Source organism: Kluyvera genomosp. 1, assembly GCF_001266615.1.
GTDB lineage: Bacteria > Pseudomonadota > Gammaproteobacteria > Enterobacterales > Enterobacteriaceae > Kluyvera > Kluyvera cryocrescens_A.
Map to the genome: position 1 here is coordinate 114,118 of NZ_LGHZ01000021.1, position 43,158 is coordinate 157,275.

General features: G+C 50.0%; 41 protein-coding genes and 1 pseudogene. 32 read left to right on the forward strand and 10 right to left on the reverse strand.

The genetic code is table 11. The features are described from left to right. Positions 1-38 precede the first annotated feature (38 nt). The 9 genes from KP80_RS22500 to KP80_RS13245 all read left to right on the forward strand — a co-directional run bounded on the left by KP80_RS22500 (position 39) and on the right by KP80_RS13245 (position 6,217). On the forward strand, positions 39-311 hold the full coding sequence (locus KP80_RS22500) for a host cell division inhibitor Icd-like protein (RefSeq protein ID WP_072129108.1): 273 nt from the start codon (positions 39-41) through the stop codon (positions 309-311). Continuing rightward, a complete protein-coding gene (locus tag KP80_RS13215) occupies positions 304-612 on the forward strand; it encodes a hypothetical protein (protein ID WP_072129109.1) in 309 nt (102 codons plus the stop codon). The genes KP80_RS22500 and KP80_RS13215 overlap by 8 nt, the downstream gene beginning before the upstream one ends. Beyond that, complete coding sequence (locus tag KP80_RS13220) at positions 609-977, forward strand: hypothetical protein (RefSeq protein WP_052284109.1); 369 nt, start codon at positions 609-611, stop codon at positions 975-977. The genes KP80_RS13215 and KP80_RS13220 overlap by 4 nt, the downstream gene beginning before the upstream one ends. Next, positions 974-2,341: a helicase RepA family protein gene (locus tag KP80_RS13225; protein ID WP_082221742.1), complete on the forward strand. Its 1,368-nt coding sequence runs from the start codon at positions 974-976 to the stop codon at positions 2,339-2,341. Before KP80_RS13220 ends, KP80_RS13225 begins: the two co-directional genes overlap by 4 nt. 145 nt (positions 2,342-2,486) lie before the next feature. Then, positions 2,487-2,882 carry a hypothetical protein gene (locus tag KP80_RS13230; protein WP_156315656.1) on the forward strand — a complete coding sequence of 132 codons (396 nt, stop codon included), beginning with the start codon at positions 2,487-2,489 and terminating at the stop codon, positions 2,880-2,882. A gap of 244 nt (positions 2,883-3,126) precedes the next feature. Then, a complete protein-coding gene (locus KP80_RS13235) occupies positions 3,127-3,318 on the forward strand; it encodes a hypothetical protein (protein WP_052284111.1) in 192 nt (63 codons plus the stop codon). After that, on the forward strand, positions 3,315-5,228 hold the full coding sequence (locus KP80_RS13240; protein ID WP_052284112.1) for a ClpP-like prohead protease/major capsid protein fusion protein: 1,914 nt from the start codon (positions 3,315-3,317) through the stop codon (positions 5,226-5,228). Before KP80_RS13235 ends, KP80_RS13240 begins: the two co-directional genes overlap by 4 nt. Positions 5,229-5,490: 262 nt before the next feature. Continuing rightward, on the forward strand, positions 5,491-5,631 hold the full coding sequence (locus tag KP80_RS23100; RefSeq protein ID WP_231625927.1) for a DUF1441 family protein: 141 nt from the start codon (positions 5,491-5,493) through the stop codon (positions 5,629-5,631). Beyond that, on the forward strand, positions 5,618-6,217 hold the full coding sequence (locus KP80_RS13245; protein WP_052284113.1) for a tail assembly protein: 600 nt from the start codon (positions 5,618-5,620) through the stop codon (positions 6,215-6,217). The genes KP80_RS23100 and KP80_RS13245 overlap by 14 nt, the downstream gene beginning before the upstream one ends. Positions 6,218-6,300: 83 nt before the next feature. Here the strand turns inward: KP80_RS13245 and KP80_RS13250 are convergent, their stop codons facing one another. Beyond that, positions 6,301-7,701, reverse strand: a complete 1,401-nt coding sequence (locus KP80_RS13250; RefSeq protein WP_052284114.1) for a hypothetical protein — start codon at positions 7,699-7,701, stop codon at positions 6,301-6,303. A gap of 112 nt (positions 7,702-7,813) precedes the next feature. Here KP80_RS13250 and KP80_RS13255 point away from each other — a divergent pair. The 17 genes and pseudogenes from KP80_RS13255 to KP80_RS13335 all read left to right on the forward strand — a co-directional run. Continuing rightward, positions 7,814-9,469 (forward strand): annotated as a pseudogene (locus KP80_RS13255) (ClpP-like prohead protease/major capsid protein fusion protein); the annotation flags it as partial. Between the two features lie 92 nt (positions 9,470-9,561). Next, entirely contained in the window at positions 9,562-9,888 is a 327-nt protein-coding gene (locus tag KP80_RS13260) for a DUF2190 family protein (RefSeq protein WP_052284115.1), read from the forward strand. Beyond that, positions 9,881-10,156: an ATP-binding protein gene (locus KP80_RS13265; protein ID WP_052284116.1), complete on the forward strand. Its 276-nt coding sequence runs from the start codon at positions 9,881-9,883 to the stop codon at positions 10,154-10,156. Before KP80_RS13260 ends, KP80_RS13265 begins: the two co-directional genes overlap by 8 nt. 8 nt (positions 10,157-10,164) lie before the next feature. Then, entirely contained in the window at positions 10,165-10,743 is a 579-nt protein-coding gene (locus tag KP80_RS13270; protein WP_052284117.1) for a phage tail protein, read from the forward strand. Further along, a complete protein-coding gene (locus KP80_RS13275) occupies positions 10,740-11,141 on the forward strand; it encodes a phage minor tail U family protein (RefSeq protein ID WP_052284118.1) in 402 nt (133 codons plus the stop codon). Before KP80_RS13270 ends, KP80_RS13275 begins: the two co-directional genes overlap by 4 nt. A 10-nt stretch (positions 11,142-11,151) precedes the next feature. Next, positions 11,152-11,895 (forward strand): phage tail protein, encoded by a 744-nt coding sequence (locus KP80_RS13280; protein WP_052284119.1) that lies wholly within the window; start codon positions 11,152-11,154, stop codon positions 11,893-11,895. A gap of 54 nt (positions 11,896-11,949) precedes the next feature. After that, positions 11,950-12,360: a phage tail assembly chaperone G gene (gene gpG, locus KP80_RS13285; protein ID WP_052284120.1), complete on the forward strand. Its 411-nt coding sequence runs from the start codon at positions 11,950-11,952 to the stop codon at positions 12,358-12,360. Between the two features lie 65 nt (positions 12,361-12,425). Continuing rightward, the gene (locus tag KP80_RS13290; RefSeq protein ID WP_052284121.1) at positions 12,426-12,689 is read left to right on the forward strand and encodes a phage tail assembly protein T; all 264 of its coding nucleotides are present in this window, start codon (positions 12,426-12,428) and stop codon (positions 12,687-12,689) included. Then, positions 12,673-15,747 carry a phage tail tape measure protein gene (locus tag KP80_RS13295; protein ID WP_052284122.1) on the forward strand — a complete coding sequence of 1,025 codons (3,075 nt, stop codon included), beginning with the start codon at positions 12,673-12,675 and terminating at the stop codon, positions 15,745-15,747. Before KP80_RS13290 ends, KP80_RS13295 begins: the two co-directional genes overlap by 17 nt. Positions 15,748-15,767: 20 nt before the next feature. Next, positions 15,768-16,115: a phage tail protein gene (locus KP80_RS13300; protein WP_052284123.1), complete on the forward strand. Its 348-nt coding sequence runs from the start codon at positions 15,768-15,770 to the stop codon at positions 16,113-16,115. Then, on the forward strand, positions 16,112-16,867 hold the full coding sequence (locus tag KP80_RS13305) for a phage minor tail protein L (RefSeq protein ID WP_052284124.1): 756 nt from the start codon (positions 16,112-16,114) through the stop codon (positions 16,865-16,867). The genes KP80_RS13300 and KP80_RS13305 overlap by 4 nt, the downstream gene beginning before the upstream one ends. Before the next feature lies 1 nt (position 16,868). Beyond that, positions 16,869-17,579 (forward strand): C40 family peptidase, encoded by a 711-nt coding sequence (locus KP80_RS13310; RefSeq protein WP_052284125.1) that lies wholly within the window; start codon positions 16,869-16,871, stop codon positions 17,577-17,579. A 30-nt stretch (positions 17,580-17,609) separates the two neighbouring features. Then, the gene (locus KP80_RS13315; protein WP_052284126.1) at positions 17,610-18,020 is read left to right on the forward strand and encodes a hypothetical protein; all 411 of its coding nucleotides are present in this window, start codon (positions 17,610-17,612) and stop codon (positions 18,018-18,020) included. A gap of 53 nt (positions 18,021-18,073) precedes the next feature. Beyond that, complete coding sequence (locus KP80_RS13320) at positions 18,074-18,664, forward strand: tail assembly protein (RefSeq protein WP_052284127.1); 591 nt, start codon at positions 18,074-18,076, stop codon at positions 18,662-18,664. 51 nt (positions 18,665-18,715) lie between these two features. Further along, positions 18,716-21,931, forward strand: a complete 3,216-nt coding sequence (locus KP80_RS13325) for a host specificity protein J (protein ID WP_052284128.1) — start codon at positions 18,716-18,718, stop codon at positions 21,929-21,931. Position 21,932: 1 nt separating this feature from the next. Continuing rightward, entirely contained in the window at positions 21,933-22,898 is a 966-nt protein-coding gene (locus tag KP80_RS13330) for a DUF6453 family protein (protein ID WP_052284129.1), read from the forward strand. A 13-nt stretch (positions 22,899-22,911) separates the two neighbouring features. Beyond that, positions 22,912-25,203 (forward strand): tail fiber domain-containing protein, encoded by a 2,292-nt coding sequence (locus KP80_RS13335; protein ID WP_052284130.1) that lies wholly within the window; start codon positions 22,912-22,914, stop codon positions 25,201-25,203. 1,152 nt (positions 25,204-26,355) lie between these two features. Here KP80_RS13335 and hdeB read toward each other — a convergent pair. The 4 genes from hdeB to hdeA all read right to left on the reverse strand — a co-directional run bounded on the left by hdeB (position 26,356) and on the right by hdeA (position 29,733). Next, positions 26,356-26,673, reverse strand: coding sequence for an acid-activated periplasmic chaperone HdeB (gene hdeB / locus KP80_RS13350; protein WP_052284154.1), 318 nt, complete (start codon positions 26,671-26,673; stop codon positions 26,356-26,358). Between the two features lie 195 nt (positions 26,674-26,868). Beyond that, complete coding sequence (adiC, locus tag KP80_RS13355; RefSeq protein ID WP_052284133.1) at positions 26,869-28,206, reverse strand: arginine/agmatine antiporter; 1,338 nt, start codon at positions 28,204-28,206, stop codon at positions 26,869-26,871. Between the two features lie 112 nt (positions 28,207-28,318). Beyond that, positions 28,319-29,086 (reverse strand): helix-turn-helix domain-containing protein, encoded by a 768-nt coding sequence (locus KP80_RS13360; protein WP_052284134.1) that lies wholly within the window; start codon positions 29,084-29,086, stop codon positions 28,319-28,321. A gap of 332 nt (positions 29,087-29,418) precedes the next feature. Next, positions 29,419-29,733, reverse strand: a complete 315-nt coding sequence (hdeA, locus tag KP80_RS13365) for an acid-activated periplasmic chaperone HdeA (RefSeq protein ID WP_052284135.1) — start codon at positions 29,731-29,733, stop codon at positions 29,419-29,421. Between the two features lie 242 nt (positions 29,734-29,975). Here hdeA and KP80_RS13370 point away from each other — a divergent pair, with 242 nt between their 5' ends. Next, complete coding sequence (locus KP80_RS13370; protein WP_052284136.1) at positions 29,976-30,542, forward strand: HdeD family acid-resistance protein; 567 nt, start codon at positions 29,976-29,978, stop codon at positions 30,540-30,542. Positions 30,543-30,598: 56 nt separating this feature from the next. On the opposite strand, the gene KP80_RS13375 is transcribed toward KP80_RS13370, so the two are convergent. The 3 genes from KP80_RS13375 to KP80_RS13385 form a co-directional block, all read right to left on the reverse strand. Continuing rightward, complete coding sequence (locus KP80_RS13375) at positions 30,599-31,129, reverse strand: helix-turn-helix transcriptional regulator (protein WP_052284137.1); 531 nt, start codon at positions 31,127-31,129, stop codon at positions 30,599-30,601. A 117-nt stretch (positions 31,130-31,246) separates the two neighbouring features. Further along, positions 31,247-33,514: an arginine decarboxylase gene (gene adiA, locus KP80_RS13380; RefSeq protein WP_052284138.1), complete on the reverse strand. Its 2,268-nt coding sequence runs from the start codon at positions 33,512-33,514 to the stop codon at positions 31,247-31,249. Positions 33,515-33,844: 330 nt separating this feature from the next. Then, on the reverse strand, positions 33,845-34,243 hold the full coding sequence (locus KP80_RS13385; protein ID WP_052284139.1) for a hypothetical protein: 399 nt from the start codon (positions 34,241-34,243) through the stop codon (positions 33,845-33,847). 407 nt (positions 34,244-34,650) lie between these two features. Here KP80_RS13385 and KP80_RS13390 point away from each other — a divergent pair, with 407 nt between their 5' ends. From KP80_RS13390 to ansP, 5 genes are all read left to right on the forward strand, one after another. Further along, positions 34,651-35,709 (forward strand): BamA/TamA family outer membrane protein, encoded by a 1,059-nt coding sequence (locus tag KP80_RS13390; protein ID WP_231625926.1) that lies wholly within the window; start codon positions 34,651-34,653, stop codon positions 35,707-35,709. Between the two features lie 31 nt (positions 35,710-35,740). Next, the gene (locus KP80_RS13395) at positions 35,741-36,682 is read left to right on the forward strand and encodes a porin family protein (protein WP_052284140.1); all 942 of its coding nucleotides are present in this window, start codon (positions 35,741-35,743) and stop codon (positions 36,680-36,682) included. A 239-nt stretch (positions 36,683-36,921) separates the two neighbouring features. Further along, positions 36,922-38,028, forward strand: coding sequence for a DUF4056 domain-containing protein (locus tag KP80_RS13400; protein WP_052284141.1), 1,107 nt, complete (start codon positions 36,922-36,924; stop codon positions 38,026-38,028). A gap of 171 nt (positions 38,029-38,199) precedes the next feature. Then, entirely contained in the window at positions 38,200-38,793 is a 594-nt protein-coding gene (locus KP80_RS13405) for a hypothetical protein (RefSeq protein WP_052284142.1), read from the forward strand. A gap of 282 nt (positions 38,794-39,075) precedes the next feature. Continuing rightward, positions 39,076-40,518 carry an L-asparagine permease gene (ansP, locus tag KP80_RS13410; RefSeq protein WP_052284143.1) on the forward strand — a complete coding sequence of 481 codons (1,443 nt, stop codon included), beginning with the start codon at positions 39,076-39,078 and terminating at the stop codon, positions 40,516-40,518. Positions 40,519-40,587: 69 nt separating this feature from the next. Here ansP and KP80_RS13415 read toward each other — a convergent pair whose 3' ends face one another. Beyond that, on the reverse strand, positions 40,588-41,907 hold the full coding sequence (locus KP80_RS13415) for an OprD family outer membrane porin (RefSeq protein WP_052284144.1): 1,320 nt from the start codon (positions 41,905-41,907) through the stop codon (positions 40,588-40,590). A 62-nt stretch (positions 41,908-41,969) separates the two neighbouring features. Further along, positions 41,970-42,758, reverse strand: coding sequence for a histidine phosphatase family protein (locus KP80_RS13420; RefSeq protein ID WP_052284145.1), 789 nt, complete (start codon positions 42,756-42,758; stop codon positions 41,970-41,972). Positions 42,759-43,158: the final 400 nt, after the last annotated feature.

The following is a 43,158-nucleotide window of genomic DNA, read 5'->3' on the forward strand; positions in this document are numbered from 1 at the left end:
AGGGCGTCTAACCACAACCGTTAACTGGAGTAACGACTATGGCTGGAACACAGCATACCCAAACTCACCCTAAATTTACATGGTTGTTCCTAGGGATGCCTAAAGGACACACATGTAATCCAGTAGTTCTTCGAACAACAGCTGCAACAGAGGAAATTGCTCGTGATGCTTTCAGCGGTTGGGAACTGACCTTCGCAGCAAAAATTCGAACTGAAAGCCCATATTCAGTCACATGGGCAGACCATGACAGCCAGACCCTTTGGTCAATCATCGGCGGGAAAATCGATGTTTCGGGGGTTGCTCATGGCTGATATGCACAATCTCCAGTTACTTATAGACGCTAACTACAATTGTGACGCGAACACGGCGAAACAGGTTTTAACCGCTGCTGATGAAGCTGGTACGACACTTCCGCTTGGTTTGGCATCTATCGGTAACCTGATGTACTTCGCATCTTCTAATGAAGATTACGACGAAGAATCGTTACGTGCCGACATGTTCAATGTTGGATTACTCATGCGTTGCTTGGGCAACTTTCAGGTAGCTATTAGGACGGCAGAAGAAAATGCAGGTGCTGTAGTGCGTAGCGAAAAAGAGGGGGCCGCAGAATGATTAGCAACGTGAAATTTAACGAACTCGAAAAACGCGTAGATCTGCTGGTGGATAAGGTGCTTTCGCTCGAGACGCAGATCAAATCGTTAACTGACAGTCAGGGAGGCGAAATTCCTCCTGGCATGACACCAGTTGCGACGTTGGCGGCAGAGTTTGGTATATCGACCAAAAAGGCTGAGGAGCTGGCGAAGAATACCGGGGTTATGCTGGTTAAGCTGAAATCGGGTGGTTTTATTGCACCTGATGAGAAATTTAGAGAAGCGGCCCGTTTAGTTCTTCGCAGCGCCAAACGCAAATACGGATCTGCTTACTGGTTCCATCCACTGATCGGCAAGTTCCAGATGAGTGGGGGTATTCCAAAATGACAGTACAACTGACAGCTGTAGAAACCGTATCTGATGCCCTGTTTACTTGCTCTTATCAGTGGGCACATGGCAAACAGTACAGTCGTAGTGATTTGGATAAAGCCCTCCACCAGCATAAGGATCCGACTACCCGATACGGGAAGCTGGTGGCACGTCTCAATCAGATAGCTGCAATGCCATACGAGGCGCTTTGTGATGCCGGGTATCTTGATACCGACCGCAAGAAAATGGTTGTCTCTCGCCGTGCCGTTCTGGTGGAAGAGATTGGCGAAGCTGAGATGAATGCATGGTTGTCTGATGTTCAACGGATTCACCGTGTCTTTCCTGATTCCAGTGCAAAGTTCAGAACAAAACTACCGCTCTCCCGGGGTTCTGACGGCTTTGATGTTCGTCAGGACTATATCCTTAAACACTTTTTGCCAGCGCAGTCACTATGCAGTATTTACGGCCCCAGCGGTTCGTATAAGAGCTTTCTCGCGGTTTCGTGGGCCTGTCATATCGCCGCTGGTTTGTCATGGGCAGGGAAGAAGGTATCTCCCGGTGCTGTGCTGTATGTGGTCGGTGAAGGCGGTGTTGGTGTTCCCCGGCGCGTACGGGCATGGGAACAGGTGCACGGTAAACAGGCCGACAATCTTTGGCTAGTTAATCGCCCAGTATTTCCAGTACGTGAGAGTGAGGTTGCTGAAGTGCTCCTGGCTGCCAGGCAAATTGAATCTGAAAGCGGGGTTCCAGTCCGCATGGTGGTGATCGATACGCTTGCCCGTTGCTTTGGTGGCAACGATGAGAACGATGCTCGTGATATGGGGGCGTTTATCGAGGGCTGTGATGTTATCAAACAGAAAACAGGTGCAACGGTGCTGGTAGTCCACCACTCAGGAAAGGATGAGGCGAAAGGTGCTCGCGGCTCCAGTTCTTTCCGTGCTGCGCTTGATACCGAGTTTAACGTTAAGCGTGAAGGGGATGGAAAGGCGCTTATTCTGACCTGCACCAAGATGAAGGATGCAGAAGAACCTGATCGTAAAGCATACGACCTGAAAACGGCGGAGCTTTACACCGATGAGGATGGTGAGTTGGTTTGCTCTCTGGTGGTACATGATGAGCCAAGGGCGGCAAAAGAGGTTGAACCAGAGCTGTCCAATGTGTCACGCCTTAGCGATAACCACCAAGCGTTATGGCAGGCAGTACGCAGTCGAACCGCCAGAGGGGAGTCATGCACAAGATCTGTTATACGTGACGATTTGAAAGCGATTGGTATCGACACTAAGCACTTTAGCCGCTGGGTTCAAAAGTTGGTAGATGATGGATTGATTATTCAGAACGATGATGTATTAACTGTACAGTCATTACGGGAAGTGGTCGTGTAAGTGGGTAGCAGGTGGGGAAGGTTGGGGAAGTGACTCTGTTTTCCCCACTTTGCACCTATATACACAGCCTAAGTGGGTAAAATTGGTGGAAGCCTTGCCATTACTGGTTTGGCGTGGCGTTAGTAAAAATGCTTGTGGGTAGTAAGTGGGAACTCAACCAAGTGGGGAAAATGTGGGGAATATGAAGGAAGAACCAACTCGTAATGTAGTGGATGAAGCATTTGTACGATTTTTCGATACGTTTCATACTGTGGCTGAAAAATCTTCCGGTACTTTAGCAATAGGCATTATCCAGTTTTTGGTCATGGCTACTTCTGTAATAAAAAGAGCTCAAGCTAATGGATTAATGTATTGGGGACTAACATTTTTTGCGGTTGTTTCTACTGTTGGTTTCTTTGTGAGTTTTTTTTCTATAATTAATGTGATTTTAAAACAAAATGAATGCGAGAAATGGATTAAGTATTTGATGATACTACTGTATGCACCTGTTTATGTAGGGGTGATGCTTTCTGCCATTTCAACATATTATTCATTGAATTGATGATGTTTTTTGAGCCAGCTAATAGAAATTAAAATCGCTTGAGGCAGTAGAAAATCGATGAACCAGATACAGGAAGAGCACTAAAACGAAGGTAATGACATGGATGAATATTCTACGCCGGGGAAACCCGGTTTTTTTATGTCTAAATCTGATTAATCTATTTTTCTGATAGAAAATTGTTTACTTACCACTTTTATCGATCAATTATTCGACTTGTACCAATAACCACGATAAGGGCAAGAGAATGGATAACGACAACGATAGCCTCAACCTGGGTGAACCGAAGGGCTGTTCAGTGCACATTGATGCCGCCACTAACCAGCGGCTTAAGCAGTACCGTATTCGCTTCATCAAAGAAAACCCGGGCAAGCCAGTGCCGGGGATCGCGCAAATTATTCGCCATGCCGTGAATCAGTGGCTGGATGGTGCCGAATGAAAAGCTGGTACATCATCAAAGCGGCCGGCGATGCCGGCAGCGCCAATATCAGTATTTACGAGGAGATTGGCGGCTGGGGTATCACTGCCCAGCAGTTCTCTGAGGATCTGAAAGCCCTGGGCGATATTTCCCATATCAGCCTTCACATCCACTCACCCGGCGGCGACGTGTTCGACGGCATCGCTATCTACAACCTTCTGAATAAACACCCGGCAAAAGTCACAGTGCATATCGATGGTCTGGCCGCCTCTATGGCATCAGTCATTGCGATGGCCGGTGACCGTATCGTTATGCCGGAAAACGCACTCATGATGATCCACAAGCCGTGGGGCATTTCAGGCGGCAATGCCAACGATATGCGCGATTACGCCGAGCTGCTGGATAAGGTGGAAAGCGTTCTGATCCCGGCTTACGCCCGCAAAACGGGTAAATCAGCCGAAGTGCTGGGGGCCATGCTTGAGAGTGAGACCTGGATGGATGGCCGTGAATGTGTGGCTCAGGGCTTCGCTGACGAACTGTTACCGGCGGTCAGTGCAATGGCCTGTATTGAATCGAAACGAATTGAGGATTTTGAGCATATGCCAAAAGATATTAAAGGGATGATCACCAGCCCGAAAGGCTCCACCGGCAGCGCGGTACCGGAACAGAACCGCATCAACGGGATTAAAGACCTGTTTGCTATGTTTGGCGGTAAGCATGATTCACTGAAGATGCAGTGCCTGGAGGATGTGGACTGTACGCCGGAAAAAGCGAAAGACATGTTGCTGGCCTCACTGGGCAAAAATGCCACCCCGTCGAACAAAACCGCTGATGCACACATTTACGCAGGTAACGGCAACATCACCGGCGATGCTATCCGCCAGGGACTTTATTCCCGTCTGGGTCACGAACGCGCCGAACGGGGAAACCCTTACGCCATGATGAGCCTGTTTGATATGGCTCAGGCTTCGCTGGTGGATCGCGGCATCAGCGTTAGTGCTTTTGGCAACCGTTCGCAGATTGTGAATATGGCATTTACACACAGCAGTAGCGATTTCTCGCATATCCTGGCTGGTGGTGCTGAAAAGTCGGTGCTGACCGGCTGGCAGAACAGCGGTGAAACATTCCAGCAGTGGACTAAAACCGGCTCGCTCTCCAATTTCCATGAAGCCAAGCGCGTTGGGCTGAATGGCTTCTCTGAGCTGGATAAGGTGCCGGAAGGCGCTGAGTATAAATATGTCACAACCAGTGATAGTGGCGTACCTATCGCTCTGGCGACGTACGGTAATATCTTCTCCATTACCCGCCAGGCCGTCATCAATGACGATTTGAACCAGTTAACGACCATTCCCCAGGCAATGGGCCGCGCTGCGGCGCGTACCGTAGGTAATCTGGTCTACCTCAACCTGACAGCGAACAGTAAGTTCACCGATGGTAAAGCGCTGTTCCACGCCGACCATAAAAACCTCATCGCTAAAGGGATGGATACCGATGGACTCAATGAAGCCCGTAAGGCTATGCGCCTGCAGGAGGATGCGAACGGCGACCCGATCAATGTCATCCCTGCCTATATCCTCGTTCCGGCGGCTCTGGAAGGGGCAGCCAATCGCGCGGTGCTCTCATCTTCCTCGCTGTTCCCGGTAGACCAGGACGGCACGCTGAACCAGAACCCCGGTATTATCAACGTGGTGAAGGATATGGCTCAGGTTGTGGTTGAGCCACGACTGGATAAGTCAGACAACAAGCAGTGGTATGTTGCGGCGGCACAGGGCACAGACACTATCGAGGTGGCTTATCTCGATGGGATGGATACGCCATATCTTGAGCAGCAGGAGGGCTTCACTGTTGATGGTATCGCCTGGAAGGTGCGCATCGATGCAGGTGTGGCCGCGCTGGACTACCGCGGGCTGGTCAAATCGAACGGGGCATAAGAGCAGAGGGCGGCCACGGCTGCCCATTTCTCGTGGGTCCTCCGGGCAGGGCGACCTGCCACGGGGCGGCGGCATCGCGGGAAACGGCTCGTTTTTGAATTCTATTGTCATCATCATCATGTGCTAACTGTTTGATTTTAAATGCATGAAAATGGTGAAAAATAGAAAAGATGATGAATTGTATGTTTTTTGTTCGTCATCTTTGGGGGGAATGATGAAGAAATTACGGTTAACGATTACCGAACTGGCTGGTGCGACGGGGATGCACCGGCAGACCGTATCAAAGCGTCTGCGGGATATCCCACCCGCGCCGGGCAGCAGCTGTAAGAGAAAACTATACGACCTGAAATCAGCCTTATCGGCAATCTATTCCACCGGGGGAAGCCAGAATGCAGAACACTGAAGTAATGACGACCATTAAGCTTAGCGGTTCTTTGGCTAAAACATTTGGTAGGGAACATCAACGCCTGATTACTACGACGCAGGAGGCTATTAGGGCTTTATGCGCAACTATCCCCGGATTCGAAAAGTACCTCAATACGAGTAAATCCCGCGGGCTGACCTTTAGTATATTTCGTGCAAAACAGAATATTGGGGAAGATGATCTGGCATTCCCAAACTGCGGTCGGGAAATTCGGATTGTACCTGTCATCATCGGCAGTAAACGAGCTGGCTTACTGCAGACGATACTAGGCGCGGTCATCATCGCGGCTTCAGCTGTCGGGAGTTATTTCGCACCCGGTAACCCATTTTCAGCATTTGGATATAAGGCTGGTTCAGCAATGATGTTAGGTGGTGTCGTTCAGATGTTGTCACCGCAACCAGCCGGATTAGCAAGTAAACAGGATGCGGATAACAAGGCTTCCTATGCTTTTGGTGGTGTAACGAACACAACCGCCCAGGGGAATCCCGTTCCGTTGTGTTACGGCAAGCGCCGCATCGGTGGAGCAATTATTTCAGCAGGGATCTACGTAGAAGATAAAGCTTAGAAATACAGCTATTACCTGGGTGATATAGGAAGGGAAGGTGGCCGTTCAACACAATTGAACGGCTACCTTCCTAATAATTTATCTTATTTCTCTTTCTCTTTCTCTTTCTCTTTCTCTTTCTCTTTCTCTGGCATTACGCGATCTATGATTTCCTTATTGATTTTAGATGTCGTGTTAATTAATTCATTTATTTTATCGACTTCCATTTGATGTGATTTTTTGTCTATAGAGTTCAGTGGTGAGCTTAATATTGATTTAAGGATGTTATCCATAAATAACGATGACTTGTCAGTGTCATTTTTGTTTATTTCTTGCTTGAAAGACACAAGGGTTTCAGATAATAATTTCTTATGTGCGTAGTCCTCACTGATATTGTTTTGCTTAACATATTGCATAGCACTAAATGCAAAAAAACCTATCAGTACAGGAATCATTGAGAACCGGGCAAAGAATAATAATAATAAGTGAGACTCTTGACCTGTAGGTGGATATGAGCTAGCTTCATTCATCATTAAGAGCATGTAAATTACGAATGCAATGCATACACCTGCTGCAATCATTGATGTAATGGCCCAGAATATTTTATTCTTATTTGCAGTTTTGTATGCGTCTCTAAAGTGCCTTGATAGCCTGTATGTGCCAGATAGTTTTAATGCGGAGTTTGCCTTTGAGTTCAGTTCCTTAGCATTTTCTATTTCAGCTGAGATGATTCCCTTAATTTGCTCAATTTCTGTTTTTTTATCAAGGAGGTTTTTGATTTCAGTTGCTGTACTTGCTGATTGTCTTGCTATTTCAGCTTGCATTAATTTGTTTGTTTTGACTATGTTGTTTAATGTTTCATCGGCAGTTCTTAGTTTTTCATTGGAAGTGTCTATGCCACTTAGTGCATCTCTGCTCCTGTTTAGGATATATTCTATTTCAGAACCTGATTTTTCAAGTTTCTGGCTCTCTGCATGTAAGTCTGTAACAAGTCTTATTATTTTTTCATGAGCTATTGAATTTCTATCTGCGAGTTCTCTGATTTGACTTGCACTTATTTCGATCTCATTTTTTACTTCTGTTACCTTTGCTAGTTCATTAGCTGCTAGGTTTTTAAACATAGCAACATTTGAGGATTGATTTTGTGATCCTTGGATAAACTTTGATATTCTTGAATATTTTTTTAGATCATCGTTAATGTTTGAAATGTTTGAGAATACTTCATTTGAGAAAATATCTAAAAGAATAGATGATGTGTAGTTATCTATAAGTTTCAGTAAGGAAATAATATTTTCTTTTTCTTCTCGTGTAAAAAAATCGCCATAGGCGAAAGGGTTGAATTTATTTATTATCGAAACTTGTTCGCTAGTGTTCTCAAGAAAGTTAATCCTTCTTTTTACTGTATTTACATATTTTTGATCAGGAATGCTTTTAAGCCCACTTATAATCTTCTCAATATTACCAAAAATAGATGCTGTAGTTGATGAAAATTCATTCAGATTCATGCTTTACCCATTTTAAATTTGCGTATTGCGGTGTGTATTGCAAGAGGTTCGGAAGGTAAACATTTTGAGGAAAAAGCCTCTAATAATCAAGGGGCTGTTTTCAATGGGTTGCATGATGATCCACAAGCCATGGGGATTCTCCGGCGGCGATGCGAACGATATGCGCGACTACGCTGACCTGCTGGATAAAGTCGAATCTGTCCTTATCCCCGCGTATGCGGAGAAAACCGGGAAATCGACCGAAGAGATCGCCGCCATGCTGGAAGATGAAACCTGGATGGATGGTAAAGAGTGTCTCGAGCTGGGCTTTGCAGACCAGGTCACAACGTCTCTGCAGGCGATGGCCTGTATTCAATCAAAACGTATTGAGGATTTTGAAAAAATGCCAAAAAGCATTCGTAATATGGTCACCCCGCCACGTAACACCGCCCAGCGTGACCCACAGCAGCCACAACCGCAGGCAGCGGCTCCAGTGCCTGCTACCGTCACTGATGAGGCGACTATCCGCGCCCAGGTGCTTACCGAGCAAAAGAACCGCGTTAATGCGATTAACGATCTCTTTGCAATGTTCGGTGGCAAACATCAGGAGCTGCAGAATAAATGCATCGCGGATCCGGAGTGCAGCGTTGCGCAGGCAAAAGATGATTTGTTGGCGGCGCTGGGTAAAACCGCCATGCCGTCGAATAAAACCACCGACGCGCACATTTACGCTGGTAACGGTAACTTTGTGGGGGATGGTGTTCGCCAGGCTCTGATGGCTCGCGCAGGCTTCGAAAGCATGGAGCGTGACAACGTCTACAACGGTATGACGCTGCGCGAATATGCCCGTATGGCACTGACTGAGCGCGGCATTGGCGTTTCCAGCTATAACCCGATGCAGATGGTTGGCATGGCGCTGACCCACAGTACGTCGGACTTCGGTAACATCCTGCTGGATGTTGCTAATAAAGCGCTGCTGCAGGGCTGGGAAGAGGCGGCAGAAACCTTTGAGCAGTGGACCAAAAAAGGCCAGTTGTCTGACTTTAAAACGGCCCACCGTGTCGGTCTGGGAGGCTTCCCATCTCTGCGTCAGGTTCGCGAAGGTGCCGAATATAAGCATGTGACCACCAAAGATAAAGGTGAGAGCATCGCGCTGGCCACCTATGGGGAAATCTTCTCCATTACCCGCCAGGCGATTATCAACGACGATATGAACCAGCTGACGGACGTGCCAATGAAAATGGGCCGTGCGGCAAAAGGAACGATCGGCGATCTGGTATATGCCGTCCTGACCGATAACGTTAAATTGTCCGATGGTAAGGCGCTGTTCCATGCTGATCACGCCAACCTGTCTGCTGGTGCTATTTCTGTGGGCAGCCTGGATGACGCGCGCAAGATGATGCGCCTGCAGAAAGAGGGTGAACGTTTCCTGAACATTCGCCCGGCTTATATGCTGGTGCCGGTGGCACTCGAAACCCTGGCGAACCAGACAATCAAGTCCGCCAGTGTGAAAGGTGCAGATATCAACTCCGGCATTAATAACCCGATTCAGAACTTTGCTGAGGTCATCGCAGAGCCGCGTCTGGATGCTAAAGACAGCAATGCCTGGTATCTGGCTGCTGCGAAAGGCTCTGACACTATCGAAGTGGCTTACCTGAATGGCGTGGATACACCGTATATCGACCAGCAGGAAGGTTTCTCGACCGATGGCATCGCGACCAAAGTGCGCATCGATGCCGGTGTTTCCCCTCTGGATTATCGCGGCCTGGCGAAATCAACCGGGAAATAATCCCCTTCAACTAAGTAGTAACTCTACAGCCCATCAGGGCTTTTTTTATATCTGAATTCGGCCCCGCGTGGGGCCGGATGGAGACTGATTTTATGGCGAAGAATTTTGTACAACCTGGCAAAACCATTGTGATTGCCAATGCGGGTAACACTGCGATCCTGAGCGGCTCGCCGGTGCTGGTGGGGAAAGTGGTGGCTGTGGCCATCACGGATATTGAGGAAGGCCTGGTGGGCGATGGTTTTGCCGAAGGGGTTTTCCTTCTGCCTAAGCTGTCTGCCGACGCCATTACCATTGGTGTGCAGGTTCATATCAAAGATGGCGTAGTGCAGCTCGATGCGACTGATGCCGATCTGGCTGGGGTTGCGTGGGAGGACGCTGCTGCTGGTTCATCTACCGTAGCTGTGAAAATCAATGCCTAATCCTTTTGACAAACTTGCCAGCCGCATGGATGCGGCCACGGTCAACAAAATGGGCAAGCCGGCGACCATTAACGGTGAGCCCATGATTGTTGTGCCGGCTGAATCGCTGGAGGAAATGGGACCACTGGCGGGAACCGGACGGGCGCTGGTGGTTTTTACTGCTGGATATCGGCCCCGCCGTGGTGATCTGGTCGTTTTTGAGGGCGAGGATTTTCACCTGACCCGACACGAACGATTTAACGGTAAACCGCGCATCTTTATCGAATAGGAGGGGGTATGGCGGTTAAAGGGCTTGAGCGTGCTATCCAGAACCTGAATAGCCTGAGTCGATTGATAGTGCCAGATGCGACCGCCAAAGCACTTAATCGTATGGCGGGGCGGACTATCAGCCAGGGGAGCAGAAAGGTAGCCAAAGAGGCTACGGTTGACGATAACCGCAAAAAGGGGCTCCCGGTCAGGCTGGTCAGGCAACGTTCTCGATTGCGTAAGGCCCGCCATGATCGACTTATTGCCTCCATCAAAATCAACCGCGGTAACTTACCCGCGATCAAACTAGGTACCGCTCATGTGCGGCTTGCCCGACGTAAAGGGGCAAAGCATGGGCAGGGAAGCGTACTGAAAGTAGGCCCGTATACCTTCCGGAATGCTTTTCTACAGCAACTCAGCAACGGCCGATGGCAGGTGATGCGGCGTGTCGGTAAGGCGCGTTACCCGATTGACGTAGTGAAAGTTCCACTGGATGCCCAGCTAACGCAGGCATTCACCACAATCTCTAAAAACCTTATCCAGAGTGATATGCCCAAAGAGCTGTCCTCTGCGCTGAAAAACCAACTGAGGATCCACCTGAAGCGATGAGCAAACATAGCGCTATTCGCGCCGCTATTCTGGCGAAACTCAAGAACGATATTACCGGAGATGTGACCTGGTTCGACGGTCGGCCGGCGTTTCTTGAAGAGCAGGATCTTCCCGCCGTCGCCGTTTATTTGTCAGATGCTGAATACGCCGGTCAAACGCTGGATGAGGATGACTGGCAGGCCGTCTTGCATGTTGAGGTGTTCCTGAAAGCGTCTAACCCTGACACCGCGCTGGATAACTGGATGGAGGAAAAAGTTTATCCAGCCATGGCCGCCGTTCCCCAGCTTGATGAGTTAATCGAAACGATAACCCCGCAGGGCTATGACTATCAGCGTGATGATGAGATGGCCACGTGGGGTTCGGTTGATCTGACTTACTCCATTACTTATTCAATGTAAGGAAATCATAATGCCAACACCAAACCCTCTCGCACCGGTAAAAGGTGCGGGTACTACTTTATGGCTTTATACCGGTACCGGCGATCCCTATGCCAACCCGCTGAGTGATGCAGACTGGACCCGGCTGGCAAAAATCAAGGATTTAACACCGGGGGAAATGACCGCCGAATCCTACGATGACACCTACCTCGATGATGAAGATGCGGACTGGAGCTCTACCGCACAGGGGGAGAAATCTGCGGGTGATACCAGTTTTACCCTCGCGTGGAAGCCGGGCGAAAGCGGCCAGCAGGGGCTGGTTGAATGGTTCACTCAGGGCGATGTCCGCGGCTACAAAATCAAGTATCCGAACGGCGCTGTTGATGTATTCCGTGGCTGGCTGAGCAGCCTGGGTAAAGCGGTACCCGCGAAAGAGGTCATTACGCGCACTGTCAAAGTGACTAACTCTGGCAAACCGTCTCTGGCAGAAGAGGATCGCTCGGCTAATGTCGCTGTAACAGGCCTCAGCGTGGCACCGAAAACCCTGGCACTGGCTGTTGGTGCAACGAATACGCTTACCTTCAGCATTCTGCCTGCCGGGGCAACGGATCAATCTCTCCGGGTTGTGTCGGCTGATAAGTCGATAGCCTCTATCACTGTTGCGGACAACATTGTCACGGTTACGGGCGTAGCTGCCGGTGAGGCCGAGATTATCGGTATGACTCCGGATGGTGAGTATGTTGCTATTGCAACGCTCACCGTCACCGCTCCCTGATTAATTCCCTCTGATACGGCTCCTTTCCGGAGCCTTTTTAACAGGCAAAAAAACATGTCATTTCTGAAAAAAGAATCCCTTCCCCTAGAAGGTGGCAGCGTCGTGCTTTATGAACTGTCAGCACTGCAGCGTGCTGATTATTTTGACTATCTGGCGAGCCTTGAAGGAGATACGCCGGAAGACATTTCCGAGATGAAGCGTATGGCGCTGATGGTGAAGCGAAATGTTCAGGTTAATGCCTGGGTTGTTTCCCGTTCACTGTGGCAGAGCGCGCCGGATCGTGATGAAGATGAATTGCATCTGGAAGTAATGCGCACCTGGTCTTCGGAAGCCCTGAATATTGCGGTCGTAAAGGTTCTGGAGCTCAGCGGCATGGCTCCGAAACCCGGAACAGAAGGTGACGATAACACCGGCGCAGAGGATGAGCCCAGCATCAAGGGCGAACAGGCACCCCTGGCAAAATAGCCGCCCGTGAGCGCAGCTTTGTGCATCGGCTGGCGCGCGAGTTCAGGCGCCCGGACTGGCGGCGCATGTTAAGCGAAATGAGTGCGACGGAATATTCTGGCTGGGTCAATCATTTTGCCGCGACGCCATTCAGTGAAGAATTGCTGGATGCTGAGTTTGCGACGACCAAAGGGCTGATTGTAACGATGCTCACGGGCAACAGTGACATAGATGATGCTGATTTCAGCCTCCTTTCTAAACCGGATGATGAGCCAGAAAAAACGGATGATGATCTGATGCTGGCGGGAGAGGGGATATTTGGGGGGGTAAGGTATGGCCCAGCAGATTAGCGATTTAGTTATTAACCTCGACGTGGATAGCGCCACGTTTGCTGAACAGGTTGCCCGAATTAAAGGGCAGCTCACCGGCATGGCCGATGAGTCGGAGAAATCGCAGTCACGGATTGCTCAGGCTACCGAGCGGCAGGCAGCGGCATTTAAGCAGATGGGGGATGCTGGAACCCGAGCGGCGAATGATATGCAGGAGAAGCAGTCAGCCGCTGCTGATGCAATGGCAAATGACTGGAAAAAGACAGCCGCGGCAGTGGAGGAGACACACCAGCGTGTTGCTGCCTTTAACCAGAAATTGCAGGAGAACAGCAATAATGCTGCTGCAACGGGGAAACAGCAGGATGAACTGACCGAAGTCTTTTTCCGGCAAATTGATGGCGCAAAACGTCTTACCGGGGAAACAAACTCGCTGGCTACCGCCCAGGCGCAATTCCGTAATGCCCGTTCTCAGGGGATGATTTCTCAGCAGGACTATCTTGTCCTGCTATCCCGAACAGCAGAGCGGCAGAAGGAACTTAGCCAGGAAGAAGAAAAGGCTAGTGCGGCGCGTACCCGTTTTATCCAGAGCCTGAAATCTCAGGTTGCGGCGCAGAACCTCTCTAATACCGAAATGTTGCGCTTTAAAGCGGCACAGCTTGGCGTCAGTGATGCTGCGGACATCTATATCCGGAAACTGGATACTGCGAAAACGGCCACGCGTGGGCTTGGCATCCAGAGTGCCGCGGCGAGACGTGAGCTCGGTGTACTGGTCGGCGAGCTGGCGAGAGGCAATTTTGGCTCACTGCGGGGATCGGGGATCACGCTTGCAAACCGGGCTGGCTGGATAGAGCAGTTGATGACGTTACGCGGGCTGGGGATCGCTGGTGCTGTGGGCGGCATTGCGGCCTCAATCTACGGCCTGAGTAAAGCCTGGTATGAGGGAAGTCAGGAATCAGTCGAATTTAATAAGCAGCTGATCCTGACCGGGAACTATGCGGGTAAGACGGCTGGCCAGCTGGCAGACCTGGCTAAATCCATTGCGGGAAATCATGGCTCTCAGGCAACCAGCGCCGCTGCTCTGGCACAGGTTGTCGGCAGCGGTAGCTTTAAAGGCTCCCAGATTGAGAGCATCACACGTGCCGCTGTTGCAATGCAGGAAGCGACCGGGAAATCTGTTGATGAAACGATCAAGAATTTCCAGAAGCTTTATGATTCTCCAATCAAAGGCTCTGCGGAACTTAATGCGCAACTGAACTACCTGACCGCCGCACAGTTTGAATATATCTCGTCACTCGAGCGGCGCGGTGATAAAGAAACGGCTGGGCAGGTTGCGGCCGATGCTTATAGCCGATCTGAGCAGCAGCGCAGCCAGCAGTTACTGGATAATCTTGGCCTGGTAGAAAGGGCTGCGTTAGCCACCCGCAATGCTTTCAAAGGTATGTGGGATGAATTGCTGAACATCGGACGTGGTAGCGGTGGTGACGCGACTAAGCTCCAGACGATGAAAGACACGCTTACGGAAATTCAGGAGAACAGCACACAGGGACTCTGGGGGCGCTTCAAAAATAATGCAATGGGCGTGGATAAAGCCCAGCTTGAGGCGAACATTAAAAACCTCGAGTTTGTTATTGCGTCCCAGGAGGGTTACAACCAGAAAAAAGCCGAGTTCAACCAGATCAACAAAGATGGAATTGAAGCACAGGTTGCGTTCAATAAATATCTTGATGCCGGTACGACTCAGGCGGAAAAGCGAGCGCTGGCGCAAAAGGATCTCAATAAAGCCATTGCCGATAATGCTAAAGCGGCAAAAGCCACGCAGACCCTTCCTGATGGCGAACGGGTTAAGCTCTGGAGTCCGGAAGACATCGCAAAAGCGCGCGCCGGGATTGAGAAGCAATTCAAAGATCCAAAAACGCCGAAAGCTAAAGCCTACACGACATCTGCAGGTGACAAAGCTGAAGATAACGGCCAACGGGATTTGCTGGCGCTCCAGTCTCAGCTGAGCGTACTACAACAGCATAAGAACGTTACTGATACGATTAGTCAGCAGCGTAAAGAGCTCTGGACTACAGAAGCGCAGTTTTCTGTGCTGGAAGCCGCCTCCCGGACTCGCCAGTTATCGCTACAGGAAAAATCTCTGCTGTCGAGCAAAAATCAGGTCCTCGACCTGGCGCAGCAAAAGGCGCTGCTGGGTGACCAGATTGTCGCGCAGGAGCAGCTTAACAAGCGTATGGATTCCGCGGCGAAATATGCAACCCAGATGGCCGAGAAGCAATCCGCACTGACCGGTAGCGCGACGCTGAGTGACCGCATGGCTGGACGTGAATCGACGTTTGCCCAGTTGCGTAGCGGGTGGAAAAATTCCGGAGGTAGCCTGCAGGACGAGGGGTATCAACAACAACTTAAAGCAACCCAGGACTATTATGCGGCGGAAGATAAGCTGCGGGGTGACTGGTCATCAGGCGTACAGAAAAGCTGGGCTGAATACGCTGATGCTTCTACCAACACCTATGACCAGATGAAGAGCGCCGGAACCGCGGCGTTGAATGGACTCACTTCACAGCTGAATACTTTCCTTACTACTGGCAAAGGGAATTTCAAAGATTTCACCAAATCCATTCTTAGTATGCTTTCCGAAATCTTAATCAAAATGTCCCTTGTGAATGGCGTAAATAGCGTGGCCAATGCTTTTGGCTTTACTGCAAATGCTAATGGTGGCGTTTATAACTCAGCATCGCTTAGCGCATACAGCGGCAGTGTTGTGGACCGGCCAACATTCTTTGCGTTTGCGAAGGGCGGTGGCGTTATGGGCGAAGCAGGTCCGGAGGCCATTTTGCCTTTACGACGTGGTGCAAACGGCAAGCTTGGCGTGGTTGCCGGAAGTGCTGGAGCTGGCAGTCCGGTATTCCAGAACACCATTGTTATTCAGAGCGATGGCACGGCTTCCGCAAAATCGTCGGGCGGTAACGATGCGATGAGCGGGGCAATGATGAAGATGCTCAACCAATTCTGTCAGGACAACATCACCAAAGCACTTCGCCCTGGCGGGCAGCTTTTCAATGCGATGAAAACGCGCTAATCCATTCACTCAGGAACGTTATGGCAATTAACACTTTTATCTGGCCCATTCAGGTGTCAGGGCAGCCTGCGGCCGAATATACCCGGACGGTCAGAAAAGCCCAATTCGGTGACGGATATCAGCAGGTTTCAGAGGGCGGTATTAATTCGGAAAGTATCAAGTTCTCATATTCATACCGCGGCCCGCTGGCAACGGCTCTCGCTATCAGGGATTTCTGCCGCGAACATTGCACCCGCGCTTTTATATTCACCCCTCCGCATGGTGAGAAGGGGCTTTATCGTGTTGCTGCTGACTCAATCAAGCTCCTGCCTAACGGTAAGACTCAGGCAACCATTTCCGCAACATTTGAACAGGCGTTTGCACCATGAGCATAAACAGTGATTATCAGAAACTCGAACCTGGCAATGTCGTCCGGCTTTTTGATGTCGATGGCACTGCATTTGGTGTTGGTGATGTGCTCCGCTTCCATGCTCATAATATTGCCCATACCCCGGAGGAAATCACAGCCGCCAGCGGGGATGAGGACAAGCTACCCGCAAAATCTATCTGGTGGCAGGGGCTGGAATATAAACCCTGGCCCTGCGAGATCGAAGGGATTGAGACGACTACCGACGGAACCAGCGCACAGCCGACGTTATCCGTCGCTAATCTTGATAGTTCCATTACCGCGCTGTGCCTTGCTTACGATGATCTGCTGCAGGCGAAAGTCACTATCCACGACACGCTGGCGCAGTACCTGGACGCGGCAAACTATCCGGAGGGAAACCCGACGGCGGATCCGCAGCAGGAAAAGCTGAAGGTGTTTTATATCGATGCTAAAGACAGCGAAACGAATGAGACCGTGACGTTTAAGCTCACCAGCCCGATGGATCTGCAGGGGCTGATGATCCCGACACGGCAATTGCATTCGCTTTGCACCTGGTGCATCCGTAACAAGTACCGCTCCGGTGATGGCTGTGATTATGCCGGGAACCGCTATTTCGATAAGCACAACAACCCGGTTGATGATCCCTCTCTGGATGAATGCTCCGGCACGCTGACGGCGTGCAAACTTCGCTTCGGCGACGGAAACGAGCTGCCGTTTGGTGGCTTTCCGGGCACTTCCCTTATCAGGAGCTGATATGCGACAGAAAATTATCGATGCCATCATGGCGCATGCCGCCGCTGAGTACCCGCGGGAGTGTTGCGGCGTTGTGGTGCAGAAAAGCCGGGTGCAGCGTTACATTCCCTGCCGCAATCTGGCAACGGACCCGACTGAACATTTCCACCTGTCACCGGAGGACTACGCCGCAGCCGAAGATCTGGGGACGGTTGTCGCCATTGTTCACAGTCACCCGGACGCCACAACGCAGCCGAGCGAACTGGATAAGGCACAGTGTGATGCTACCCTGCTGCCCTGGCATATCGCCAGCTGGCCGGAAGGGGATATTCGCACCATTCAACCGCGCGGCGAGTTACCGCTGCTGGAGCGCCCGTTCGTGCTCGGGCATTTCGATTGCTGGGGGCTGGTGATGAGTTATTTCCGGCAGACGCATGGCATTGAGCTGACAGATTACCGCGTGGATTATCCCTGGTGGGAGGACCAGTACCCGGAGAACTTTTACCGTGATTGCTGGTATGAATGCGGGTTCCGGGAGTTTACTGGACCGCCGCGCGCGGGCGACATGGTTATCATGCAAGTGCAGGCTAATAAGTGGAATCATGCCGGGATCCTGCTGGAAAACAACATGCTATTGCATCATCTGTATGGGCATTTGAGCCAGCGTGTTCCCTATGGTGGCTACTGGCAGGAACGGACAATGAAGGTACTACGACATAAATCTCTGTGCTAACCTTTTGCATTATCAAAAGGGGATAGGGATATGAAAAAGACTTTGCTGCTTCTAATAGCAATGGGCGTATCGGGTTGTTCTACTGAACCTGTGTTACCGCAAAATGCGAAAGAAGTTAATGCTGCTGTTGAATTCCACCAAAAACCGAATACAACAGAAGTAACCATTATTCGCGATAAGGGGTTTGTTGCTGGTGGGTGTGCCATCACATCCTATGTGAATGGAGTACCAGTTGCTGAACTTGAAACAGGGGAAAAAGTAAGAGCTTTTTTACCCGCGGGTGAAACCGTTATTGGCGCAGGGTTTGCTGGTAAAGGGCTTTGTAACGGAGCTGCGAAAAAAGAGAGAGAGTTTATCATTAGACCTGACTCCCCGAGGGTATTGAGAATATTCACAGACCAGAGTGGTAATGTCGATATTTTGCCAATGACCGCGAATTAAAGCCTATTTAATACATAAAACCACCTTCGGGTGGTTTTTTATTGGAGACAAAAATGCAAGAGGTAATGACCCAAATTGAGCTGCATGGGGCTTTGGGTAAAATTTTTGGCAAAACCCACCATCGTGTGGTTAGCACTGCTCGCGAAGCGTGCAGGGCATTATCTTCAACAATTAAAGGCTTCGAGCAGTACATGAACACGAGTAAGCAGCGCGGCCTAACTTACGCGGTGTATCGGGGACATAAAAATATTGGTGAGGACGACTTAGGTTTTCCTGTGACGGGTGAAGTAATACGAATTGTGCCCATAACTATCGGTAGTAAAAAAGCAGGCCTTCTTCAAACAATTCTAGGCGCTGTATTAGTTGCTGTCGGCGTCGTTCTAAACTTCACGCCTTTTGCAGGGGCATCTCCTTTCTTTTATCAGGCGGGTGGGGCATTGATCATAGGGGGAATTGTGCAGATGTTATCCCCTCAGCCTAGCGGGTTAGCGAGTAAGCAAGATGCCGATAATCAGGCTTCCTACGCCTTTGGTGGTGTGACGAATACCGCAGCCCAGGGTAATCCAGTTCCTCTTCTGTATGGCCGACGGCTTATAGGTGGTGCAATTATTTCTGCGGGTATCTACGTCGAAGATAAGCAGTAGTAAATATTATTTCTAATAACCACTTTCGGGTGGTTTTTTTATGGGTGAAATATGGTGCCGAAAAGAATCACAGGGCGAAAAGGCGGCGGTTCTAAAAGCCGAACGCCGACGGAGCAACCGGATGATCTCCAGTCTGTCGCAAAGGCAAAATTGCTGGTGGCGCTGGGTGAAGGTGAATTTGCTGGTGGTTTGACCGGAAAAGACATCTACCTTGATGGGACTCCACTGGAGAACGCCGACGGTTCGCAAAACTTTGGCGGTGTGGTCTGGGACTTTCGCCCAGGTACTCAGGCTCAACAATACATCCAGGGGATTCCAGGCTCAGAGAACGAAATCAGCATGGGGGTTGAGATATCCAGTGCTACCGCCTGGACGCGTACTTTCACGAATACGCTGCTTTCTGCTGTGCGCCTGCGCATTAAGTGGCCCTCAATTTACAAGCAAGAGGATGATGGTGATTTGGTGGGATACACCATCAATTACGCCATCGATCTGCAGACTGACGGCGGCTCATGGAGAACCGTTATCGATACTCGGGTATCGGGCAAAACAACCACAGGCTATGAACGAAGCCACCGCATTGATTTACCGCAGGCTGGCAGCACATGGACATTGCGCCTCCGTAAAACTACAGCTGATGCGCACAGTGCCAAAATAGGCGACACCATGACGCTGCAGAGCTACACGGAAGTGATCGACGCAAAATTGCGTTATCCAAGTACCGCGCTGCTCTATATAGAGTTTGATTCGAGTCAGTTTAACGGATCCATTCCGCAGATTTCATGTAAGCCTAGTGGGCGGGTGATCCGCGTGCCGGATAATTACGACCCGGAAACCAGGAACTATCTCGGCACCTGGACCGGTGCGTTTAAATGGGCCTGGACGGATAACCCTGCATGGGTGTTTTACGATCTGGTGCTGAGCGACCGTTTCGGCCTGGGTAATCGCCTGACGGCTGCCAACATCGATAAATGGTCACTCTATGAAGTGGCGCAGTATTGCGACCAGATGGTGCCAGATGGAAAGGGCGGAAGCGGGACTGAGCCACGTTATACCTGCAACGTATATGTGCAGGACCGGAACGACGCTTACACCGTGCTGCGTGATTTCGCGGCTATATTCCGGGGGATGACTTACTGGGGCGGCGATCAGATTGTGGTGTTGGCTGACATGCCGCGGGATATCGATTTTTCCTACACGCGCGCAAACGTGATCGACGGCCTGTTTACCTACGCCAGCAGCACCACCAAAACCCGTTACACCACCGCGCTGGTTTCCTGGTCCGATCCTGACAACGCTTATGCCGACGCCATGGAGCCGGTATTCGAGCAGCAGCTCGTTGCGCGTTACGGTTTTAATCAGTTGGAAATGACCGCGATTGGCTGCACCCGGCAGTCAGAAGCGAACCGCAAAGGGCGCTGGGGGATCCTCACCAACAACAAGGACCGGGTAGTTACCTTCTCCGTCGGTCTGGACGGAAATATTCCGCAGCCTGGTTACATCATCGCGGTCGCTGATGAGCTGCTTTCCGGCAAGGTCACCGGCGGCCGTATTCGTTCGGTTAATGGCCGGGTTATCGAACTGGACCGGATTGCTGATGCCGCTGCTGGTAACCGTCTGATTCTCAACCTTCCATCTGGCGCGGCGCAGAGCCGAACGATTCAGGCGATAAACGGCAACAAGATTACCGTTACAACGGCATTCAGTGAAACGCCGGAGGCGGAATGCGTGTGGGTTGTCGAATCGGATGAACTCTATGCCCAGCAGTATCGGGTGGTCAGCGTGTCTGACAATAATGACGGCACATTTACGATCTCCGGCGCGGCCCATGACCCGGATAAATACGCCCGGATCGACACTGGTGCCATCATTGACCAGCGGCCTGTCAGCGTTATTCCCCCGGGTAATCAGTCAGCGCCGGATGATATCGCGATCGGCAGTTATTCGGTTGTGCAGCAGGGGCTCAGCGTTGAAACCATGCGCGTGACCTGGTCCGTTGTGGATAACGCCATCGCTTATGAGGCGCAGTGGCGCCGCAACGACGGTAACTGGGTGAATGTCCCGCGGAGCTCCACCACGAGCTTTGAGGTTGAATCCATTTATGCCGGGCGCTATCTGGTCCGCGTTCGTGCAATCAACGCGGCGGAGATTTCGTCCGGGTGGGGATACTCGGAAGAGGCAACGCTGACCGGTAAAGTGGGCAACCCACCGAAGCCGGTGGGATTTGCGGCCACGGGCATCAACTGGGGTATTCAGCTTAACTGGGGATTCCCGGCAAATACCGCCGATACACTGAAAACCGAAATTCAGTACACACCAAACAGTGACCAGTCGGATCCGTTGCTGCTTAGCGATGTGCCTTATCCGTCATCCGAATACACCCAACTCGGCCTGAAAGCGGGGCAGGAGTTCTGGTACCGCGCGCAGCTGGTCGATAAAAGCGGGAACGAGTCGGGCTGGACTGATTGGATACGCGGCATGTCGAACGACAACGCTGATGATTACCTGGGCGATATCGCCGGCGATTTCCTGACGTCGAAAGACGGCGACGCGCTGACGAGCCAGATTGATCAGAACATTGAGGGGATTCTACAGGCCGCTCTGGGTGTAAATGCCACCATCGATCACCAGTGGGCGCAGTATGGGGCCATTCGAGCAGACATTCTGATAGTTAAAACAACGATCGCTGACGTTGATAAGGCGATGGCCAAATTGTCTACCACCGTTCAGGCGCAAATCGAAGATGTAACAGCAACGCTGGAAGATAAGCTGACGGCGACCGTTGATGCTGATGGTGCCACTGCCATTCATACCCTTAAAGCGGGGATCAGGATTAATGGTGTGTACTACAGTGCCGGGATGAGTATCGCGGTACTGGCTGAAAACGGTAAGCCGGTTGTCACCCGTATCGGATTCAATGCGAACCAATTTGTTCTGATGAGCGGCGCTGATGATGCTCAATATTCACCGTTTGCGGTAATCAACGGTCAGGTATTTATCAGTAGCGCATTCATTCAGGATGGCACAATTACCAATGCAAAAATTGGTGAATATATTCAGTCAACAAACTATGTCTATGGAATGCTCGGCTGGACAATAAATAAAAATGGTTACGCGGAATTTAATAACGTCACTGTGCGTGGTGCTCTTTATGCATCATCCGGCGCTTTCAGTTTTAACGGTGTGAATAATACAGTTGTGCTGAATGGTAATGGTGTGACTGTTAACCTTCCAAACGGAGGCCGAATCGTTCTCGGTACATGGTAATATGCCAAATGGATTATTTATTGATTTAAATGATGGCCGTCCTATGGCTATTACTGCCGGACTCCGCGCCCCTGTATTTAGTACAGGGGTTGCGGGTGGGTATTATGGTGACGGTAACGAAGTTTCGTATATTGATACACCGGGCTGGAATGGGGGATATGAATCGGTCTATATCCCCGTTGAAACTGTAGCCGCTTATGACGTAGGAAGTGACTTGTACCCAACGGTTGCCTACCTGACCAGTGTAACGCAGGAGTCAGGGCGTTTACGCCTTACCTCCGGCTCATCCAGTGGTCGCCCCAGGCGAAAGAACCTGTGGGGTGGTCAGGTCTGGTTTATCACTCCAGCCAGTCAATCCGGGAATTCTGGTTTACTTATCGAAAGCACGACTGATTTTACTGCAATCCCCACCAACGCCAATCTCGGAAGTTGCGTATGGTATGGCGACGTTAATATAAACGGCGCGTGGAATATTCCTGTTGATGGTTTGGTTTTCGCTTATTGGGATAATCCCAGCGCGGTATTATCGAGAATGGGTAATACGATTTATTGCACTCTCGATCAGAATATTTATGAAGAAACCAGCGGGAATATATGGGTACGTATTGCGATATTTGCGAATGCTGTTCCATATCCCGGCACAGGGCTTAATTATTTTAACGCCGCAGGTCAGTGTACTTTCTCAACAACACGCAAACCATTTGTGATTCAGGGCTTTTTCTATCCCTCTGCTGGCTGGCAGGGAATAGGCGGCATGGTACCGCTTGGCACCTGTGGATGGGCAGTACGTCCTGCCACCAATTCAACCAGCTGGAATATCGTCAGGATGAAAGGGCTGATGATGAGCGGGGGAAGTGTGAAAAGTGGCTTTGGCCGGATTGTCAGGCGCGTGTCGCGGCAAAAATTTGATATTCAGTCTGAGGGCGTGTCGGGTGTGAAGCTCCCCGTCATACCGAACTTTTACTAATCAGGAGTAGGCAATGTCTGCTGGAACAATTTCCATTCAAAATAATACAGCGGCGGTGGCCGGTGATGGAACGGCATTCACCACTGCACTCTCCGCGGGTGATTTTATTGTTATAACCGCTGGTGGTGTGACGTATACGCTGCCAGTGAAATCTATCGAGAGCGACACAGCGCTGACTCTTGCCAGAAGCTACAACGGCCCGGCGGTAACTGCTGGCGCCTGGACGGCGATGCCGCGGGACACTCTGAACCGCATCAGCGGACAAATGGCAGCTGATACATCTTATGCAATCCGCCAGCGTGTTCTTGAAATCGATAACTGGTATCAGCTGCTGGAAGTCAACGGCGACGTCACCATCAAAATGGCCGACGGCTCGAGCTACACAGGGCCTTCCTGGCTCAAGCTGATTGATGTAATGAAAACACTGAAAATTGATGAGCTAATCCCCCTGGCGGAACAGATTCACGCGGATGCTCAGCAGGTAGCAGATGATAAGCCCGTTATCATTCAGGCCAAAGATGATGCACAGGCCGCCGCCGCTGCCGCTGCCGCATCAGAAAATAATGCGGCCGAGTCAGAGACCAACTCTGCAGCGTCGGAAGAAGTAGCTATACAGAAGGCAAAAGAGGCAAAGGAATCAGCAGAGCAGGCCGGGGCATCAAACCCGCTGCTGGCACTGCAAAAGAGTCTGAATCTTTCCGATCTTGCCGACCGCGCAGCGGCCTGGCTCAACGTCCGGCCGATTGGGGCAACGCCTTTGGCAGCCGATGCCGTCAATGATTACGATGCTCCAACGTGGCGACAGGTCAGAAACCTTATCGAGAGCGGCACGGCCGGTCCGACGATGAACGGCGTTATGAACTACCACATAGGCGAGGCGGTAGTATGGGAAACGCGAGCATATTACCCGCCAAACTGTCTGCCTCGTGACGGTCAGTTAGTTAATCGTGCAGACTGGCCTGAACTGTGGGCGTGGGCACAAAAGACCACACCTATCACTGACGCGGCCTGGCTGGCAGATGTAACTAAACGTGGCTCGTATTCAAACGGCAACGGAACAACAACTTTCCGCGTACCTGACTGGAACGGCGTACAACCGGGCTCTATTCCTGGTGTGTTCTTCCGTGGGGGTACTGGTGCGGCCGATATGGTGACGCGTGATTCTGGCTTGCCTAATTTGTCTGGGTTTTTCGGCTTGCATGTGTTTTCTGCTGTAGCTGCTTTGTACGAGGCTTATCCATTCCCTGCTGATTCACCTTTTTTTGCATCAAGGTCTTCAAACACTTTCTATGGTCTTGGAGACCTGAGTGTGCAGACTAACACTGGGGCAAATTACCCTGTTGAGTTCGGTTTTAACGCGGGGCGTCAGTGGTCTGGCTTTGGTCGTGTATCTGGGGAGGTTGCACCGCGCCAAGTATCAGGTGTTTGGCTTGTTCGTGCTTCTGGTGGGTTTGTGGCGGCTAATACGTCGTGGAGCGTTATCGATGGAGATGCAACAGCGCCAGCGGATAACACCATTGTTAGAGGTGGTTCGGTCAAGTCCGAATATTGGGCCACAGGGGCCAGTAAATACACGGCTGAAATAATCGCACAGGCACAATATGGGGCAGCTGTTTCAGTGGCCGTTATCCGGGCAACTAATAAAGTAAACAATGCTACTGCAGACTTTGTATTTGAAACTACCGGAAATATGACTGTCCCAAATAGTGTTGTTTCGAAGCAGGTTGTTTGTAGCGCACTCGGGGCAAATGCCGCCTTAGTTAAAAAACCATCCTCTGCTTCACCAGATAGCACTAACGCAATTTATTATGTTGGAAGCCCTTATCACACCGTGCTTTGCTATAACACCACGGTACCTGGTGCGTATTATAGCCATGCCTGGCGGATGAACTATGATAACGATCCGAATAAAAACATCTGGTGGGAGCTGCGTAGCAGCGGTCAAACATCCTCACCCCAAGGCATTCTGGCCGTTCAGGGTTCTGACGTTAGGATCAAATATGATTTTGTTCCGCCTAAATCTGGTGCGTGGGAAAGAGTTGCTGGTATTGGCATCTGCGAGTTCAAATACAATGGACAAGAAATTCAACAACGTGGTTTCATCGCTCAGCAAATGGGTGAAATTGACCCGACGTATGTGTTTGAGGGTGGAGCAGGTGGAGACGATGACGGTGATAAATTTGAGATTCTTAACGTAAATGACCGCGCAGTAATGGCGGACATGATCACAGTCATTCAGGCACTACAGCAAAAAGTTACGGATCTGGAAAAGATGATGGCAGATATGAAGGCATCTGGTACTTAATGCGTGATTGCAGCAGCCTGCGGTATGCAAGTGCAGGCTGCTGCGGGGCAAGTGTTCATACCGTGGTGCTGGCTGATCGAAGACCAGTATCAGACATACCGTAAACGGAAAACTAAAATATGGGGTGGGCATAAGGTAACTGGTTGAGTTAATGTATTTTATAGTCCGCTCCGTATATAAGACATATCAGAATGAGTCAACTTACTACCGAACAAGTCGCGCTAATAAATTGCAGGTTAAAAGACATTAGCGATACCTGGGCTGACTTGTGGGTCTTTCTTCATCTCGTACCCGTTGGCGTTAGCTGGGCCATCAATCTGCGGTACAGTAACTTTGACGGAAAATACCTTACTCTTGAGGAGAGAGGGCAATTTAAAGAGAAGCTGATTGCGATATCACCCCTTGTCCGTAATCTCATACATGCGCGCAGGGAAAGATACCCTAGTGATATCTATATTTTTCAGAGCCACTCTAACAGGGTCAAATTTCAGGGTAAGCCTGTAACCGTTATTGCGTTCAACCGGGCGTTGAAAGTAGCAGCAAAAGGCGTAACGGATGTGGTAGTGACCAGCAAGAGTGCTCGATGGTAGAGTCAATCTGATTATTGCCTCACTACGCAACTGGAAATGTGAGCGCTTAAGTTGTTGGTATATTAACTGGGGAAAAGTGGCTAACTTATTGAAAAAAGTAGACGTTAAGTACCCTGCATATACCAGTTATAAAAGCTAACTCATTGATTTATAGTTTATTCTCTCCGGTCTTGAAAACCGGCGACCCGAAAGGGTTCTAGAGTTCGAATCTCTACGCTTCCGCCAAATATAAAACCCGAGCAACTAAGTTGCTCGGGTTTTTCGTTTCTGAAGACCTTTCCGTATGCCCATTCGTCTGCTTTAGCCTGTTCAGTATTGTCCAAAAACCACAACGCCGTCCTCTTGTCGTTCAATGCGATGTGTTTATTCATATTCGTTCATACCCGTAACTGCGGTTTCTTCGAGCCTGGCATTACTTAGAGAGCGGTTGAGGTGTGTCGAGGTTTAGCAGGGGAAGGCTTACACCCTTACTGAATATGTAAGGGTGTAAATGAGACAGCTCCGGGGGAACAGGCCGGATGAAAACAAAAGGGGGATATTTTCGTGACTGTCTGTACGGTGGCTATTTTTTCAATTCGTTTTTCACGGTGTCCTTAATATCTTTCAGCGCGCTTTGTGGATGTTTTTTGCAAATTTCTAAGGTGAGTGGCACCGCGGTGGTTTCGGTTTCATCGAAATCGACGTAGTCGCCGCCTTTAAAATCAACATCGTTGTTGAGCATCCAGAACGCGACCGGTGCCATAGTTTGCGGATTGAGGTCGATGAACTCCTGGCAGCTCATATTTTTCGGTGTCAATTCTTTGGCAACGGCGCTAACGCCTGCGGTGGCCAGCAGTGCAGTGGTAAGAATCCCCACCGTGGAGAGTGTAAATTTGTTAATCATAATAAACTCCATAATAAATATTGAGATGCTGATATTGCCGGCAATGTTTCAAATGTCGGCTAGCTAAATAATACTGCGTCAAATAAAAGAGAGCGTTTTGACCAATGAAAATAGCCATAAATGATATTTTCTGGCGCTCATTTTTTTATTTTCTGTTCTTTAGTCAGGGATGATTTATTTCCTTCCGTTCCGCTATGCCTTATCCACTGGGGCATCTAATGGATAGGGATTTTTATGAATCCGGTTGTAGTTAAGCGCGTAGAACGCAGTAATCACCATCAGAGTGACAAATGACCACATCACCTCTTTTGCTCCAGAACCTACAACCGCCCAGATGCAGTAAATAAAAGCGATAAAGGTGATGAAAAGATACAGCGGGCGTGCTTTACCAAAATGCCCGTGGCCAAGCAGCAGCAGTGCTGCACAGGTATAGAGATACGGTACAAGGGTGAAGATCACCGAGACAGAAGAGACCAGTCCAAACTCTTTTGCCGCATTGGGTGAAATGCTGCTGAACTGGAAGATGGTCATCAGTACGCCCACGATAAGCAGTCCGGCAACAGGCGTGCCGGCTTGGTTTACACGAGAGAAAATAGGGGGGAACAGGCCATCGTCGGCTGCCGCTTTCGCCGTTTGGCCTGCCAGCAGGGTCCAGCCACCAAGAGAACCAAGACAACCCGCTGCCGCACAGAACGAGACGATTGCGCCCGCGGTATTGCCGAGCGCCAGGCGGGCGGCATCGCCAAAGGGAGAGGCGGAGAGTCGCAGTGCGGCGTTCGGGATCATCCCCATAATTGCCGTCGTCGAAAGAACGTAACAAACGGCCGCAATCAGCACACCGCCAATGGTGGCGATTGGCACGTTGCGTTTTGGATTTTTCACTACGCCTGCAGCGACTGATGCGCTTTCAACCCCAATAAAGGACCATAGCGTCACGCTGAGCGTACTTTGGATGGCACCAAAGGTGCTAAGACCACTGACGTTCCATGCGGACATATAGGTTTCGCTTTTAAACCAGAACCAACCAAAGAGGGCGATTCCGACGATAGGAATCAGTGCCAGCACGGTGGCGATTGCCTGGACGCGGGTGATCATTTTCGGTCCGACGATGTTCAACAGAACGAATACCCACAGCACGGCCACGCAGGTGAGGGTTAACACCATCGGATCTTTAAGAATGGGGAAGAAGTAGCTTAAATAGCCCACTCCAATTACTACCATGGCGATATTGCCTACCCAGCAGGCAAGCCAGTACAGGACGTTGGTCTGGTAACCGAGAAATGGGCCAAAACAGCGACGGGCATAGGCGTATGAACCGCCGGGGCTGGAATCTAAAGACGACATTTTGGCATACACCATCGATAGCGCCAGTGCGCCAATAATGGTGACAAGCCACCCGTAGATAGCAATCCCGCCGGTTGCAGCCAGATTAGCTGGCAGCAGAAAAACCCCCGAGCCCATGATATTCCCGGAAACCATTAAGGTCACGGGAATGAGGCCCACTTTGTTCGCATCTGCGTCGGTTGACATAATATTTCTCCTGAATTTAATTCGGGGAAATAATAACGTATTGCCGGCGCTATTTTAGCAGGTACAAAGGGGTATATCCGTTGCTGATATTATTCTGGCCAATATCTTAACTTCATTCGGTAGTGAGATATTGTTGTCGATGTTGTGTGACATAATGTAACGGCGTCATGCCGTAAAAAGTCTTGAATACGGAAATGAAATAAGAGGTACTGCGATAACCACACAGTTGAGAAATTTGTGAGATGTTTTTATCTGCAATGAGTAACTGCTGTGCAGCATAGCGCATACGACAATCCGTAATTATCTGGCTGTAGCTGGTTTCCTCACTTTGCAGCTTCTTTTTTAACAGACTAGGGCTCAGGCAGAGCGCGCTAGCGACCAGGCTCAAATTCCACTCTTTTTGAATGTCGCTCTGGATAATCTGGTAAACACTCTCTTTGATACTATTGCGTAGCATTTGCATGATTAGTGCAATAAATCCAGGGTGTTCAAGAAATACAGATAAAACGGTAAAGAGTAATGAGCGAGTGCGCTCAATTTCACACCTATCATTGGTTTCAAGTACGCTGTGTAGTGCTGCTTCGCGGAATACTTCCGGGGTCCGACAATGGCAAGAAATAACGGGGGTTGCCTGTCGTGGCCAAGGAGTGATTTGCGTCAAGTCTCTATTCAGAAATTGTAAGTAATCATTCAGAACAGCACGACTCATATGCGCAACTAGAGCATTATCCAGATAGGTAAAGTCTATAACGTTATTGTTGCAAGCGACGATGTTCAAATGGTTCGCCGGCAATGTGAGTGAGGTATTATTATTAATTTCTACCTTAACATCTTTCTCAGTGAGCACAACAACACAAGGGGCACTGCTATTCAGTCTCATACACGCACTCCAGGAATACGAACAAAAATACCTCAAAAAAATTTAAGGATATTGAGGTTAAAGGTTAATTGTATGATGAATCAAAAGAAGGCATAAAATACACTAAGTTATGATAATGGCAATTGTGATAAGGAAATTAATGGTGTAAATTTTTTTTGCCACAAGTGGAAAGCGATAATGAGCAGCCCGGGGAAGGAAGGGTATTGGGGAAATAGGTTAAAATTTCTAATTTTAAATTTCATCAGCAGGGGTGATAAACTTAATGTACCAAATGCTCACCCCTGTTGATAGACTCGTTAAGTCAGTTCAGATATTAACGCGAATTTTATCCATTAGATATGCTTTTTAAACTTGTCCCATTCGTTTTTTACCTTGTCCTTGAAGCTGGCTTTATGATTCGCGGTGCAGGCCTGCACAATGGCCGGAGTGACGGTTTCAATCCCTTTAATGTCCATCACGGCATCTTCTGGTTTATCTTTGTTGTTCAGGGCTTCCGCAAAACCCACAGCGGTAGGCTGGAAAGTGGAATCCAGTGCCAGAAAATCTTCACAGGTCCAATTATTCACCGGTTTTGAGTTTTCAGCGGCTTGGCTCAGCGTTGGGATCAACAGTAGGCTACCGAGAATAATACCGGATACTTTCTTCATGATGACATCCTCAATAATACAGTTAATGTGACGAGATGATTATATCACTGACGACACTGAGCGCTAGCGGTAATAGTATTGATATAGATATTGTTAAATAATAAAAGCCATTAAAAAACAATTGGTTGATTTGTTTTTAAGAATCTTATGTCAGAAATTTTTATTAAACTTTATTTATCCAGTAGCCTTTTTTGCGGTAAATTCAAACTGTGATTTAGTTGTTTTAATCTATGGAGTTGAATATGTTAAATATAAATCAGGAAGTTATGGCTAGATTGGATGCGAAGGTTCTCGAGAAACAAAGAAATCTGCTCAGGTTTATTGCTATTTTGATGTTTATATCTGGGGTCCTATTCATTACGTTTCCCTTTATATCTGGGGATATTCTCGCCATGATCCTTGGCGTGGTGTTGATCTGTAGCAGTATCGCCTATTTGGCAATAATGATTAAAAACCGGGTGCGTAATTTTTGGCCTGTCATCTCTGGGCTGCTGATTTGTCTTGCCTATGTCGTCATGGGGTGCCTATTTATCGGCGCGCCGGAGTTTGGTTTGTTTACAATAGGCACTTTCCTTGCCTGTCTCTTCGCCCTGGGTGGAATCATCCGTATTATGGACTGGTTCCATCATCGTACAACTAAGGGGCGCTGGATTCAGGTTCTTATCGGCATGCTTGATTTACTCATCGCCTGGTGTTTTATCAATGCCGCACCGCAAACATCGATAATGATGGTTTCGCTGGTGGTGGGTATTGAACTTATCGTGAGTGCATTGAGTTGTTGGTCGCTTGGGCGTTTATTTAGCAAATAATGACGAAATGATATGCGATCTACCCGTGTGGGTAGATCGTATAAGGCAAATAGTATTTAGAAGTATGGGGAGATACTGAGCGTCGCAATATCACTCATTCTGCGGAGTTTTAGCTTGAGCATGATATTAAATTTCTGGCTGCGCAGTGTACTTTCGGAAATTTTCAATGCAGAGGCAATATCATGGTTCTCTTCCTCATGCAAAACATGGCTGACAATTTTCAATTGATTATGTGAAAAACCTATTTTGGGTTTGCAGTAGGATATTTCGGTCGACGTCATGAGAGAGGGCCAGTTTGCCAGTGGTATTCTCCGGTTAACAAAGAGTATTGCCGCACGACATTTTATTCGACTGATATGGAAAGGCGCTAACACGATAATACGTTCGACGTTGAGCATCTCGATGATTCTGACTGCATTATCGTCAATTACATTATTATGATAAACATCGATAATTACTTTTGTTGTGGAATCCGTCACCTGTTGACGGATATCTACCATTTTGTCTATTCTGATGACATTTTCATTAGTGAACAAATGCGTCACCCCCTGGAACAGGAATTCATCTTTGGTGACCATTAAAATCATAAACTACCTCCATGACTGAAAAAAGCGCGGAGCGACCCCGCGCAAAAGTGAGACTCAGGATTTAAATTGACGACTGCTTCCGGGCTTTTCGTTTCCGGCTCAAAACTGTTGATTATTTCAGGCTTTGATACACATCACGTGATACATACCATCAATAATTTCCGTCCCTTCCGTTTCATGTTCGAACCCTGGGAATTCATGATCCCAGGACTGCAATGCGCGCAGATAGGCAATTTGTGGGCTGCTGTTGTCACCAAAGTTTTCACCGGAGAGCAGCATCGGAATACCCGGTGGATAAGGAATCACGGAGTTGGCAGCGGTGCGTTTTTGTAGTCCGTCAATCGCCACCATTTCGACGTTGTCGGAGACAATGGCCTGGTAGGCATCGCGCGGCGTCATCATTGCTTCTGGGAGTGAAGCGTAGGCGGCATTCAGACTGGCCCCCGGATTGTTGGTTTTCAGCCAGGTAAACATCTTATCGCCTAAATCATGTACCCCCATTGCAGCATAGGTTTTTGGATACCGTTCGGTAAGTTCTGGCATAACCTGTGACAGTGGGGCATTGCTATCGTAATGGCGCTTAAAGGAACACAGTGTGTTAATCAGCGTGCCCCATTTCCCACGGGTAATCCCCATTGAAAAGAGGAACATTATCTGGAAGTCGGTAGTGCGTGTCGGCACGATACCGTGACGGCCAAGCCAGGCGGTGACCAGCGCGGCCGGTACGCCGCTTTCCAGCAGGTTGCCGTCATCACCCATTCCCGGGGCCAAAATACTGACTTTAATAGGGTCCAGCATGCTCCAGTTATCCGGCAGATCTTTAAAACCGTGCCAGCGTTCATCTGGACGCATAATCCAGCAGTTCTGATCGTGGCTCAGCAGTTCAGCAGGCGCATCCGCAAAGGCTATTTCTTTGCCGTTTTGCGGGTCGATAACCGTCTCTTTGTTCCATGGCTTAAAGAACCAATCGTTGTTTTCGCTAAACTCGCGATACAGACGCGCCATCGCCTGACGGAAATCGACCGCTTCATCAATAACTTCCTGGGTCAGCGACAGACCGCTATTGCCATCCATCATGGAAACGGCGATGTCATTTGATGCGCAGATGGCGTACAGCGGCGATGTCGTGGCGTGCATCATATAGGCTTGATTGAAGCGCGAGAAGTTCACCGCGCCACGGCCCTCACGAACATGAATATAGGATGCCTGGGACAGCGCATTGAGCAATTTATGGGTGGAATGGGTCGCGAATACAGTGGGGCCGGTATGGTCGCCAGGGTTGCCGCGCATAGCGTAGTGATCGCGATATACCGGGTTGAAACGTGCGTAACCGTACCAGGCCTCGTCAAAATGAATGCGATCGCTGGTTTTTTCCAGCAATGCTTGCGCATTTTTGGCGTTATAGCACACGCCATCGTAGGTGCAGTTGGTCACCACGCTGTAAGACGGTTTATGTGCCGCATATTCGTGGGTGAGTGGGCTGGTACGGATTTTTTCCTGCAGCGCTTCCGGCTGCATTTCCTGCGGGTAGATTGGCCCAATAATGCCGTAGCGATTTCGGCTGGGTACCATGTAGACCGGTTTTGCGCCGGTGAGGATCAGACCCTGCTCAATGGACTTATGGCAGTTACGGTCAATCACCACCACGTCATCATCGGTCATACAGGCCTGCATAATGGTGCGGTTTGAGCCGGAAGTCCCGACCACCACTGACCAGGAGCGATCGGCACCAAACACTCGCGCCGCATTTTTTTCGCTCTCGCCAAATGCGCCAGTATGATCCAGCAAAGAACCTAAAGAGGCACGCTCGATCCCCATGTCGGTACGGAATAGGTTTTCACCATAGTAATCATGATACAGCCTCCCCGCTGGCGTTTTGGTAAAGCCGACACCGCCCTGGTGGCCTGGCGCTGCCCACGAGTACTCATGAATATCGTTATATTTCACCAGAGCCGAGAACAGCGGCGGCAGCATTTGCTGACGATAACGATTCATCGCGGCAACGGCACGTCCGGCGATAAAGTCGGCGGAATCCTCCAGAATCCAGGCAAACTCATCGATAAGCTCCATGAGCTGCGGGTCAATCAGCGCAGTGGCTTTTTCACGCTCACCCAGCAGAAATACCGGCACGCCCTGCTGACGCTCGCGAAGCTTATCGAGCAGTTGGCGCACGCGCTGATGCTCATCTTTCTCTTCCATTTGGTAGCTAAACATCAGGCAGTCAATGGCTTCATTGGCCGCGACGATGGCGTAACCGTCATCGAGCGAGGTGGATTGCATCACCTCCATACCCTGGCGGCTGAGCGCCTGTACCAGGCGATTCACAGCGGCACCGACCCAGGTATCCTGATGTAGAAATTCGCTCTCAACAATTAGTATTCTCATCTCGTTAATCTCTTGGTTGTAGTGGAACGCGGTAAGTAATACGCCAGAGAAAAAACGGAGTAAATGCGGGCTGGGGGGATATCGACAGAGCAATTATTTTTATGGCTGATTCTGATATCTATGGTGAAAAATGATATTTCTAGCCTAATAGCCATCCTTACTCTGATCACAAATGCCTAACCGACCGTGTATTCGTTGTGCCAGGACTTCACGCCAAAAATTTATGGTGCTACATGAACGACCAAAGTGAAAGAAGCGCTGCGCGAGCGGTAATGAAAATACGGTATGCCGATGAATGATAGATGCGCTCTGGTTCAGATACTGGGGCGCTTATCTTTTTTCCAGTTGCTGAAATAATAATGCTAATGAATTATTCAGCGCATTAAGGCCCGGCTGATTTGCTTTGTTGGCATAAAAATCATTCATTAGCCGTATTTTTTCCATTTGAGTTAGCGCATGGCATGAGCGGCTAATAGGGCTGTCACTGGAAAATAAATCATCAATATTGTTGATCTTAAACTGTGTCTTCTTGATATAACAGATGATCTTATCGATGTGATAGCCATTGATTTGATGTGCCGAATGAATATCGGTAAGGTTGACATCTTCAGGGTTAATGTCTTTTGTAACAGTTAGTTGTAGGCTCTCTATTGCCGAGAGTATATCGATAGTTCCGATGGCGTGAGGCGTCAGGTTACCGGAGAGAATGAGAGTGTGTAATTTACGCATGAATAACCAATTTAAATAAACGGGGCATGATTTTATTAATATTTTATATGTTTCGGCAAAGGTCGGTTTGTTTAAATAAAAATATCTCCACTTGCCTGGTGATAACGTATTGTTTGTAAGCTACCATGCACGCCGAATTACCATTGGGGAGCGATGGTCTATCACTTGAATTGATCGAATGCTGGTCTAAGCTGAAATAAACGCGATCGGTAAACATTATTTCACACTAAACAAACAATAATTTTCTTTGCCTGGTGAAAGTTATGCATAGGGATGAATCCCGCTGTTGTTCGCCCATTATTTCCTCTATCGGGTGCATTGCTGTGAGCGGGCGCGCTTTGTATGCCCGGCGGTGTATCGCGGCGCTTATTCTGGCCTTAGTATGCGGGCGTGCGGAGTCCGCCAGTATGATCGACCCGGAAGACGGCATGCTGGATATGAGCCATTTTCTTCAGGACAACCCCTACGGATTCCTGCCGGTACCGGTTGTCATCACTGAACCTGCCGTGGGCTACGGCGGCGGTCTATTTGGGCTGTTTTTGCACGGCAAAGGCAGCCGGGAGAACGGGCGCTACATTCCTCCGGCGATCAGCGCCTTCGGCGGCGGCGCGACGCAAAATGGCAGCTGGTTTGTCGGTGGTGGCCATCGGCGAACCTGGTTGAACGATAGCATCCGGTATTTTGTGGCGGGGGGCTACGCCGATATCAATCTGGACATCTATACCGGCGATGTTATCGGCTTTGGTCATAATAAAGCGATTGAGACCCAAACCCAGGGATACGGTGGGACGCAAAAATTACTGTTTCGCGTGGGCGATACGCCGGTGTTTCTTGGCGCCTCACAGTTTTGGGCAAGGATGGATATCTCTGCGCAGAATAACCCGCTGGTAGACCGCGTCTGGCGGCGTCTGTTGGGGGAAAATAGCACTTCATCGGCTTTAGGGCTGGTTGCGGAATACGACACGACCGACAATTTATTTTGGCCGGAGCGCGGTGTTTCGCTGAAAGGGGAATACCAGTTCTACGGTCAGATGCTGGGGGGCGATTTCCGTTACGACCTGCTGACGCTTGATGGCAAAGTCTTTGTGCCCCTCAGCGCGGACTGGACACTCTCGCTTGCCGGTAACTATCAAACCTTATCGCAGCAGGACTCGCACCTGCCGCCGATGGCACGTCCCTATATCGATCTTCGGGGAATCTCTCGCTATCGCTATCAGGGAAACGACGTCAGCACCGTACAAACGCAGCTAGCCTGGAAGGTCACTCCGCGCTGGATTGTGCAGGGATTTGTTGGCGCAGGCAGTGCCGCAAACAGCACCGATGATCTTTATCACTCCGCCGAGGTGGCATGGGGAACGGGCTTTCGCTACCTGATTGCACGTGAATATGGGCTACGTACCGGTATTGATGTTGCCTTTAGCGAACACGAACAGGCGCTTTACTTTAATGTTGGCTCTGGTCTGTAACTAACCGCAGAACCTGATGGGGAAGAGATTGATGAGATGGATTAAAACCGTCGTGCCGCTGCTGCTCATTTCCGGTATTGCTCACGCTGAGGATACCAGTGAGGAGCGTACGTTTCCTATCTGGGGGGACGAGGCGCGAGCGCGAGGGTACGCCATTCCATTGCCTTTTGGCGTTAACCTGAACTACATGAACATGCGGCAGAATATCGATGTCGATAGCATTAGTTTTTCGGGGCTGGCGCTCGGCAATCATCCCATTCCCACCGATATGTTTAATATCGATGCCGGACATACCCGTGAGCAAAGTAAGACCGAAACGCTGCGACTCGATATGTGGGTGTTCCCCTTCCTGAATGTGTATGGGCTGGTTGGGCATTCCCGAGGATCGTCCGTCTCAAACGTCTCCGTTGACGCCGATCCTTCACGCTACTCGGGGATCGACCGCCTGATTGCCGGTTCGGTGCATCGTCTGTATGAAAACGGCTCGTTGCAAAATATTGATTTTACCCTCGACTTCAAAGGCACGACCTGGGGCACGGGCGTTACGCTGGCCGGCGGTTACGACAACTGGTTCACGCTGGTTGATACCAACTACACCCGGACAGATTTCGATATTTTAGATGGCAAAATTTCGGCGCTGACCGTTTCCCCACGCGTAGGCTATCGTTTCAATTTACAAGGGCTGTGGGGGCCATCGCACCTGAGCGTGTGGTTGGGCAGCATGTACCAGAATGTGCAACAGGAATTTAAAGGCAGCCTTGCCGATCTCAGTATGCCCGCTTCGTTACAGCCGCTTATCGATGCGGTGAATCAGAGCGGGGAAGGGCGCTTTGCGGTCAAACAGCGACTTACCTCGCCATGGAACTTGCTGGTGGGCGCGCAGTATGAAATGACACCGCACTTTAACCTACTGACAGAAATCGGATTTAATGAGCGAAATAGCTTTTTTGTCGCCGGTGAATATCGCTTCTGATGAACGCCTATCGCAGCGTACTGGTAGTGGCAATGCCCGCCAACATCGATGAACCGCATCCGGGGGATACTTTTCCCGCTATCATGCCCCTTCTTCGTTGCACCCGGTGGGGGCGACGGCGAGTCTCCACTGCGATGCCCGTGACGTGATAACGCAGCCCGAACTCGGGCAATTGTTCAAAGCGGAATTGTGGCAAAGAGAGCGCTGGGTTTTATTTTCAGGTCGCGGAGGCCTTCTGAATGGCAAAGTGGTGGGTGTTTTTGATACTGGCGACGGCCTCTGTACGGGCTGATGATCATCTCTTCCCAATCCAGCAAGCTGAACGGCTCTCGTCGGTCGCTGGCCGACTTTCGGCCCCCGAGTCGCTGCGCCCGTGCTGTGCATTTGGCTACGACCTTCACGTCCGGGCGATAGGGGTACCGATACCTCTCTATCAAATCGGCAATGTGCTAACCCTTGAGACGCTTGGCCATCATCAATATAACGACAGCGCGCTGGGCGCGGTGAAAAACCTGGTCGGGCTCAGCGAAGAACAGAATGGGCTTATCTACACCCACCGCGGCGGGTTTATCGATATTGCCCACGTCCGCGATACTGCGGATAACACCTTATTTATCTTTAGCCAGTTGTATCCCAAGCTGGGCCAGCGCTGGCGTGACTTTTACAGCAATGAGCTTGGCGTTCGGCGTTTGCAGTTTCACGCCTTTAATCCGCCCGCATCGATGACGCAGCGTTATACGCTGGCAGCCTGGATGTCGGGCTACATCGCGTTTCAGCTGGCGCAGTGGCATGAAATTGCCCAGTGGTATGGTTTTCAATCGGTGCCCGGTTTTTCCGAAGAGATTTCGGCATTTTCACCGGAAGATCTCTACTCAAACCTACTGGGCGCGCGGCTTGCTATCACGGTGATCTTGCAGGGCAAGGCCGGTTCGTTGGAAGCCTATAACGACGCGATGACCGCCGAGCTGTCACGAGCGCTGCTCGCGCTGGATGTCGCCACCAAAAGTGAAACGGAGAACAAGTTTCGCGAGCTGGACGGTGATTGGTGGAACAGTAAACGCCGAGTGCCGGACAAATTTCTGGTGCTCAAGCGAAACTACAGTCTGGATAATAATCGCCTGCCGACGCCTGTCGCCTTTGAGAAAACGCCACCCTATCAGATAACGTTTCCTGCGGTGGTGATGGGGTATCAGTTATCTCATCTGGCAGAACTGCAAATTTATCCCGGTGATGCAATGCAGCGGCTGCCGGCCCCCACATCATTTTACACTTCGTCACAATTTCAAACGTTAGCGGATAAAGCTCAGGCCGCTGATAAAGTTCAGCTTGAAAGGATACAGAAATAAAATAGTATCGGAGGGGTGATTATTTATCATCTTTTATACGGGCCTTTTTTGCTGCGTAATTTCATAGCAGCAAGAAAGGTTAAATATCACTTATTATGTGGCACATAAGGACAAGTTGAAGGGCGGGGTTCAGGGTAGAATACCCGTTTATTAAAACGCTGTGATTTTTTTATGATTTTAATTAATTTACTTTTGCGCATAATCCTTTTTTCTCTGGCTGTCGTGGCCGCTGTACTGTGCCTGCATGTTGATGTCAATATCCTAAAAGATGGCCTGTCTGAAACCTCATTTACCGAAATAGTCCAGGAGTCAATTCTCCTCATTATTGTTTTGGTTCATCTTATCCGTGCCCGTAAAGATAGCACCATGAGACAGTGTAACGTCTTGATTGCAGGCTTTTTCATGGCCATGCTGATTCGTGAGTTGGACGCCGTTTTTGACCTCGTGCGCCACGGGAGCTGGGTCTGGTTTGCGCTGTTGGTGAGCGTGGTGAGCATTATTTATGCGCTGCGTAATCCGTCCCGCGTCGCACAGCAGCTTATTGCTTATGCAAGTACGCCATCCTATGGTGTGATGGTTTCAGGGTTACTGACCATCCTGATTTTTTCCCGACTTTTTGGGATGTCAATTCTTTGGCAATCCATTTTGCAAGACGGCTACGCCCGAATTGTCAAAAATATGGTTGAAGAGGGCGTAGAGCTATTTGGCTATATCGTTTGCTTAGGCGCATCGATTAATTTACTAGGCGGTAAGCGTTCTTCCTGAATAGGAATAATTACTTCCTCCTTGCGGAATAAAATATTCAATCGCAGATGCACTAAATAAACGTTGATATTGAAAGTGATAGCGGCTCTTTTGAGGGCCGCTTTTTTTATGCCGGTTAGGCAATCGTTTGTTTTGCGCCGCTTATTAATTGCAGGTAGGATGCTCCGCGGCGGTTTTATCCCTACATAGAATGACGGGAAAAACCCTGTGGCCGTTGCGGACAGTCGTTCCTTCGCGCACGGCCATCAGTATTCCTTTAATCAGACAGGTAACAGGGAAACGATGGAAACACAAAACACAAAGGCTGCGGAGCAACACGCGGCAAAACGGCGCTGGCTTAATGCCCACGAAGAGGGCTACCACAAAGCGATGGGTAACCGACAGGTGCAGATGATCGCCATCGGCGGCGCGATTGGTACCGGGCTGTTCCTCGGTGCCGGTGCTCGCTTACAAATGGCGGGTCCAGCGCTGGCTCTGGTGTATCTGGTTTGCGGTATCTTCTCCTTCTTTATTCTGCGCGCACTGGGCGAGTTGGTTCTACACCGTCCTTCTAGCGGCAGCTTTGTCTCCTATGCTCGCGAGTTCCTCGGCGAAAAGGCTGCCTACGTGGCGGGCTGGATGTACTTCGTCAACTGGGCGATGACCGGCATTGTCGATATCACCGCCGTGGCGCTGTATATGCATTATTGGGGTGCTTTTGGTGATGTGCCTCAGTGGGTCTTCGCTCTGGGAGCACTGGCGATTGTCGGCACCATGAACATGATCGGCGTGAAGTGGTTTGCCGAAATGGAATTCTGGTTTGCGCTGGTGAAAGTGCTGGCTATCGTGGTGTTCCTCGTGGTCGGTACCGTTTATCTGGGCAGCGGTAAACCGCTGGATGGTAACGCTACTGGGTTCCACTTAATCACCGATAACGGCGGTTTCTTCCCGCACGGCCTGCTGCCTGCTTTGGTACTGGTTCAGGGCGTGGTGTTTGCCTTTGCCTCTATTGAGCTGGTGGGGACCGCTGCCGGTGAATGTAAAGACCCGCAGACCATGGTGCCGAAAGCGATTAACAGCGTTATCTGGCGTATTGGCCTGTTCTACGTCGGCTCGGTCGTACTGCTGGTACTGCTGCTGCCGTGGACGGCCTATCAGGCAGGGCAGAGTCCGTTCGTGACTTTCTTCTCGAAGCTGGGCGTACCCTATATCGGCAGCATCATGAACATCGTGGTACTGACCGCCGCACTCTCCAGCCTCAACTCCGGACTCTACTGCACCGGGCGTATTTTACGCTCGATGGCGATGGGCGGTTCCGCGCCTAAGTTCATGAGCAAAATGAGCCGTCAGCATGTGCCTTATGCGGGCATCATGGCAACGCTGGTCGTTTATGTGGTGGGGGTGTTCCTCAACTATCTGGTGCCATCACAGGTGTTTGAGATCGTGCTGAACTTCGCCTCGCTGGGGATTATCGCATCCTGGGGCTTCATCATGATCTGCCAGCTGCGTCTGCGCAAAGCCATCAAAGAAGGTCAGGCCGCTGATGTTAGCTTCAAACTGCCGGGAGCACCGTTCACGTCATGGCTAACGCTGCTGTTCCTGCTGAGTGTGCTGGTACTGATGGCGTTTGACTATCCGAACGGGACTTTCACCATCGCCTCTCTGCCGTTGATTGCCATTCTGCTGGTGGCGGGCTGGTACGGCGTGCGTAAGCGCGTAGCGGAAATTCACCGCACCGCACCGTAACCCTCAGCCCGGAGAGTATGCTCTCCGGGCTGTCTTTCTACGCCATTCCTGTCGTGCTATACGCCATCCTTAAAACATCTTGAACCGATATTCGATAATCGCCTCTGAGGAGAGCGTATGCGTGCGGGTGTAGTGTCCATCGGTCAATACCGGCGTCTTTCCGCTCATTTTATAAGACCAGCCAGGGCCAAACATCAACCACACGGTTAGGTTTTTCATCGGTGCCGCCGACGGCGTCCAGCGAGTAAAGGCGTTGATTTCGCCGCTACGCACGTGGTTATCCTTGTAATTGAACTGCGCGATATTGCCAGCAAGTCCTACCGCCAGATCTGGCGTCAGCTTGTATTCTGAGATATTGGCCAGCACCAGCTCACCGTCGCGCATATAGTCATCGCCAGCATAGGCCATCGAAATAAAGGTCCCGCGTGAGTTTTTACTCATGTGACGTGGATAAAAACCGACTTCGTTCTCTTTTTTAGCGCTGGTATAGCCGACGCCCAATTTGCTGCTCCAGCGCTCGGCCTGCCACAGTGCGTCGATGGCGAAGTGCCAGGCATTGTTATCGAAATCACGCTTACTGGCGGGCATCGCCAGATACTCATCTAACGCGTGGGTGGCGTAGATTTGCGTGCCGAGGGTCAGGCGTTCAATAGGTCTGAGCTTGGTGAACAGCAGGTGGCGGCGCAGATAGTTTGCGCTCTCACCGTAGCCGTACTGGGCGTCAAATTGGCGGCTTTGCCACAGCACCTCTCCGCTGGTGAGATGGTCAATCTTTGCGCCGGTATTGGTCTGAAACTGCTTTTTGTCCGGCGAATTACGGTCCATTGAGTTTTCGACATAGGCGCCGCGTAGGGTAAGACCGCCATAGTTTACGCCGCCGCTTACCCCCGAATAGGTGGTAGGGGAGAGTCGCGTTGAGGTGGAAATGACCCCGTAGTTTTTGAGCACCTGCCAGCCCCAGCGCGCATCGAGGTGGGTATCAGCGAGTGTGTACTTGAGTTTAATATTGCGTTGGCCGAACTTTGAAAAGCCTTCAGCATTGCTTTTCTTGTTGCCATCACCGTTGTTATACAGCACGCCGCGTGAGTTGAAATAGTCGCTGGCCCCGAGTTTTACCGCACCGTAGTACACGGCATCAAATCCGATGAAATCGGCGAAATAACCGGACTGATAATCAACGGCAACCCCCTGGCCCCAGGCGTTATGAACATGTTTGGGGTTGGCATTTTCTTCTTTCAGGTATTTCCAGTAGTTCTTCAATGATAAAGTCATCGAAGAATCACTAAATAATGGATTGGCCAGAAAACTATTTTCTTCCTGATTGCTTGCCCATACCGATGTGTGACATCCCAGCAATAATATTGCCGTCGCTATTTTATTTATTTTCATGAGCTATCCCAGAATAGGGCCGTAGCCAATTAATTAGCGCCTGGCCCCAAAATTAAGATGAATTACTGTTGCGCGAGTTTCTCTTTACCGGCTTCAACGTATTTCAGGGTGCCAATTTCAGGCACTGAATACTGACCGTCTTTATAGGTTATTTTAACGACGGCGGCATTGGCGAGAGGCTTATTTCGCTCTGCAGAAGAGGTTAAATCTGAGATCATGATTTGCATCGAGGTGCCGGAGGAAATCGCTAATACATTCTTATCGCCGTTGGCTTTTGCCTGTTCGACGATGGTGGCGAGGGCGGCCTGGGTACGTTTTTTGACCTGCGCATAGTTCTCCGCCAATCCTTTGGTATCAGCCTTGGCCAACGCATTCTGCGAATCTTCGACTGACAGCGTGCCCGCCTTCATGGCGCTAAACAGCGCGGCGCTATCGGCAAGCCCTAACGCTTTCGCCCCAGCCTGAGCCATGTCTTTATTAAAACCGCCTTCGAAGCCACCAAAGAAGGCTTCACGCAGCCCTGGTAGTTCGTTGAGATGGTAGTTTGTCACCCCCATTTGCTGAGTAATCACCGCCATAGTTTCCCGCTGACGTCCAGCGTCGCTGGAGTAGTAACGGTCAAAATGAATCTCTTTTAAACCTTCGCCCAAATAGCGTGCAACGCGGATACCGTCCTGCGTCAGCGGCGTATCGGCCCACCCCTGAACGCGGTCAAAGGTATTAAACAGCGTTTTGCCATGGCGGGCGAAATAGATATTGATGGTGTCATCGTGAACTGAGGGTGCGGGTTCTGCGGCTGAACAGGTCATCGCACCTGTCAGTACCAGCAAACCCATTAATAACTTCTTCATCAGATTTCCTTTTTATTTTTGCTATAAAAACAAAAAACCCGCATCCCTTTCCGACGGTGCTATTAGCATTATCGGAACGTGATGCAGGTTTTGCCTGTTATATACAGTAACAATCCAGTTTTCCGGCAAGATATCAGCAACGGAAATTAATGACATCAAATTTTAAGAATAAAGGATGATATCTGTGATCTCCTTCATATATTAATTAGACTCTACTAATTAAGGGGTAGTAACGTCGGTAAAGTAAAATAAGTGCGGTGAGAGAACGGTACTTTCATATTTCATTTTTAGATTTGGGTCACATAGAGGTGAATTTCATCTGGACTCGAAGGGGGAGAGCGGGTAATTTTGCAATCTCTATCAGGATTGCTACTGAATAAGGCAAAACCTAAGACATTCG

Coding starts and splice junctions, on each gene's coding strand:
- KP80_RS22500 (WP_072129108.1), top strand. CDS start 39: ATGGCTGGAACACAGCATACCCAAACTCACCCTAAATTTACATGGTTG.
- KP80_RS13215 (WP_072129109.1), top strand. CDS start 304: ATGGCTGATATGCACAATCTCCAGTTACTTATAGACGCTAACTACAAT.
- KP80_RS13220 (WP_052284109.1), top strand. CDS start 609: ATGATTAGCAACGTGAAATTTAACGAACTCGAAAAACGCGTAGATCTG.
- KP80_RS13225 (WP_082221742.1), top strand. CDS start 974: ATGACAGTACAACTGACAGCTGTAGAAACCGTATCTGATGCCCTGTTT.
- KP80_RS13235 (WP_052284111.1), top strand. CDS start 3,127: ATGGATAACGACAACGATAGCCTCAACCTGGGTGAACCGAAGGGCTGT.
- KP80_RS13240 (WP_052284112.1), top strand. CDS start 3,315: ATGAAAAGCTGGTACATCATCAAAGCGGCCGGCGATGCCGGCAGCGCC.
- KP80_RS23100 (WP_231625927.1), top strand. CDS start 5,491: ATGCACCGGCAGACCGTATCAAAGCGTCTGCGGGATATCCCACCCGCG.
- KP80_RS13245 (WP_052284113.1), top strand. CDS start 5,618: ATGCAGAACACTGAAGTAATGACGACCATTAAGCTTAGCGGTTCTTTG.
- KP80_RS13250 (WP_052284114.1), bottom strand. CDS start 7,701: ATGAATCTGAATGAATTTTCATCAACTACAGCATCTATTTTTGGTAAT.
- KP80_RS13260 (WP_052284115.1), top strand. CDS start 9,562: ATGGCGAAGAATTTTGTACAACCTGGCAAAACCATTGTGATTGCCAAT.
- KP80_RS13265 (WP_052284116.1), top strand. CDS start 9,881: ATGCCTAATCCTTTTGACAAACTTGCCAGCCGCATGGATGCGGCCACG.
- KP80_RS13270 (WP_052284117.1), top strand. CDS start 10,165: ATGGCGGTTAAAGGGCTTGAGCGTGCTATCCAGAACCTGAATAGCCTG.
- KP80_RS13275 (WP_052284118.1), top strand. CDS start 10,740: ATGAGCAAACATAGCGCTATTCGCGCCGCTATTCTGGCGAAACTCAAG.
- KP80_RS13280 (WP_052284119.1), top strand. CDS start 11,152: ATGCCAACACCAAACCCTCTCGCACCGGTAAAAGGTGCGGGTACTACT.
- gpG (WP_052284120.1), top strand. CDS start 11,950: ATGTCATTTCTGAAAAAAGAATCCCTTCCCCTAGAAGGTGGCAGCGTC.
- KP80_RS13290 (WP_052284121.1), top strand. CDS start 12,426: ATGTTAAGCGAAATGAGTGCGACGGAATATTCTGGCTGGGTCAATCAT.
- KP80_RS13295 (WP_052284122.1), top strand. CDS start 12,673: ATGGCCCAGCAGATTAGCGATTTAGTTATTAACCTCGACGTGGATAGC.
- KP80_RS13300 (WP_052284123.1), top strand. CDS start 15,768: ATGGCAATTAACACTTTTATCTGGCCCATTCAGGTGTCAGGGCAGCCT.
- KP80_RS13305 (WP_052284124.1), top strand. CDS start 16,112: ATGAGCATAAACAGTGATTATCAGAAACTCGAACCTGGCAATGTCGTC.
- KP80_RS13310 (WP_052284125.1), top strand. CDS start 16,869: ATGCGACAGAAAATTATCGATGCCATCATGGCGCATGCCGCCGCTGAG.
- KP80_RS13315 (WP_052284126.1), top strand. CDS start 17,610: ATGAAAAAGACTTTGCTGCTTCTAATAGCAATGGGCGTATCGGGTTGT.
- KP80_RS13320 (WP_052284127.1), top strand. CDS start 18,074: ATGCAAGAGGTAATGACCCAAATTGAGCTGCATGGGGCTTTGGGTAAA.
- KP80_RS13325 (WP_052284128.1), top strand. CDS start 18,716: ATGGTGCCGAAAAGAATCACAGGGCGAAAAGGCGGCGGTTCTAAAAGC.
- KP80_RS13330 (WP_052284129.1), top strand. CDS start 21,933: ATGCCAAATGGATTATTTATTGATTTAAATGATGGCCGTCCTATGGCT.
- KP80_RS13335 (WP_052284130.1), top strand. CDS start 22,912: ATGTCTGCTGGAACAATTTCCATTCAAAATAATACAGCGGCGGTGGCC.
- adiC (WP_052284133.1), bottom strand. CDS start 28,206: ATGTCAACCGACGCAGATGCGAACAAAGTGGGCCTCATTCCCGTGACC.
- KP80_RS13360 (WP_052284134.1), bottom strand. CDS start 29,086: ATGAGACTGAATAGCAGTGCCCCTTGTGTTGTTGTGCTCACTGAGAAA.
- hdeA (WP_052284135.1), bottom strand. CDS start 29,733: ATGAAGAAAGTATCCGGTATTATTCTCGGTAGCCTACTGTTGATCCCA.
- KP80_RS13370 (WP_052284136.1), top strand. CDS start 29,976: ATGTTAAATATAAATCAGGAAGTTATGGCTAGATTGGATGCGAAGGTT.
- KP80_RS13375 (WP_052284137.1), bottom strand. CDS start 31,129: ATGATTTTAATGGTCACCAAAGATGAATTCCTGTTCCAGGGGGTGACG.
- adiA (WP_052284138.1), bottom strand. CDS start 33,514: ATGAGAATACTAATTGTTGAGAGCGAATTTCTACATCAGGATACCTGG.
- KP80_RS13385 (WP_052284139.1), bottom strand. CDS start 34,243: ATGCGTAAATTACACACTCTCATTCTCTCCGGTAACCTGACGCCTCAC.
- KP80_RS13390 (WP_231625926.1), top strand. CDS start 34,651: ATGATCGACCCGGAAGACGGCATGCTGGATATGAGCCATTTTCTTCAG.
- KP80_RS13395 (WP_052284140.1), top strand. CDS start 35,741: ATGAGATGGATTAAAACCGTCGTGCCGCTGCTGCTCATTTCCGGTATT.
- KP80_RS13400 (WP_052284141.1), top strand. CDS start 36,922: ATGGCAAAGTGGTGGGTGTTTTTGATACTGGCGACGGCCTCTGTACGG.
- KP80_RS13405 (WP_052284142.1), top strand. CDS start 38,200: ATGATTTTAATTAATTTACTTTTGCGCATAATCCTTTTTTCTCTGGCT.
- ansP (WP_052284143.1), top strand. CDS start 39,076: ATGGAAACACAAAACACAAAGGCTGCGGAGCAACACGCGGCAAAACGG.
- KP80_RS13415 (WP_052284144.1), bottom strand. CDS start 41,907: ATGAAAATAAATAAAATAGCGACGGCAATATTATTGCTGGGATGTCAC.
- KP80_RS13420 (WP_052284145.1), bottom strand. CDS start 42,758: ATGAAGAAGTTATTAATGGGTTTGCTGGTACTGACAGGTGCGATGACC.